Raw genomic sequence first — 57,671 nt, 5'->3', positions numbered from 1 at the left:
GTGGCTACTGCTTTATAACGCCTTTATATCTGCTTCGGCACAGCATGAAGTAAAGAGAATGAATACCACGCAGAATACTCAGATCGAAGGGATTTATGCAGATTACTATGTTAGTAGAATGTTGAACAAGATGGAGTAACAAGGAGCCATAACATGAAATTGATGAAACAGGGAGCATGGAATTGAAAGATCATCAGCATGATAGCGCAGTGGGCAGATATCTGGTAGGATAATCGGTATCAGATCGCTCGCTTTAGGATCGGATCTTGCTCCCGAGCCTTAGGCTGTAACGCCGGGATATGAGGTTCTGCTGCGCTGCAATTCATACTGAAGCCCTGCACCGTATTCCAGGCCAATTCCTGAATCAGATGAGCTGTAAGATGATCCAGCGCTTCAGGATGATATGGGTTACCAAGGGGATTGATATTCCAGATCTTGGCCAGCAATCCCAGGCACAGCACCAGTAACAAAAACAAGAGCACTTTCTTTATAAAGCCTCCCAAATACTGTTCAAAACTGCTATTCATCTCATTACATTCCATACTTCTTTATTGTGAAGATGTCATTGATTCCAATAGCCAGATCGCTTTAGATTATTCAACCACTAAAATGTATGGCATTCCCTGTTTTGGATTCATTCTGATTCACGTCTGCCAGCGATCCCTTCGTAATCGATGATTAGTCTAAACCAATGCCATCTAAGGATTTATCAAAGCATACTGGGGACTAGTAATGCCCTGGAGTTCAAGCCATCTATGCTATCTGTCTCTGTTAAAATAAGTTATGGGGTGGCTCGGACTTCAGGCAATACATAGTTCCATTCCTGCCATTGAAGTCCATTTGACCATATAACATATAGGTATACAATATACATAAGGTCAAATGAACTCCATTCGCATGACTCGAGCAGGTCAAGCAAACTGGGGAATGCGGGAAATAACTTGACAGAAATGCTGAGATGTTAAGAACATACAATTAACGAATAATTTCCATAACCCAAAGGGGGAAGGATGACGAATAAGGACAATTGTGATAAAGTGGGAATCTTCAGAGGGTTGACCGAAGCCCAGATCAGCGAGTTTTCTTCGGAATTGGAGCGGGTGAAGTATGCCAAGGGCGCTCAGATAATCACAGAGAACGATTCTGCGGACACTTTATTTTTTATCTGCAAGGGGAAAGTGAAGATCAGCAAGGGTTTGAAAAATATCGAAACTCCTTCTGCTGATCTTACCACTTTGGAGTCGGGCGAATTTTTCGGGGAGATGGGCATCATCAACGATGAGACTCGCAGTGCCACAGTGGTTGCTATGGAGGATGTGGAACTGCTTGTAATCCCCAGAGACCTTTTCCTGCGTATCTCTTTTAAATATCCAGAGATAATGTTTAATCTGATGCAGACTCTTTCGGGACGTTTGAGGGATACAAACGAGCGTTTTGCCAGCCTGATGGATGAAATGATCAGTAAAAACAGGCTGATGGCCATAGGCATGGCTGCCAGCAAGATCATACACGATCTGAAAACGCCGCTCACGGTGATTGTGCTTACCGCACAACTGATCGAGAATCTCTTTCCCGGCAGCAATGAATTTACCCAAAGCATTGTAAAGCAGACCCGCCTGATAGATCAATTGGTTCGCGAGATCCTGGATTTTGCCCGGGGAGTGGAAAGCAGCCCTCTGATCCAAAAGGTGAATCTCAGCGATTTCTTCGACGACTTGAAAGAGATCAACGACACCACTTTGAAGGGACGCAATATCAGCTTTGTTACCGAAAACAAAGTGAAGGATTATGTTCATTTTGACGAGAACAAGATCCGCCGCGTATTGATGAATCTGATCAAGAATTCCAGTGAAGCGATGACCACCGATGGCGAGATAAAGCTAACTGCCTCTTTGGCTTCGGGTTGGCTGCAGATCAGTGTGATGGACAATGGTCCCGGAGTGCCACCAGCGATACGGGACAAGATATTTGAGCCTTTTGTATCCGAAGGAAAGCAGTATGGAACCGGATTGGGTTTGCCCATCTGTCGCAAGCTGGTTCAGGAACACCGCGGCCGCTTGGAATACATCCCCCTGGAGCAAGGGGGTAGCCGCTTTGATATCAGGATTCCACAGAGCATCAAATAAAAAGGCTTGTCAAAAATAGGGGCTGAAATATTTTGGTGCTCTAAACGAAAATTTAAGGGACGGTTTATCATGTCAAAGATATGCGATGTCTGCGGAAAGACAGCTCAGGTTGGTAATCATCGCTCACACGCGGTGAACGCTACTAAGCGTCGTTTCTTTCCGAACTTGCACGAAGTCCGCGCCACTATCGATGGCGGTACCAAGCGTGTAAAAGTCTGTAGCTCTTGCCTTAAAGCAAATAAAGTCCGTAAAGCCGTATCCAGATAAGATACTTCTTAACGCGCATAAGAGCTTTTTATAATCGGGAATTGCGGTGAATCCGGATTCCCTTTTTTGATATTCACCTTTTTAACCTATATGGGGGTTATGTGTTGATCGAAGAGATTCGCGAGAAAGTGGAAGAGAGTTCTTTGGCTCTGAGAGACGTACGGCAGGAGATCGCGAAAGCGGTGATTGGCCAGGATGCCATCATCAGTCGCTTGTTGATTGCGATACTGGCGGATGGGCATGTATTGATCGAAGGAGTTCCGGGATTGGCTAAAACCCTGATCGTGAGCAGTTTGGCCAGCAGCCTGGACGCCAGCTTTGCCCGGATTCAGTTCACTCCAGATTTATTGCCGGCAGACATCACCGGCACCTTGATCTTCAATCAGAAAACTGCAGAGTTCAGTCCCAAAAAGGGGCCGATCTTTGCCAATTTTATCCTAGCAGACGAGATCAACCGCGCACCGTCGAAAGTGCAATCCGCCTTACTGGAAGCCATGCAGGAGCGGCAAGTGACCTTGGGCGACCACAGTGAATGTCTACCTACGCCATTCTTTGTGATGGCAACCCAGAATCCCATAGAACAGGAAGGCACTTATCCTTTGCCGGAAGCTCAGGTGGATCGCTTTATGATGAAGCTGATCATCCGCTATCCCTCCATGGAAGAAGAGCGTAGGATAATGCAACTGATGGTGGATCCGAAGCCGGTGGATATTCGCCCCGTTCTGAATCCCGCTCAAATATTGAAGATGCGGGAAGTGATGCACATGGTGTTTATGGAGGATAAGCTGAACGACTATATCCTGCATTTGGTGATGGCTACCCGGCATCCGGAGCGTTATCCGCGCTTGAGCAATCTTGGCCCCCTGATCAGCTACGGCGTAAGTCCCAGAGCCAGCATCAATCTGGCGCGGGCAGCAAAGGCTCATGCCTATATGGAAGGACGCGCCTACGTGATCCCGGACGACATCAAAACCATCGGCAAGGACGTGTTGCGCCATAGAATAGTGCTTTCTTATGAGGCTGAGGCCGAAGAAATCAAAAGTGAGGAGATCATCAGCCGCATTCTGGATGAAATCGAAGTACCATAAAGATAGCATTTGGAGATAGATGTGCATCTGGTAAGCACTGCCGATCTGATCAAGAAAATACGCCGCCTGGAGATCCAAACCAAAAACATGGTAAACGAAATCTTCAGCGGTGAGTATCATTCCAGTTTTCGGGGACAAGGGCTGGAATTCAGTGAAGTACGCGAATATCAGCCCGGAGACAATTACCGGGATATAGACTGGAACGTATCGGCCCGGCTGGGATTGCCATATATAAAGAAATACCGGGAAACCCGCGAACTGAATGTAGTGTTTTTGGTGGATATCTCGGCTTCGCAGTTTCTGGGTACATCCTACGCGCTGAAAAAGGAGCGTATCGCGGAGATCGTGGCCACATTAGCGTTTTCTGCAGTGGCGAATGGCGACCGCTGTTCACTAATCCTGTATTCCGATGTGCTGGAACGGTATCTGCCACCGCGAAAAGGGCGCAACAGAGCCCTGGAGATTATCAGGGAGATTCTGTATTATGAGCCTTCAGGTAAGGGTACGTCCCTGGAGGGAGCGTGCCGCTATGCCGCCAAGATACTGAATAAACGCGCGATAGTATTTCTGCTCTCGGACTTTTTGGATGGCGGTTACGAGAAAGCGATGGGCATCCTGGCCAAAAAGCATGACTTGGTGGCGATGCAGATCCTGGACAATAGCGAATTGGAACTCCCGAATGCGGGCATTCTGCGGTTACAAGACCCTGAAAGCGGGAGAGTGGCATACATCAATAGCTCGGATCGCAAACTGCGGGAAGCATACAAAGCGCGAGTGAATCTGGAGCAGGAGAAACTGGCGGCGAGCCTGAAGAAGATGGGCTGTGATCATCTGCTGTTCAAAAACGGCGATTCCTATGTGAAAGTGCTAAGGCAGTTCTTTGCTCTAAGGAACAAACGGAGGATGAAGTGAGAAGATATGGACTATCTCTTTTGTTGATCCTGGCGGTATGTTCGCTGAATGCACAGTTGAAGCAGATGCTTTCGGGAGTGGACAGTCTGAAAGTGGGCACGCCGTTTGAGTTGAGGATTGAAACCGATTTTCCCCTAGAAGCCATAGAAATACCGGATACTCTCACGGAATTCAGAGTATTGGAACAAAAGATTGAGCGATTGGGCACAGGCAGCGTTGCCCGTTTGAACATTGTACCTTTGAGGACCGGAACCCTTAGCTTTCCCAAACTGAAGCTGAAACGGGCAGGACTCCTGGGGCCGAAGGCAGAAACCGATGCGTTCAGAGTGTTTGTGCTACGCAGCCGGGCAGAAGCGGATACTTTGTTGCGGGATCTGAAGCCATTGCGGCGATATCCCCTGCAGTTCCCCTTTTACTTGTATCTCGTGTTTCTGTTTGCCGCTGTGGTTTTGGCTGTATGGTTGCTGCTGATTGCGTTCAAGAAAGAAAAGAAGAAAGCTCCCTCTCCGGTGCAGAAACCCATTCCCATCGAGCCTGTACCACCGCATCTGAAAGCATTGAATGCCCTGGAAGAATTGGAGCAAAGCGGCTTGATGTATCGGGATTCTCTTGGCTATCACTTTCGATTGTCCATGATAGTGCGGGAGTATCTGGAGGAAAAGCTGGGGTTTGGGGCTACTCAGATGACCAACTCGGAGATTGCTGAGAGCCTGAGTGCAATAAGCTTTGCACCAAAACGGCAGTATCTGAATATCTTGCATTATTGCGATATGGTGAAGTTTGCCAAAGCGCAGGTGGAGATCGAAGAGGTCATCAGCCAGACTGCTGCTTTGCGCAGCCTGCTAATGGCCGGAGAGACAAAAGCGGATGTTTAGATTTGCTCAGCCCCTGTATCTTCTTTTCCTGATAATGATTCCAGCATATCTGTATCTGGAATTGGTCTTGCGTAAGCCATCCAAGCTGTCCTTACCCGCCAGTAGGTTGAATATTCTTCTGCAGATCAAGGGTAATAGGGGGATGGGAGCCCTGCTGTATCCGGTGCTGCGTTCTCTTATCCTGCTCTTTTTGATCCTTGCTCTGGCCCGACCGCAGTGGGGGAGTAATTCACGCTTGTTTCAGAAGCAGGGCGTGGACATCGTGATAGCCCTGGACGTGAGCGGTTCGATGCTGGCATTGGACTTTTTGCCGCAAAACAGGTTGGGAGCAGCGGTAAAGGTAGCCAAAGACTTTGTGTCCGGACGGCCTAATGACCGTTTTTCACTGGTCGCTTTTTCCGAATATGCCATCACTGCCAGTCCATTAACCTATGACCACGCTGCCGTGATGAGTGCTTTGGATCATTTGCAGGTAAATATGGAGGCTTCCGGAACAGCAGTGGGAATGGGGCTTGCTAAGGCTGTGGCGCGATTGAAAGACAGCCAGGCAAAATCACGCATAGTGATCCTGATCACGGACGGAGTGAGCAATACCGGAGAGATAGACCCCATCTCAGCTGCGAAGATGGCGGCTGCATTGGGCATCAAAGTGTATCCCATCGGAGTGGGCAGTGGTGGAATGGTGCCATTTCCGTATGCCGATCCCTTCTTTGGAAATCGCAATATTCCCACATTGATCGAGCTCGATATGGAGAGCTTGGACAGGATAGCCACGATCACCGGGACCAAGCAGGCTTCAAAGGCCACTGATGCCGGTGAACTGCGCAAGATCATGCAGGAACTGGACACTTTGGAAAAGAGCGATTTGAGCAGCAAACTAAACTATAGGTGGGACGATAGATTCGGCATTATGTTGTGGATTGCCCTGTTGCTGCTGGGTCTTGAGATAGTCTTGAAAAGCTGGATAATCCCGGTTCTGCCGGAGTAGTGCGATGAATATCCACAATGTGCACATCCTTTATCTGCTGTTGCTCGTTCCGCTGTTCATATGGCTGATTCTGCGGATGAAGAAAGCCTATGAGAGTAAGTTCCGGCATTATGCCCATCAGGACTTTCTGGACGTATATCTGGCAAAACGCTCTCCGTTCTACAATGGGTTGAAGCTGTTTCTTCTGCTAGCGGCTTTCAGCCTGATAATCGTGGCGCTGGCGCGTCCGCAATGGGACTTTTCCGAGCAGGAAATGAGTAATATGGGCATGGACATCATCTTTGCCATTGATATATCGCGCAGCATGGAAGCTACAGACATCAGCCCCGACAGGCTCACCCGCTCCATACTGCAGGTATCAGCTTTTTGTGATCAATTGGATTCAGATCGCTTGGGCATTATCTCCTTTGCGGGGTCAGCTACTGTGGAATGCCCGCTCACGGATGACCACGAGGCAGTAAAAATGGTATTAAGCAGCCTCAGCACGGATTCTGCAGCACGACCGGGAACGGATATCGGCAGAGCGCTGGATCTAGCCAGATCAGCTTTCAATGCAGGTGCCGGAGGCGGAGTATTGATCTTGATCTCAGACGGGGAGGATATCACTGGCAATACTATCTCCAAAGCTCGTGACCTTGCCAGCGACGGAGTGCGGATCTACAGCATGGGAGTAGGCTCTGAAGCGGGAGCGGTGATCATCAATCCCTACACCGGAGCAGAACACGTCAGCAAGCTGGATACCGAGACTTTGCAACGTATTGCCCGAGTGAGCGGGGGAGAGTTTTACCACATCACGCCATCCGCATCCGAAATCCAACTGCTGCTGTCTCGCATATACCAAAGCGAGAAAGAGCATATCAGCAGTCACCGGGTATCTATGTATAAAGAGCAGTATCACATATTTGTGATTGCCGCGCTGTTGATAATCGCTTTGGAAAGCATGATACTGCCGTATAGAAAACAGATAAGGGATCTAAAGCTATGAAGCGCAAGCGCGGGGTTCTATTGCTGTTACTGGCTCTCGCCCTGTTGATTCCGGGTTTGGATTTGCTCCTGCGCAAGCACTCTGTGTACAACAGCCTGGGAGAATGGCTGTATCGGCAAGAGCGTTTTGACAAGGCGGCAAAAGTCTTCGACGGGCTGGCCGAAGAGGAAGAAGGAGCCGCCAATCTGGCCAAATCGCTTTATAAGCAAGGTGAATATGACGGCGCTTCCGAGGCTGCTGAGCAAGCCTTGCAAAAATCGGAGGATAAAGCTGACTTGCATTACGACAGAGGCAATATCGCATATATGAAAGAGGACTACAAAACTGCCGTGGAAGAATATGAGAAGGCTCTGCTAATGAATCCCGAGGATGATGATGCCCGGGAAAACCTGGAACTCGCCTTGACCAAGCTGGATGAAAACCAAGCTTCCCCTCCGCCAGAACCCAAAGAGGATGAAGACCAAAGAAATGAAGAAGAAGTACGCAATATTCTGGATGCTTTGGATTTTCTGGAAGCCCGGGAACGAAAACAACAGAGTAAACAGGGAGCACCCCAAACCGATTATTGGTGGTAAAGATGAAACCTACGATCGTGCTACTACTTCTTATGATGCCTTTGCTGCTTTCTGCTCTTAGCGTTACGGCATCGGTAAATAAGACTACTATCGAGAGCTCAGACCGCTTGGAGTATACTATTCGCATCAAGAGTGACAAGGCATTCAATGCATCTGAACCGCAAGCGCCAAAGATCGATAACTTCAGCTTTGTGAATATGACCAGCTCCACCCGTGCCAGCAGCAGCGTTATAAACTTCAAGGTTGAGCGCGTTCATGAGCGCTTATATACATATATATATGTCCCATTAGGAGTAGGCAGCAGCACAATCCCCGCACAAAGTGTAAGGGTGGACAACAAAGTTTACACCACCAAAGCCATCAACGTTACGGTAGTCAAATCCACCACTTCCAGATCCCAGAGCAATCCTGCTTCTCCTGGCGCTTCGGGAATCATTGATCCGGATTTTCCATGGTCTGCAAGCAGGATGACTGGCACAACCACTCTACTGGCACTACCTCGTCACCAAAAGGTTTATAAAGGCGAGCCTACCGTAATATCCTACTATCTTTATACCGATCAGATGGTGCGCTCTTTCAATCTCGATGATGAGCAGGATTTCCCAGGCTATGGCAAAAGCGTGTATGAACAACCAAACATGCTGGATTATGAAGTGGTTACTCATGAAGGGAAGCGCTTTCAAAGGGCCTTGATCAAGCGACTAGTACTCTCTCCCAATCAAACCGGGGAGTTGAGAGCTCCAGAGCTGGCGGGAAGCGCCAGAATCTATGAATTCGGCTATATGAATCAACCTCTGCGCTCTCAGGATGCCTGGCTGGAAGTATTACCTCTGCCCAAAGATGGTGTACCCCAAAGCTTTAGCGGAGCAGTAGGGACATTTGAACTAAGCGATACCATCAGTGATAAGGAAATCAGCTTGGGCGAAGCTATTACCTTCAGTTTACGCATCGCTGGGAAAGGGAACTACAATCAATTTGGCAATCCTGCTTTTCCAAAGAGTGAGGCTCAGGTGTCCAGTCCGATGGCTGTGGATAAACTAAATGCTGGTATTGAAGGAAGCAGAGTGCTGTATTATACCATTATACCAGCCGAAAAAGGCATATACACCATGCCTTCGCTCACTTTCTCCTGGTTCGATCCGGATGCGGGAGTATATCGCAGCTACAGCAGCAAAAGTCACGAGATAAAAGTGAAAAGCGCCAATGTGATCAGCTATTTCTCCGGATTGCTGGATAATAGTAAACAGATGACTCTGCGTCCCATGCTTTCACGCTCGGAATATCCCGATTATCCGAATATACTGCAAAAGAGCTGGTATTGGCTGATAGTAGCGGCGATCCTTTTGGGCTTTGGTGCGGTTCTGTATTTCAGCTTTCATCGCATCAAACGGCAACGTGATCCACAGAGTTATGCCCGGATGATGGCAGATAAAGCATTAAAGAAATATCTACAAACCGCTCAAGCTGCAGCAGCAAAGGGCAGCAAGGAATTCTACATCCTGGCGGAAAACGGTTTTATGCGTTATCTCAGCGATAAACTCGGCATAGGGATGGGCTTGTCCACAGCGGAGAAGCTTGTTTACCTGGAAAAGATGAATGTTTCCGAAGAGCTCTTGGATAGTACCCGGCGCTTCATTGAGAGTTGCCAGTGGCACCGTTTTTCGCCCCAGGAAGCAGATCCTGCGGAGATAATGCAGGATCTGGAGCTCTTGAAGCATATTGTTGCCGGATTTTGCCGCAACGGAGGCAGAGGATGAAAAGACTATGCATAGCGCTGATACTGGTCGGCTTGGTCAGCCTGTCGGCAGCCAATGAATTCGATAGAATGAAAGAGCTGGAGAGTAAAGGTATTCAAAACCCTGATCTATACTACAATCTTGGCGTAAGCTATTGGCAAACCGGTCAAAGTGGTATGGCTACGCTGTATTTCTTGAAAGCTCTACACCTGAATTCTGCACATAAAGCAGCCCAAGAAAATTTGAACTATACCATCAATCTCTCTCAGGATCACGAGCTGTACCCTCAAAGACCCTTTCTGCTAAGAGTGGCATTGCAAACTTATGACTTTATGAATCTGAACCGAATGGCGATACTGTGTCTGGTACTACTGATTTTGTGCGCTCTTGGCTTTGTTTGGTATGTGAATTATGACCCTGAACGGGAAAAGGGATTGCCAAGCCTGGTATTGGGAATTCTGCTGGTATTGATGCTCCTCTCAGTGGGATTCACGGGTTTCAAAGCTTATCGCCGAGCGCACAATGTACAGGCGGTTCTTATCGAGAGTAGAGCAGACCTTAGGACTGAAGCGCGGTCAGATTCCCCCCGTGTGGCGCAAATCCATGAAGGGATCATTCTAAAGCTTAAACAAAGTGAAGGGGAATGGACTTTTGTGATCCTGCCCAATGGTCAAACAGGCTGGATTGAAGAAAAGGCTATCGCACGAGTAAAATAAGTCCTGATGGTAGTTTGGAGCTCAAGTCGGCAATATTCACGAACAGTTGTAACCAGTTATACAGCCGACTAGGATTACAACGACAGGATTGCTGCGATGGATAACATGTAGGTCAAAGAGCTCGTAGAAAGAGGTCAGTTCGACAATGGGCAAGGCACTTTATCCTCCAGGCATTGCCGGTAGCTCCGCTTAGCTTCGCACCAAGAAAAAAGCGTAGCATCGGAATGCTACGATACGCCTCCATGCGCTGCGGGTAGCTCGGCTTCGCTCCGTACCCTCGCTGATATCTGTTTCGCACTCCGGGCTTCTTAGGCAATCCAACATGGATTCCTGCAATCCACTCAAGCGAGGATTCAACGTATCATAATGTGATAATCAGCGTATATCTGTTCGATCTGTATAAGCTGCGTTCAACTAATCTTCCCTGGTATCAGGCAATACATAGCAGAACAAAAAAAAGTGGAATCCGGAGACTCCACCTTTATTTAGTTGGTGATTACTTATTCATCTTCAAGGTTTTCGAAATCTTCAAAGCCATCCAGATTTCCTTCCAGACTGTCGATCATAAAGCGGGCAGATTCATGTAACTCCCCTTCCGGATAGCGAGTGAGGAACTCACGGAAAAGCTTCAGGGCTTCATCCGTATCCTTGATCTCTTCGGAAGTGAGGAAAGCTTTCATAAAGAAGGCTTTATAATCATCTACACCGTTGTTGTAAGTCTTGATGATCTGATCAAAGAACACTGTGGCATCCTTGAAGTTGCGGTTTCTGGCGGCATTATCGGCATATTCGAAAAGCTCATCCGCAGTAAGTGTCAGTTTCACTCTCTCTGGGTATTTCCTCATGTTGTACTGCACAAAGAGTTCTTCTTTTACACGTTCCTGTGTCTCTCTTTCCTTTTCCTGCTTGATGGCCTTCAAGATGCGGGGCTCCACTTCTACTGCGGGGCGATAGCTCTTTGGCGTCTCGGACAAAGTGCGGAAGAACACGATGTCGCCATTGGCGGTGGTGAATACGGGTGACAGGTAGCCTACGGGATTGTCCCAAATGCGTTTCGAGAAATCCGCATCCTGCACCAATCCTGTTACGATACCGTTGTCATATTGGTTTTCGTAGATGGATTTCTGGGGTTTTGTAGAGTATTTGCTGATGATCTTTTCGATGTCTTTTTCATTATTTTTCTTGAGCGCTTTATTGAACTTGCTCCAGGCTTTCTTTGCAGTTTTATTATCTTCAAAGAAGAGCACTTGGATAGAGCGATGAGCAGGCATGGAGTATTCTTCTTTGTCCAGTTCGTAGCGTTCGGCTATTTCTTCATTGCTAACCTCTATGGTTTCCAATACCAGGATTTCAAAAGCTCGGCGCAAGATAGTGTTGCGACGCAGCATCAGGTAATTTTCGTTATTTTCGAAATAGCGTTCGTAACCGAGGGCTTTTCCATCTATTACAAATAGTTCCTGGATCAGGTTTTGTTCCATCAAGGCCATGGGACCGCCACCGCGGGCGTAATAAAGCTGTTCTTGAGGACTGCGCTTGGAATAATCCGCCAAGAATTCTTTTACTCTGATATCTCTGATGTCGTTGTGGGGTGAACTCACTGCTATCAGGTCTTTAATCTCGTCGTTTTTGGCCAATTCAGTCAGGTCGATGCGATTCACCAAGGTGGTATCGATGGAGACATGGTATTTTTCCTTCAATTGGGCGCGCAGGCTTTCCAGGACTTCTCTTTCTTTTTTAGGACGTAGGCGCTGTTCCACTTCGGTTCTTACTTCGCTGAGTTCTCTTTGACGACCGGGAATGCGGTTCACTGTGCGAAACAGATGCCAACCCATATCGGTTTGGATGGGGCCGTTGATCTTCAGGGAATCTACGGTGCTTTCGGCAATAGCATCTTCCAGGGCCTGATCGTTCCCCACGCCAGGGATGTTGCCATTGAGGGTGATGTGTTTTATCACGCCTTTCAGTCCCTTGGCGTAAGTGTTTTGATTGTATTTATCCGATACTTGGGCAAAAGATGCGCCGGCATTCAGCTCGGCGATAGCGGCGATTGCATCTTCTTCTGTAGCAGTTTGAATGTAGTGGATGGTGATATTGGGGCTTTGATAGAAGAGCTGGAGATTGTCGTTGTAGAACTCTTGATAATCTTCTTCATCGAGTACTACCAGATCGGTAACGTGGCGTTTGTAATACTCCTGCAAGTAAAAATTGCGCTGGAGTTCAGCTAACTTTTCGGTCACTTCCGGACTCTTATCGATGCCCATTTCCAGAGCTTTCCTGTAGAAAACATCTTCGGTACTGATGATGTCCAAGATTTGAAGCTGGCCATCCGTTGTGAGAAAACGACCACGGTGTACAGCAGGGATTTTTTCTATCCTAGCCATGATATCTGCGCGTAGTATTTGGCCACCGTCATATTCAGCAAGGATATCGCGGTCGTCCAACAAATTGGAATTGGTAACTGCTGTGGGACTGATCTCAACCGCGCCTAGCATTGCGGATAGTAGTAATGTCAGGCTGCATAATAGTAGTTTCTGTAAGGATGATGACATTCTGGCTCCTTCATTTTTATCAGTAATTATGTTTGAATAATGACACAAACTCAAAGTCACAAAATGCGTCAAGCCTTTTGTTTATAGTTTTATCGGTACAAAAATGCAGAGCATTTGATTCTTATTACCTGCATGCATGGGTTTTCACTGCACAATAAATTCTGTTGCGGCTATGTCTTTGTCGGTTGAATGCTCGCTTGCCATTCATTCTCATTATTTCAAGCAGTGCTGAAACAGATATCAAGCCGTTATCAAGCAGTGACCACTCGATGATCACCCGATGATATCTGCTTCATATCAAGACGAAGCACTGACCATTTATCTTGGATAATGCGATTGGGGTTCATTTGGTCTTATGTATCTTATTGTATACCTAAATGTTATATATTAAATAGAGTTCAATATCGGGGGTGGATTCTATGTATTGCCCGAAGTCCAGGTCACCCCATTTCTTATATTAACAGAGACAGAAAGCATAGGTATTTTGAACTTAGGGCATTATTTGGGTTAATGTGGATAGTCCCCTAGACCCTGAAGAATTTGTTCACGAATTGCTACAGATCACCACCAAATCAATGGAAGGGAAACGATACGGATAAATAGAGATTGACAAATATAATGAATTGGGAAAAAGTGAATTTACGCCTTGTTCTGATGCACTGATGAGTTTCTTTTCACTGATTTTTGGCACGCATCGTGCATATATAGATTGGCAAGAAATAAAACGATCCCCTAGGAGGATACAAAAATGCTCAGAAACCTGAAAAACCAAAAGGGTTTTACCCTTATCGAAGTGTTGGTGGTGGTTATCATAGTTGCCATCTTGGCTGCTATCGCCGTTCCGCGTTACTTGCGTTATGTTGAAAAATCCCGCAGCACAGAAGCACAGACTGCAATATCAACACTCCGCAAGGCCTTCGATATTCATCTGCAAACCACTGGTTCCACCGATGGCTACTCCATTGATGAAGCTCTCAAAGATGCCAACATTGGTGTATCCACTCTGAAGAACTGGAAGTTTGAAGTAACTGGTAATCCGCCCCGTCAGTATGTCGCAACATCCTTACAGGACTTCGCTGGTGGTGAAGGCAAACAAGTGATTTACGACGTAGTGGAAGCTCAATTCCACGGCTATGGAATCGATACCTGGACAAACCCTGAGTCCGGAGGAATGGAAGCCGACTAATCAAGGGAGGACGGTACTTTGACAATTCATGAACTATTACGCTTCACCGCCGAGGCGGGAGCGTCTGACCTTCATGTTGCCGTAGGCTCGCACCCCATGGTGCGAGTCAACGGTAGAATGAAAAAACTCAACCTTCCGGTCCTAAATTTGGAAGATGTTGAGAATCTCGTAGATGGAGTGATGAACGAAGTGCAACAGGAGATGTTTAGAAAGAATCTGGAAATCGACTTTTCCACAAAGCTTTCAAACGATGTTCGCTTCCGTGTAAATGCATTCCATCAGATAAACGGTATTTCTGCTGCTTTCCGCGTGATTCCAAACGAAATCAAGAGTTACGATGAGCTACGCCTACCCGAGATTCTCAAACGCCTTACAAAAAAGGAAAAGGGACTTATACTGGTTACTGGGCCCACCGGAAGCGGCAAATCTACCACTTTAGCTACAATGATCGACAGTATCAACGACAGTAGATACTGCCATATTATTACAGTGGAAGACCCCATCGAATTCGTACATCGCAGCAAAAACAGCCTGATCAACCAACGTGAGTTGGGCCACGATACTTGGAGCTTCACCGCGGCGCTTCGCAGTGCCTTACGTGAAGACCCGGACGTAATCCTGGTAGGTGAAATGCGCGATCTGGAGACTGTGTCACTTGCGTTGACAGCTGCAGAAACCGGTCACTTGGTTTTTGCCACGCTGCATACCGGAAGCTGCACCAAATCCATAGACCGTATCATCGATATGTTCCCCAAGGAGCAACAGCAACAAGTGCGCTCCATGCTTTCGGAATCTCTGGAAGCAGTGATCTCACAAACCCTGTTACCCACAAAAGACGGCAAAGGCCGCGTGCCCGCAGTGGAAATTATGCTGGCTAACGCCGCCGTGAGAAACCTGATTCGCGAAGAAAAGACCTACCAGATACCCTCCATCATTCAAGCCTCTACCAAGGAAGGTATGCAAACCAGAGATCAATCTCTTTACAATCTGGTAATGAACAACTACGTGGAACGTACAGTGGCCGAAGAAGTGGCGGAAAATCCCAAACTCTTTGCCACGGGTGCCGGTTTCTAAAGGGATGGCTTAGGATGACACCCCGCTGTTTAAAAGACAAAACCTGCCTGCTCATGAATGAGCGGGGGGTCACTCTGCTTGAAGTATTGGTAAGCGCTGCTGTACTGGCGGTTCTGATACTCACTGCCTATATTGGCATCATGTATGCTGAACGGCAGGCCGAACGGAATCATCAGTACCGCGCCGCTACCAACATTGTATCTGGAGAATTGGATCGCCAATACGTCTACAACCGCTACAACCTGAATCAAACCCAAATGCGTATTCTTGAAGTTGTAAGAAGAGAAGTTGAGATATGTACTTTGGATAATGATGAGAAGCTGATGGGATTGCTTAGTGTGAAAGCAAGAGAGATGAGTGAACATTATGGCAACGATCTCTTCCCATTTGTCAGAGTAACTGCGACTCTGGAATGGACTTTTCCCACAAAGAAAGACAAGCATAAGGTAGAATTGCAGGAAGACCATTACCCACGGTAACCGAAAATGATGAAAATGATAAAAAATGAAAAGGGAAGCACTCTGATTGAGCTGATCGTAGTAATAATTATCTCAACGGTGCTGATTATGGTTTCTGCAATTGGAATCGTAACGTTTTTCAGGTCTTATAGCCGTATCAAAAAGAACATTGATTTGCAGCAAGGTGTAATGGAATGTATGCACTTGTTGCGGCACGGGCTCTTGATGCCGGCAAAGAATGAAAACCTGATAACCTTGTTGGAATATAATCCTACTTCCACTGAATACTGGGGCATATCTACCGCTAGAAAGATTCAGATATCGAACGTGAACACTACCTACGGATATGGTACCACGTTAAGGATTACTCCCCCAATAAGCACGGCACAGCAAAGAAATGATTACTTGGAGTATTATCTGCGCGAAGGTGCTATACGAGCCCAGTATTCTTATAATGGAACACAAGTCTCCGTTCCCCTGTATATCTTTCCCAAAGAAGCCGATGTCGATAATATCGAAGTTACTCGTTTTGAAATATATGACGCCAACAAGCCCAATCTCGCCGGCGCTTATTACACTCCTACCAGCGATAAACGTGAAGTCCCCATTGTGAGGGTCGTAATTGAAGCACGCATGCTGCTTCGCGATGCTCCCTTACCTCGCGACCGTGAGTATGAGACGGTTGTTTACGAAACTTACATTGCCAAGAAGTATGTAACAGATTGATTATGAATAAACTGATAACTAAGCCTGAGGTAACATAATATGCTAAGCATACTAAGAAAAGAGAATGGAAATCTTTCCATTGTAATGCTCATGGCTGTGATCGGAATGGTCTCCGGGCTTTCAATGTCCAGCTTGGTTTTGCGCGATTTTCGGAACTATACCTATGAGTTCGAAAATGTGCAGGCAAAACATCTGCTGCGCAGCGACGCGTATCGGGGACAGAACTTTCTGGTAAGCAATCCGCTTACTCTGAACGAAGTTTTTGTTCTCCCGGAACGCAGAATCAGTGTCTCTTCCGGAAGGCTCGTACGCTCTTTCAAGCTGCGTAGCTTTGTGGAAAAGACCAGAGAAAACACTCTCATCGGCTCCAGTACCGGAACGGTGGGCACGGATGACATGGATGTGTTCAGATTGAATACTATGGTAAGCACAGCCGTAGGCAGTTCATTCAACAATTTTGACACCAACAGCACCAGAGTAGTGCTGGGATCGTCCCTTACATTGAATCAATCTTCGTTTGCAGAATTCATGTATTTTACCGATCAAGACACTTCCCCCGCAGGCAAGAATGTTTATTTCTGGGGACCGGACGTTATTGAAGGTAAAGTGCATAGTAATTCCGATATCCAGATCAAAAATGGTGGTGGCGGAAACAATGGCGGTTGGCCAACGTTCTTGAACCTGGTAACTACCACAGGGCATATAGTGAGTTTTAGCGGAGATTATCCCGAGGAAGATGTATTCCAAGGCGGATTGATCGAGGAGTATGATAGCTACGTATTCCCCACAGAAGCTACTACTCTCAAGACGAATGCTCGAATCAGATTTGACGGTGGTGACCCCCAAAAAAGAATATATATGCTAAGAGTAGATCAGGAATCTGCGAATGGTATGAAGGGGACCGTGTTAGAAGCCTACCCGGAAAGTGCCATTGTGTGGGAGTCTTATCCTCCAGCTAGTGGTGACTCATTATTTATGAACCGTTATGCTGTATCTGATACACTTTGGATGCCAATCTCAAGAAGCGGTTTGTCAAACAAAGGCATCTGGGTGGACGGTATTCTCTGGATAGAGGGAACATTTTCTGGCAACCAGACCTGGGGTGCATCGCAGAATATCTATCTTATCGGAGATATCTTACTGAAAGCCACTTCTCCGGGTCAATCTCCTCTTTCAAATCCCAGGGATTTTGTTGGCTTGGTTTCCGAGAAATCGATCCTGATAAAATACGGTTATAAAGATCCAACTGATATGGTACGGCATCATCCCAATATGGGAGCGGACGGTAGCGGGGGTCCCGGTGAAGGGATTTATATCTATGCGGCTTTGTGCGCATTGGGAGACGGAGGGGCCACTGATGCAGCTGAACCCAATTTCAACCATGGGGTGTTTACTTTTGAGTATCAGCATCCCCATGGGTCAACACCAGCAGTAAAACTACAAGTTGGCGAAGAATTGGTATTGTTCGAAAATATAGATTTGCATCGTTATCGTTTTCCGCCCACATCATCTGATCCCTGGCCTATAGGCCCTCCTTTCAATGCTAATGAACCACGTCTGGATTATCCTTGGTACAATCCGCTGTGGCCGGAAGCGCAACCGTATCTGGAAAGAGGTACTATCAATCTATTTGGCGCAATAGCTCAACGCAGACGCGGTTTTGTGCACCGCAGCGGAAATGATACTGAGTATCCTTCAAATGATGGCATCTGGGATATTCCGATGGATAAGTGCGGTGGGCCTGCTACACCTCCCGTTCCTTATGTGGATCCTGTGATATCTGGATTGGTTTTGCTACCCCGTAACTATCCTGGTGCTGCGGGAAGCGGAGTAGGTTACAAGTATAAGAATTATCACTTCGATTACCGCTTTCTGAACACTCAACCAATTTACTATCCGGAAGCTCAACTGACCGGTGGAAAGAAACCCGTGGAACACGGATCATGGCGTGTGATAATTCCCGATAAGCAAAGATTCGACCGTTACTTTTAACTGATAGATATATAATGTATGTGGTATAAAGAGGAAATATGAAGAAGAACAAAGCAGTTCGATTCAAAGAGTCTGTGGGGATCGATATCGGTACCCACAGCGTGAAAATCGTACACCTCAAGAAGCTTCATGATGGCTTCAAACTCTTGAACTATGAGGTGCGCCCAACCGTACCTCAGGGAGTAGAGTACACATTGAGCGATCTTCGGCCGGAGCGTTTTGCCCCCGTGATCGTGGAAATGATGAAGACTCTGAAGATATCTCCAAAGTCCATTAAGCACCTGGTTTCATCGATAGGTGGCGATAATACCAGTATCAAGCAGATTAAGACCATCTTCTTACCGGATGAAGAATTGGAATCCGCCCTGTTCTTCGAAGCAAAAAAGCATATTCCAATCAGCGGATCCGACATGGTTCTAGATTATCAGGTGCTCTCTGTGGAAGAAAAGACAAACAACATGAATATCTTGCTGTCTGCTACTTCCAAAGAAGTTCTGAATGAGCATACCGGGATATTGTCCACTGCCGGCTTGAATCCGCATATTGTGGATATTGATTCCCTGGCGGTAGCAAACAGCTTCATTATGAATGCCTTTGTAGAAGAAGGCGTGTATGTGTTGCTGAATGTAGGAGCTCACAGAACAAACATGGTCATTTGGGGCCCTGAAGCCAAACTCTTTGCCCGCGATATTCCTTATGGTGGTTTCAACTTCACACAGGATATCATGCGCAAGCGTCAGATGGAATGGGCTGAAGCCGAGGAATACAAATTTGCTCACGGCCTGCTGGATGATCCGAATAATCCTGCTGTACAGACCATCAGCATGCTGGATATTTCGGAAAAACCCACTGAAGAAGCCATTGCCGAAGAACTACGCCGTTCCTTGCGCTTCTATGTAAAGGAAGCAGGGAACAGCGATTTTCGCAAGATCCTGATTACCGGTGGAAGCGCCAAATTGAAAGGTTTACCGGAATATCTGCAGGATAAAGTGAACGTTCCTACAGAAGTGTTTATACCCTTCACAAACGTGGAAATGCCGGAAAAATTCCAAGATAAAAAGGATCCGCAACTTGCCCTTGCCATCGGCTTGGCAATGAGGATGGAGTAAGGGGAGAGCGATGACATACGATTTCTACTTCAAAATAAACCTGAATAAATATGGCGAACAGCGCTTGGAGCAAGAACGCGAAACCAGAACTTTCCGCAATGCTTGCATAGTGTTTGCCATTGGATTCATTTTGACACTGGTTGCTTGGTTCTATATTATCGGTAATGTGAAGACCAAGGTGGAAGCCCGCCGTGCTTACCTTGCTGAGATTCAAGCCGAACTGAAAAGCTACCAGACCAGCAGCGATTACCTGTCTTCAAACGATGTTGATCGCTTGGCACAGACCTTCAACAACCGTATCTTCTGGGCCAAAAAAATGGTGGCTCTGGGTCAGGAAGTGGATGAGAAACTGGCAATTCGAAGATTCAGCTATGCCAATGGTATCCTTACCATTAATGGCATTACTGAGGTCGATTCCAAAGTAAAAGAGTTCGACTTGATCAATGAGTTTATCCAACGCTTAAAAGCCAATCCCGAGATTTCCAACGATTTTCCGGAAATCAAGAGCGGACAGGTGTTGAAACAAATAGTGCGTGATACCACAATCTTCGAGTTTGTGATTGAATGCTACACAGCAAGCGCCGCAGGAGGTTTGAAATGAGAGAACATTATTTGATCCTCATAGTGATAATACTCGGCCTTACGGTAGCTTTTGTGATGCTCAGTTCTGAAACCCTGAACAAAAACATCGCCCAAGTCCAGAATCTGGACAGCCAGATCAAGTCTTCTCAGGAAAAACTGAACAGTGCACGCATCATGGACCAGGAGCTTAGTCAGTTTGCCATGATTATCGACAACAGTCTCAGTAAAGAAAATAAGTTTAGTTTCGACGAAATCAACGCCTTTAAAACCGGTATTGGTCAGATGGCTCACGAACGTCAGATCTCCATCACAAAGCTTTCCGATACCAGTAAATGGTCTTTACCAAACCTCATCGAGATTACTTTCAATATGGAATTGGAAGCCACATACCGCCAGATCGGCCAGTTTATCTCCGATTTGGAATCTCAAGATTTCATCATCAAGATCCAGAATCTGGATATCAGCCCCATTCAAAGCAGCGATGAAGAAATCATGGCTAATGCGGAATCTCGCTATCGGGTATTGCTTGAGATCTCGGTATTTAAAGTGAAGAAGGAGGTATAAGATGCAGACAAGATTTGTAAAAGACTTTGCCATCGCGCTTATCGTGATCCTTCTAGGCTTCCTGATAATCAGATTGGTAATCATCGATAATAAGGTTTCAGATATTCCGGATACTTCGGTGTATAGCCGTGAATCCGTGTCAGATACTCTGATGGCCAGAATCCGCTCGATTGAAAACTCCATTCAGGACCGTAAGAACTTCGTCTTCAAATCCGGTACCGATCCCCTGCGTCAAGGCAACATCATTAAGGATAAAGCCGATCGCGCCAGAGAAATGCAAGAGATGATCCGAAACACCTTCCGTCTGGCAACAACCGCACTGGATGAATTGGGGAACAAGATTGCCTACATCGAGTACCAGGACGCCCTGCATGAAGCCCGCATTGGAGAGATCGTGGCTGGCCGTAAGATTATCGAGATAAATGAAAAGAGCATCCGCTACACTATGGGCGGAAATACCTATACAGCAAATCTAATGCCTCGTCCAGTTATTGATCTGGATAACCCTGCTACATCCGGGGTCCAGTACAACGGTAATTGGTAAAAAAATATTATAATAGTGGGAGTAAATATGAAACACATGCTTGCAACTAAGCAATATCTGTGCCTGATCCTGGTGCTACTCTTCGCATTTTCAGCGCTTGTTGCTCAGGAGAATCCATTGACCAGAAAAGTTACATTCAATGCCGATGACGCTACTCTGTCATCCGTTTTGAATGCCCTGTCTCGTCTTTCCGGAACAAACATCGTTCTTGCCGAAGAGCAGACTGGTGGTACCGACAAAGAAAACGAGAAACGCGTTACTATAAATATCAAAGAGGTTCCCATTGAGACTGCGGTTTCTTTAGTAGCCAGAACCACCGGCCTTTCCTATCGGATCATAGCCGGAAACACTTTTGTGGTAGGTCCCAAACAAAATATCATGGAAGAAGTCGGTGAACGTAGCAATGTTCTGTATCTGAACAATCTGGATGCCAACAAAGTGGCAGCTTCTCTGCAAGAAGCCGGTGGCAAGATCGTTCCAGTAGAAGGTCAGAACGCTATAATGGTATATGCCAACCAAGAGACTTTTGAGCAGATTCGCACTCTCGTAGAAGGGATGGATATAGCTCAAGACCAGATTGAGATTCGGGTACGCCTCATTGAGATCAACCTCAGCAATGCAAAGCAAGTGGGTATAGACTGGAGCCGCTTGAATCACCTTACCACCATCATTGCTGAAGATCCTATCGGTGCAGACGGACAAGGCCTTCCTTTCAACTACACAGATGATACTGGTTATCTACCTCATGGCGATCTGCTGGAATTTGAAATGTTACCGGAAACCCAGTATTTCCAGAAGATCAATGGTTTTGATGACATCGGTCACTTCAGCCGTCAACTTACAGCCTTCGATATCACCATCGATTGGTTGTTGGAAAACAACGCCGCAAAGCTTCTTACCGACACTCGTGTGACAGCTCTTAACGGTGAAGAAGCCGTACTGCACATTGGCGAAGTGATTCCTTTCGTAGTCATGGACAATGAAAAACAAGTACAAGTAGAACGCGAAGAAGTGGGCATTATGCTGGCCGTTACTCCCACAGTGAATAAAGACGGCAATATCACTGCCAAGATTGCTCCCGAAGTATCTTCCATTACCGAGCTCGTAGGCGGATACGTTCCCCGTACCAAAGTACGTCGCGTAGCTTCTACTGTTACCGTTCCCAACGAGCATAAAATCATCGTTGGCGGTCTGTTGAACTCCACAATTACACAAAAAACAAATAAAGTTCCTTTATTGGGTGACATTCCATTTATTGGCCGTTTGTTCCAGCACCGCTATGAGCTGGTGGAGAACACCGATTTGATCATGGAAATTACTCCCAGATTAGTCTCTATGAGTGAGGAAAGCCCTGAACCCATAGTTGATGAAAGACTCACTCGTACTCTAATCGAATATGAGAGTGAGGAGGAATAATGAAGAGGCTTCATTCCTTAATACCTATTTTAACACTGATTGCCATTATCCTGGTAAGCTTTTCAGCTTCTTGCGATAAGCGCAACCCACCTCCTATCTTACCCGCACCTCCTATACCCCCAGATACGTCAGATTTGCGCATCATTACCAACATTACAGCCAGTCCGAATATCATCTATGCAGATAACGGAGTTACCTTCTCCACCATAGCTGTTACGGTAAAGGATGGTGAAGGCTTTGGTGTACGCAATCAAGTAGTGAACTTTAAGTGTGATATTGGCAGCATCATCACTGATCCGCATACCGATAGTACCGGTGTAGCCAAAACCAGTTTCTGGGATACCGGCACAACAGGTTTGGCTACCATCACAGCCATCGTACGCAATTACCACGATTCTATTGAAGACTCCATAGTCTCTGCCGATACTACTTCCATCAAGGTTCTTATTGATGAGGCACCTGTAATTGATATCATCAAACTTGAAGCCAACAATACACCTGTCGTTACTGGTGTTCCGTTGGATATGAAAGTAATGCAAGAGATTCCTTTGACTGCCAAACCCCTGTACGCAGACGGATCATCCCTACCGGACAATTCGCTGGTAACCTTTAGCTGTACCCAAGGCTACTTTGCAGCATCGGATGGAACTGATCTGGGCATGGATACTGTGGTAAAGACAGTGAACGGCAGATCGACCGTGAAATACAACGCTGGCACAAAATCGAACATTGGCCCCAACGGTGAATTGGGTCAAGTAAAAGCACAGATCAGCGGAGTTGAATCTGTGGCTCTTGTTTCCATTCGGCCGGATACCCCCAGTGCGATCGAACTGAAGAGCTATGTAGATGGATTGCCCGCTCAGACCAGTGAAGTGGGAAGCTCCAGCGAAATAATGATTAAGGCCACTCTGAAAGATGTGCACACCAATGAATGCCCTGAACAGATTGTACGGTTTACTACAGATTTGGGCACTTTCGCCAATACTGCGCAAAACGCCTCAAGCACTACCGACGCTTCCGGAGTAGCCTCTGTGCGCTTCACTCCCGGTTTACTCGCCGGCGCTGCTACTATCAAAGCTTTTGCAAACAACGATACCCTGAATACACAGATCATCTTTACCATCTCCTCAGATGATGTTCAATCCATGGACTTTACTCAGGAAGATGCCATTGAGTTGAATGTGGCTGAAACTGGTGGTGTGTCTTCTGCCATTCTTAGAGTTAAACTGAGAGACATCAACTATAACTTGGTTGACAGACCCTTCGACGTACGCTTCAGAATCATGAACCAAAGCATCCCTACCGGAGCAAACCTGAATGGTCATCTCCCGGCTAACGATTGGGTAACAGTAACCTCCAATGGCGGTGAAGCTCAGATCTCGGTGAATGCCGGTACTGGTTCTGGTGTATTGAGAATTCAGGCAGAATGCACAAATGATGCCGGACAAACGATTACCGCAAACAAACCCAATGTGATCATCCATGCCGGTGCACCAGAAACAATTTCCACGCTCATGGCCGGTTACAACAGACCCGTATCCATGGATGCAGGTATGTGGAGAGTGGTTGCCGGAGCTAATGTGAGAGATAAACACAACAATCCTGTAGCATTGAATACAGCTGTTTGGTTTAGCATTATCAGTTGTGACGAATACGGCAACCCTGCAGACAGTGTGCATGCTCAGATTGAAGCCCTTGGCACGGTTGGCAACCTTAGTATTGAAGGAGACTCCTTACAGGGAATGGCTTACACCACGGTTACATATCACGGATCTCAAACCAACAAGTATGTCAGAATTGTGGCATCCAGCGGAGACGCGATGTCTTCCGTTATCGGAGATTCTGGCGTGTTCCAACTGCCTCTCAAAGATCCTGAGCTGTTCGTATATACCGATCCCCAGGTCTTGAACTTTGGTAATGCTGGTACTTCTACCACTCCTGCATTCAAAACCGCCAATGTTATGATATGGCTGTTGGATGGTCAAGGAATACCGATTTCAGATAGTCATCTTTTGGTAACATCAGATAAAGGACAGGTAAACATCACGAATCCGTCTCCCGGACCAAATGATCCCAATTTTATAGATTGGTGTCTCAATCCGGCTACTCCACAATACTTGTTTACTACTAGTGGATACTCTGTTACCAGAATAAAAACATTTGAGGCGGAACATCCGGATCCTGCGGATCCAACCATGAGCCCCGAACAGAGTTTGTTAACAGTTTACGTGCGTTTGCTGGAAACAACTCTGGAGCCTCAATCAGCTGAGGTTGTAGTCTGGACATTCTGGAATGCACCTCCCTTCTAAACAATTAAGCTAAGTATAGCGTCTGGGGGAGCTTGTCTCCCCCGGGCGAATTTAAACAAGACAGGAGATACTATAGAGAAGAAGTTCGGCCGAGGCCACCAGTATTTTTTGAGAAATAAAACGATATAAGGATAAAAAAAATGAGTTTCAACCCCCAATTTGCCAGGCTGGGTGAAGTACTGCTTCACGAAGGTTATGTAAGCGAAGAAAAGCTCAAAGAGGCTTTAATAAAGCAAACCAATTTTGGCCTCAAGCTTGGAGATACGCTCATCAAGCTCGGCTATATTTCAGAAAAACAGCTGCTTAACGCACTGCACATGCAGCTGGGTTACAACATTGTAAAAGAAAGTGAACTGATGGATCTGGATCTGAAAGTAGTATCCCTGATACCGGAACCTTATTCTCTGGAAAACAGAGTAATTGCCCTGCGCGAAGAAGGTGATGGCGTTGTGGTAGCTTTGGCCGATCCTGAAAACCTTACTGTACTGGACAGCTTGAAAAAGCTCATCGGCAAGAACATAAAGCCAGAACTCATCGGCGACACCATGTTGCACGACACCATAGAGAAGTATTACAAGAGCATCCGCACCACCAGCCAAGTGGAAGATGCAGTAGGCGATTTTGACTTCGTAGCAGTGGACGAAGAAGAAAATGAGATTTCTATCGCCTCCGCATCCAGCAATGCCGATGCCCCGGTCGTAAAGCTTTTGAACCTGATTATAAACGAAGGTATCAAAGCAAATACCACCGATATTCACATCGAACCATTGATCAAGCATACCCGCGTACGCTATCGTATCGACGGCGCTCTACGTGAAGTGATGACTCCACCTATTGGCATGCACCCAGGTTTGATTTCTTTGGTGAAAGTAATGAGTAAACTTAATATAGCCGAACGGCGCTTGCCGCAAGATGGCCATATCTCCCTAAAAACATCCCTGAAGAGCGTGGACGTCCGCGTATCCATCACTCCCACAGTCTTGGGTGAGAAAGTGGTGATGCGTCTATTGGATAAGGGTGACTTTGGTTTCAAGCTCAGTACTTTGGGCTTTGAACCAGAAGACATGGTGATCTTTGACAGGATTATCCGTCGTCCTTATGGTATCATCATCGTTTCAGGCCCCACCGGAAGCGGTAAATCCACCTCATTGCACGCTGCCTTGAAGGAGATTCAAGATCCCGAAACCAATATTATTACCGTGGAAGACCCAGTAGAATACCGCTTGGAAGGTATTACTCAGATCGAAACCAAAGAACAGATCGGACTTACCTTCGGTTCCGCACTGCGCTCCGTTCTGCGTCAGGACCCCGACATCGTTCTGATCGGTGAAATCCGTGACGAAGAAACAGCGGACATCGCTATCAAGTTCTCACTTACCGGTCACCTTGTGTTCTCAACTTTGCACGCTAACGACGCTCCCTCCACAGTTACCCGTCTCATCGACATCGGCATTAAACCATATTTGGTGGGTTCCTCTTTATCCTTGGTGATGGCTCAACGTTTGGTACGTAAGATCTGCCCGTATTGCATAACAGATTATAAACCCACAGAGCAGGAAATCATCGACGCTGGTCTTACCGAACAAGACGTAAAAGAAGCTCATTTCAAGCTGGGTGAAGGCTGCGTTCACTGCGATAACACCGGTTTTTCCGGACGTACCGGTATCTTTGAATTGCTCACTGTGGACAAAGAAATCCGCAGGCTCATTTATGAAGGTGGCAATCAGGATCTCATCCGGGCATCCGCTCTCAATTCAGGAATGCGCACCTTGCACGATGCAGCTGTATCCAAAATGAAACGTGGTATCACTACCATCCGCGAAGTCATCAAGATGACAATAGTAGAATAAGATAAATAGAAGGTAAACTCATATGCCAAATTTTGCCTACATAGTAAAGGACGCCAAAGGTGCCCGAGTAGAAGGCATGATAAAAGCTGATACTCTGGATATGGCGGTGGATAAACTAGCCAAAGAAGGCTCCACCATCATCTCCGTGAAAGCAGCAGCAGAAGGAGCGTTTAAAGGTAAGCTTTCGCTCTTTGACAAAGTCATGCTTGCTATCTACAAGATCCGCACGGGCGTTACTCTCAAAGTCCTCGTGTTCTTCACTCGTCAGCTTTCGACCATGTTCTCTGCTGGTCTCACCATCGAAAAGGCTATCACAGACTTGGAAAAAGAGGAAAAAAACAAAAAGTTCGCCAAAGTCTTGCGTAAGATCGGAGACGATATCCGCAAGGGATATTCGCTTTCTGAGGCTATGGAACAGCACCCCGGTGTGTTTAACCCGTTATATGTAGCTCTGGTTCAAGCCGGTGAAGCTTCGGGTACTTTGCACACTGTGTTGGATGAGCTCTCAGATTACCTGGAAAAGATTGAGGATACCAAACGCAAAGTTACCAGTGCCATGGCATATCCAGTATTCATTCTTATCTTCCTTATCGGTGTGATCTGGGGTATGTTCTACTTTATTATTCCTATGTTTGCTGAAGTTTACGCTGATTTCGGTGCCGGACTACCCACACCAACCGTTATTGCCATCAATATTAGTGACTTCATCGTGAGCCATTTATTCATGGCTATTCTGTTCTTCATCCTGGCTATTATAGCGCTATTCCTGGTCTATCTAACCGATCGCGGAAGATATGTCATGGATACTATTAAACTGCGTATTCCGGTAGTCGGAGGTGTGATCACAAACTCCATCATGAGTAAGTTTTCCCGCACATTCAGCATTCTGATGGCTGCCGGTGTTCCCATTATGGACACCATGGAGCTTACCGAAAACGTAGTTCAAAACGCAGTGGTAGAAGGAGCCGTACGTAGAGCCAGAGTGCTGATTAAAGAAGGCTATGGTGTAGCCAATGCATTCCGTAAAACCGGAGAATTCCCTCCCACGCTGCTACAAATGTTGTCCACCGGTGAAGAAACCGGGGATATGGATAAATTGCTCAGTAAAGCAGCCCAGTTCTACGAGAAGCTGGTTGATAGCGTTATTGATCGTCTAACCTCTCTGATCGAGCCGCTGTTGATTGTTATGATGGCTCTCGTGGTGGGAACCATCATTATCGTGATCTACCTGCCCATCTTCGATCTGGGTGAAGCAATATCTCAAGGCTACAATTAATACCAAAAATCCAATACATTAACCCCGGGTGATTCCGGGGTTTTTTAGTTTGAATGCTGCTAAATAGTATAACTCGGATAAAAAGATTGGAGAACATTTTACCTTATGTATATTATTGTCTGCCTGTATGTTATACGGTCGAATGGACTTCAATAGCAGGGGTGGTAATTATGAATTGTCTGAAGTAATAAACCACTCCTTAACTTATTTTAACAGTGATAGATAGCATAGGTGGTTTGTTACTCCAGCACATTGATACTTCTACCAAACGGTTCAACAGCTTCATTCCTCCTCTGGTTTATCGATACTTGAACCTGATATTATCGGGTGATCATCGAGTGAACACAGGATGATAACGGCTTGATATCAGCTTCAACACTGCATAGAACAAAGGGAAAGAGAAGAATGATTCAAAAGCTCTCTTCGGTCGCTGTGGTAATTCGGAGATTGCCACACCAAGCTTGGCAGGACACAAGAATGAACCTTCTCAATCGGCAAAAACAGGGTCAATGCTAAGCTGAAGAGTCAGACACCTGTCCTAAATCAGCATGTGCAGTATCAGTTTAAGGCCTTGATGATAGCCTCAGGAGTTGCGGGGAAGCATAGATCCGCCTTTGGTTTACAGGCTCTGATGGCGTTTTTCAAGGCGAAGAACACGGCCATGCCATAGATTAAGGGAGGTTCGCCCACAGCCTTAGATCCGAACACACTGGCTTCTTTGGATTGGCTGGGGATCAATTGCACGTCAATGGTTTCCGGTAGATCCCTGATCCCGGGTATCTTGTATGTACTGGGATTCCCGCTCAGATATTGCCCTTTGTCATCTACTACCAATTCCTCCATTGTACACCAGCCCATACCCTGGATAAATGCACCCATCACCTGCCCTTTGTCTATTTCAGGATGCAGGCTCTGTCCGCATTCGTGTATTATATGCGTACTCAATAGACGATGCTCGCCGGAAAGAGTATTTAGCTCCACTCTGGCGATTGCCGCACCATAAACATAATAATGAAAGGGCTGTCCCTTACCCATGTCGCGGTCAAAGTATAGATTCGGAGTAGCATAATACCCGTAGGAACCCAGCGATACCCTTTCCAGATGTGCTCGCTGTACCATTTCCTTGAATGTGATTGCCCACTCTTCGTTTTCCTGGGCATATATCATTCCATCTCTAAAGACAAGCTCCTGAGGCTCTATATTATATCGTTCTTTCAGGATTGCTATAGCGATGGGGTATAGATTACTTATTAGTCTTTCAGCGGCGATGCGAGCGGCATTCCCATTGATGTCGCTGCCGGTGGACGCTGCTGTGGGCGATGCATTTCCAGTTCTTTGACTGTGGGATGATTCTACCCGTATTTGCTCGAAAGGTAAGCCCAACACTCGTGCCACCACCATTGCTACTTTGGAATTCAGCTCTTGTCCCATCTCAACGCCGCCAGTGGAGACAGATACGCTACCATCGATATATATCCAGATCAATGCCGATCCTTGATTCAAGAAAGCCGTGGTGAAGGATATGCCAAATTTGACCGGCATTATGCCCAATCCCTGCTTCAACAAACGGTTCTCTGCATTGAAAAGTTCTATTTGCTGCCGTATTTCTCGATACATGGATCTGTCTGCAAGCATATCCAGGATGTTTCCTGCGCTTGCCTCGTTGATGGTTTGACCGTAGGCTGTCTTGTCGTTATTCCTATAGGCGTTCAATTTCCTGATTTCCAGAGGATCTTTGCCAAGCTTGGCAGCGATTTCTTCGATTACAGTTTCTATGACAAAGATGCCTTGCGGACCGCCAAAGCCACGAAAAGCAGTATTTGGTGGTAGATTGGTGCGGCAAGCCCTTCCCCGAATGCGGGTATTGGGTATATGATAGATGTTTTCAGCGTGAAACATGGCACGTTCCAGGATTGCTATGGACAGATCCGCATAGGCTCCTCCATTGCACATCAATTCCACATCCCAGGCCTGTATTCTACCGCTGGCGTCAAAGCCCACCTGCCAATTGCTTTTGAATGGATGCCGTTTGCCTGTGGCGTGCATATCTTCATCTCTGGTCAGTAGCACCTGCACCGGTTTTCCGGTAAGATATGCACCCAGAGCTGCCATGGTTGCCCAGATCGTGGCTCCACGCTCCTTCCCACCGAAAGCGCCTCCTAATCGCGGTACCTCTACAACTATGCGATGGGCGGGAATACCCAGGACTACCGAGACTACTTCCTGAACCTCCATTGTGCTTTGCGTGGCACAGAACAGGTGGATAAGCTCGTGATCGGTGGGAACAGCGCGCACACGCTGGCTCTCCATGTAAAAGTGTTCCTGACCGCCGCTGTAGCTGCAGCCTGAAAGGCAGTACTCACTCTGTGATAATGCCGTATGCACATCCCCGCTCTCGATTGTGCGTTCCGGTATATACCATTCCTTGCGGGCTTCCGCTGTCTCAATATCCAGGATGGGCTCCAACTCCTCATATCCTGCAATGATCAACGACGCGGCTGCTTCCGCAATGCTCTCATCCTCGGCCAAAACCATTGCCAGAGGTTGATATAGATACATGATCTCGTTATCGGGAAACAGTGGCTCATCTTTAATCACGTGGCCGATCATATTCGCCCCGGGGATATCTTTGGCACTTAGCACCGCATGAACTCCCGGAAATGCTTTGGCAGCAGATGTATCCAGCGATATAAGGCGCGCATGAGCAATAGGGGAAAAGAAGAATTTGGCGTGCAGCATGCCTTGTAAAGCGGCTTCATCACCTATGAAGCGAGAGCGTCCGCTCACGTGTAATTTGCCGTTTATGTGCCAGGGCAATCTAGTCATCATAAACCTCCCCATATTGCAGGATGTGGTTGCTAATCATCTGTTTACGATATTCTGCACTACCTCGCACATCGGAGATGGGAACAAACTCCTCTGCCGTCTTCTTAGCCAAAACTTGCCAATCTTTCTTGATCATTGTAGTCCATAGATCTGTAAAAGACCTGCTGATAACCGGTGTGGCAGCCACGCCTCCCAAAGCCAGTATTGCGCAAGCTTCAGGCTGCTTGTCGATGCGAATGGCGGAGGATACTGCAGCGATGTCCACGGATTTACGTTTTGTAGTCTTGAAACTCTTGATAAAAGAATCCCGAGGGGGTATCTTGATGATAATCTCTTTGATGAATTCCCCAGCTTGCAGAGCTGTTTTGCGATAAGAGATGAAGAAATCACGCAATGCTATCTCGCGTTCAGCTTCCAGAGAGGTTAGTTTCAGATGTGCATCACAAACCAGGAGAAGGGGCAAGCTATCTCCGATTGGTGATGCGTTTGCGATATTACCTGCTAAAGTACCGGAATTCCGGATTTGTTTGCCGGCTATCAAGCGGCAGATAATCACCAGTTCCGGCAGATTAGTCTTGATGATGCTGGAATCCATGATTTGGCTATAGCTTACTGTTGCTCCGATATGAATGCCATCATGCTTTAATTGGATGTTTTTCAGTTCGGAGATGTTGCCAAGATCGATCAGTGTTTTAAAGTGACGTCGTGCTATGTTTACCTGCACCATCAGATCGGTACCTCCGGCTATCAGTGCGGCTTCGGGACGATCGTGCAAGAGCTGGCACAGTTCCTGGCAAGTATTGGCAAAGATATACTCTTCGATTTTATACACTGAGCCGGATCTTTGTGGACACGTTGAAAGCTTTTCCTCGAAAGTAAAGAGCTTGGTTTCCAGCTCGCGGCACCAGGCAGGAACTATCGATGCAGGATCGAACTTCTTGCTTAGTTCCCTGGCTGCATCCAGGATGGATTGATAACCGGTACAACGGCATAGGTTCCCCTCCAGAGCGGCCATTATGTTCTCTTCGTTGGGGTGCGGGATCGATGCCAACAAGGCAAAAAGGCTCATTACAAAACCGGGTGTGCAATAACCGCATTGTGTGCCGTGATGCTCCAATAGGGCACTTTGAATGGGATGCAGATCTTCGGGGGATCCCAAGCCTTCTATAGTGATCAAATGTTTGCCGTGTAGTTTTGCCGCAGGATACAAGCATGAATTGATAGCCTCATACACGATTGACCCTTCTCCTTGGTAAGATATCACCACCGTGCAAGCTCCGCAATCGCCTTCATTGCAGCTGCACTTTGTTCCGTACATATGAAGGATTTTATGCAGCATTTCCAGGGTGCTAAGGCCAGGTGATAAAAGCGTGCTTTGCCTATTTCCGTTCAGGTAATATACGATTCTAGTGAATCGATAATTATCACCGCTATTTAGCATTTGATCCATAATTTTACCTCTCTGCGGAATAATGGTGTATCTGCTATTTTTGTAAAGCTTTTTCTGTGAGACTGTTGGTATAGGTAGCTTATCCTCGATTCCTATATAAAAGGCAGATAATGGGAAACCGGATACCGGATCTTGCTACATAAGGCTACGGATTGCGGCAAACAATTTCTCTTTGCTTACAGGCTTCGATAGCACTCTGTAAAATCCACCAGGGAGATTTATGGCTACATCCAAAGCTTCTCCTTACTGGGAGTCTTGGATACCTGTAAGTTTACATACGCAAAGGCAATTCAAAATAGAATGTACTGCCGGAGCCGGGGTTGGAATCCATGTACAACCTGCCTCCCAGGATTTCCGAAAGTCTATGGCTGATTGTCAAGCCGATGCCAATACCCTCGTATTTGCGTATGGAAGCGTCTTCCACTTGGTAGAATTGCCCATAAATATCGTTTGCGATGTCTTCAGGTATCCCCAGTCCGGTATCAGATACCCAGAGATCAGAGCGCCATTCTTCAGCCTTTGTACTCAAGTCATTGATCGAGATGGTGACATCCTTTTAGAAAGCTTCCATCACATTCTGGCAAAATGAACAGGGTATACCCTGAAGATCCTCTTTATGAGGAATGATGCCTTCCCGGCACCACTCATGTTCGTTGTTTAAAACCATGCTGTTCGAGCTTAGGAAGAAGATCACACACCGGTCTGTATCCAACAACTGCCCAAACTCCATGCATATCCGATCCATGATGTTGCTATAATCTGTTCTGCGTGCTATTCATCCCCTCTATATCAGCTTCAGCATTGGAGTACAGAGAGGGGGAGAGATAAGCAGCACACAGGATTCTGGCAGGCTTGCAGACGATTCTGCTTGACATATTCATTAGCGGGGCAATCTGGGATAAAAGGTGATACAGATGAGATGTTGCATAATAACAAACTCACATCCCAGCAATGATGTACGAATCTACTACAAACTGGGCCAGAGTCTCAGTAAAAGGGGAGAAGTGCATATAATCTCCACTAACGGGATGGTAAATAGCAGCATCAATCCTTATCAAGTGGTGGTGGATGCCAATTCTCCATACAAAGCCCTATCCCAGATTTATCGGGAAACAAAGCTATACAAACCTGATCTTGTGGTATGCGTGGAACCCCTTACCATATTGGTTGGGCTAGCGCTCAGGCGCAAATTCGGCAGCCGCGTTGTGTTCGATTGTCATGAATTCTTTGCGGATGCCCACGCCGAGCGATCCGCTTTGATCCTGCGCCCTTTGGTGAAAGCAATCTATCTGGCTGCTCTGCGTTTTCTGGCGCACAGGACTGATGCTGTGTGGGCGGTCAATCAAGAGATATTGACGCAGCTATTCCCTGCCAATCCCCGGGCGGATAATCTCCTGGTCTTGCCAAATTATCCGGTGGCAAATGTGTGGGATTATCAATGTGATGTCCCTGGTGCTTTGGCACAGCTGTGTGAGATGAAGTTCGATCTTATTTATGTAGGAGGACTCACCAAAGATAGGGGGATCTTCAAGATTTTGAAGTGCGCCACATTGCTAAAAGCAGATTTTCCGCGCATCAAGATCCTGATCTTGGGCAAGTTTCACGATTCTGCCATTGAAGCAGAGTTTCACGATTATATAAATAACTACAATCTGAATGCGATTATATACTATCAGGAATGGATTCCGGCAGAGAAGATCGGACTGCTGCTGAAGCGATCCCGTTTTGGCTTGTGGCTCTTCAATCCCAGGCTGAAGCGGATGAGTCTGGCCACTCCATTGAAGGTACTGGAATACTTTGCCGCAGGTTTACCTGTGATCAGCATCAAAACCCCGCTGATGAAGAGCTTGATCGACTACAATAAGTTGGGAATACTCTGCAGCTACCGTTCGCACGATATTACAACCGCCATCGCTAAAATGCTCAAGATGCCGGAGGAGGAGTATCAGGCGATGAGTAAGCGTTGCATAGAAATCTCGGAATCACGTTTCAATTGGGAGTCTTTGGAGCCTGCTCTCTACAATCTGTTGGACAAGTTAGGATGAAGATTCTCTATATCAGCTATTTTTATCCGCCCTTGGGGGGACCAGCAGCTTTGCGTAACCTCAAGACCGTCAAATACTTCAGCGAAGCCGGAGCAGAGATTACTGTACTTACGGTGGAAGACATCGAATACGCCTACAACGATCCGTCTCTGGTAACCGGTTGCGGAGAGCGTCATTTGGTACATGTACCTTCCTGGGATCCCATGGCACTGCTGCGCAAAGCTTTCGGAAAGAACAGAGCAGCCTCACAGATGGTCTATAAACGCAGTCCCGAACGGTTAAAACTGATGATCAGGCAAATGGCTCCCATCGACGACAAAATCGGCTGGTTGCCGCATCTACTGCGAACCGGACGCAAGCTATTGCAAAAGCAGGATTATGAACTCATCTATGTATCCTGCGGCCCTTTTTCATCGGCTATTGGAGCATATAAACTGGCAGAAGAATTTCATTTGCGCCTGGTGGTGGACTATCGGGATTACTGGACTCTGCTCTCGGATTATGATCTGATGGGCAATGCGTTCAAACGTAAGCTATCCCGGGCTTGGGAACAGCGCATCCTGAAACGGGCGGATTTTGTGGTCTGCGCCACATGCGGAATCAGAGACGATTTGGCGGCGGCATTTGATCCGGACCTGATTAAACGCAGCTTTGTATTGTATAACGGTCATGATGAAAGAGATTTTGATGGTTTGGCAGCAGGCCGGCCATCCAGTTCACATTATAGCCTCTGTTACTTCGGAAATATCTATGCCCGCCGTAGTCTGAAGCACTTGTATCAAGCAATTCTGGAGCTGGAACGGGAAGAACTGGTTCCGCAGAATCTCCGCATCCTGTTGTCTGGCAATTTCAACCGGGAAGTGTATGACGAAATAGAACATAGCGGGATCAGCGAAAGGATACAGGTGATGCCGCAGCTTAGTCACAAAGAGGCGTTGAGAACCATGCAGGAAGCGGATGCCCTGATCCTGGTGATCAACAGCAGCAGTCCCAAGGGCACCCTTACCTCAAAAGTTTTTGAATATCTGCGTTTGGCACGCCCTATCCTGGCAATGGTGCCTCAAAACGGCGAAGCGGCTCAGTTACTGCAGGAATGCGGCATTACTACGCTTTGCCCCATGGAATCGGTGTCGGGCATCAAGGAATGTCTCAATCGACTCTTTGACGCTCCAGTGGCAGAGCTTCAGCCGGCATCCGCATTGGCCAAATATGAGCGGGGAGCACAGTTGAGAGTTCTGTATCAGCACTTGCAGGACTTGGTCACAACTACACAAAAGGTATAGCTGAAGCTGCTAAGTCCCCAGTTCCAATATCTCCACAGCTCGTCCAAATTGCGCCAGATTATCCAATTCTTTATCGAGTTCTATGATGATCTTCAGACTGTGTGCCGCATCGAAGCGCAGCGGCTCGCTTATCCGGGAACTGAAGCGCAGAATCTCCGCTTTGGGGGGAGTGTTGGCAGAGTCATACTCAATCGTCATGATGCCGTGTCTCACCATGCAATTCTTCAGTTTCAACTGCTTTGCCAACAGATCTACTTTGAAATACAGCAAGAGCCAACGGGCGTTTTCGGGCAGCTCACCAAAGCGGTCTCTTAGCTCTTCGGCAAAGTCTTCGATGTCTGCCATGCTATTCAGTTGACTCAAGCGACGATAGGTTCTCAGTCGCTCCTGATCGTCGTCGATGTATGCGGGAGGGAAATAGAGGTCTACTTCGGTTTTGATGCTTTGTCTGGTGGAAGGATTGTCTTCGGCATACAGTGCCGATGTGTCACCATTTTCTACACATTCAATAGCGCGTCCCAAGAGGCGGTTGTAATAATTGAAACCGATGGCTTGGATGATGCCGCTCTGTTTGGTACCCAATATCGTTCCAGCTCCCCGCAGTTCCAGATCACGCAGTGCCACTTGAAATCCAGCACCAAGAAAGTCGTATTGGGTAAGGGCTTCCAGTCGTTGACGGGCGACCTCAGTGGTACCTTTGGGAATCAAAAGATAGGCATAAGCGCGACGATTGCTGCGTCCCACTCTGCCGCGCATTTGGTAGATCTGAGCCAATCCGAAAGTATCGGCACGGTCGATCAGAATGGTGTTTGCATTGGGGATATCGATGCCGTTTTCAATGATCGTAGTGGAGATCAGCACCTGGAATTCGCGATCCACAAAGGCTTTCATGACCTCTTCCAAGTGATGCTCAGACATCTGCGCATGACCTACCATGAAGCTGATATCTGGCATTTCCCGGCGCAGTTCTGTGGCTACCGTCTCAATGGTCTGCACGCGGTTGTGAACAAAGAAAACCTGGCCTCCGCGGTCTACTTCGCGGCGGATGGCATCTTTAATCACTTCCATATCCCGAGGCGTGATGATGGTACGGATGGGCAAGCGCTCTTTGGGAGAAGTCTGCATCAAAGAGATTTCCTTTAGCTTTGCCAGGGCCATATTCAGGGTTCGGGGGATGGGAGTGGCGCTCATATAAAGGGTGTCTACATTGCTCTGGATGCGGCGTAAGCGGTCTTTGTGACGCACTCCGAAGCGATGCTCTTCATCTATGATTAGCAGACCCAATTTTGGGAACTTGATGTCTTTGGAGAGTAAGCGGTGAGTGCCGATGGCGATGTCCACTCTACCGGATGCGATATCTTGTACGTCTCTAGTGATCATGGCCTTGCTGCGAAAGCGGGAAAGCATGGCGATGCGGACGGGATACTGGGCTAAGCGTTCTTTGAATACCCGGTAGTGCTGCTCGGTTAAAAGAGTTGTGGGGGCCAATACTGCAACCTGATATCCGCTGTTCACCGCCTTGAATGCTGCGCGAATAGCCACTTCAGTCTTGCCAAAACCAACGTCACCGCAGAGCAAGCGCTCCATGGGAGAGGGTAGTTCCATGTCGTCTTTGATCTCGCGGCCGGCTCTGGCTTGATCGGGAGTATCTTCGTAGATGAAGGATTCCTCCAGCTCTTTCTGCCATGCGGAATCTTGAGCGTGTGCCAATCCGGGACGGCTGCTGCGTTCGGCATAGAGGCGCACCAGATCGGCGGCGATCAGCTCTATTTGCTGTGTTGCTTTGTGCTTTGTGTGCTGCCATTTGGCACCGCCCAGTTTGTTCAAGGCGGGGGCAGAGCCTTCTTCGGCTACGTATTTGCTCACTAGAGATAGCTGGAAAGTGGGCACATATACCCTGTCGTCGTTCGCATATCGCAATACCAGGCACTCCACTTCCTGGCCGTCCAGTTTGATTATCTTCAGGCCTTCAAATATTCCGATTCCATGATCTACATGAACCACATAGTCGCCCGGTTTCAGGTTCTCATAATCAATGATGGTTTCGCCGGGAGCGAAGCGCGGAGCATAGCGTTTGCGTCTATACCGGTTGAATATCTCGTGATCGGTGAAGACTCCCAGTTTAGTATCTTCCAGTTCAAAGCCTTCATGTAGCACACCGATGTGGCTGTGGTAGTGCACATTCACGTCGAGCATCTGGCGCATGCGCTTTTCCTGAGAGGGGTTGTCGAAGAGCAGATAGTGCTGCCAGCCCTGTTGACTTTTTTTGATTAGAGATTCGGATAGCAAGCCCAGATCTCCTTCAAAAGCGGGTTGTCCACTGAAGGGAGCGCGGATGTTCTCCTTGATACCGGGCAGGATAAATTCGCTTTGAGACAGGTAGAGGCTTTCGCTTTGGCTTTTGCACTTGTAAAAGGCTTCTTCACTAAGGATAAGGTCTTTCACTTTAGGTATCTTTCCCTTGCTGCCTTGTTTCAGCTCCTTGCGGTATTGATTGTGGGTTTGCTCTGTCAAAGCTCCAATCTCTTCGGTTATATAACTGAAATTGCTGAAGAGGAAGATGCGCTGGTCGGCCTCGAAATAGTCTGCAAAGGGGCATAGATCCTTCGTGAGCAGGCTATAATAGTTTTCAATGCCCTCAAAGAAGCCCTTTTCCCGGATCTTGGCGATGATCACAGAACCGGAATCCACATCATCCAGAGATAGTTCGCGGGCGGGAATAACGGTGATCTCGGATAAGTCTTGGGAGATGGAGCGCTGTGTATTGGCGGAAAAGCTCCTGATAGACATGATCTCATCACCCCAGAACTCGATGCGGACGGGATGCAGTGCGGGCGGTGAGAAGAGATCCAGAATGCCGCCGCGCTTGGCGGCTGTATATACCGTGGACACCTGATACTCTATCTCATAACCCATGTTTTGTAAGCGCAATAGCAGTTCATCGGGATTTATGCTGTCACCTTTCTGGAGCTTGAAGATATGGCGGGATAGGCTTGTGCGGGAGGGGATCAGACGCAGGAAAGAACGGATCGAGAGGCTGTAGATAGCAGGGATGGAAGAACTAATGTTGTTCATAAGGGTGATCATGCGGGTAGCACGGATAGAGTAGTGAGGGGAACGCTCTTCGTAGGGCAGAATCTCATAATCCGGCAGATAGAAAGCGTTGTCCTTGCCCACCATACTCACCAAATCGTCCCACAGGTCTTCTGCTATGATGTCGTCCTGGGATACCAGTATGATGTTTTTCCCAGTTTTGGCCCAGATGTACGAGGCTACCAAGGTGCGGGCGCTTTGACTGAGATGATAGATCTGGCTGTCTGTTTTTAGAGGTAACAAGTTCTGAAAGAAGGGGGATTGTTCCAGATATGGTGCGATCTTGGTGTAGAGCATTTACGTAATCCTTAATATAATAACAGCGGGAGCTTCTGGTCCCTATAGCTTTTCTGTGAGAGCTGAATCTACAAGCTCAGTTTCCTCATCACTTCGGACAGGCTAAGGCTTTCCTGAGCGGAGTTTTTAAGGTTTTTCAGGATCAGCAATCCCTTTGTCAATTCATCTTCGCCCAAAATGATGGCGTATTCCGCGCTGGAATTGTCCGCGGCTTTCATTTGAGCCTTAAAAGAGCTTTTCTCTGGATTGTATTCTGCGTAAAATCCAGCTTGGCGCAGTTCTTGCAGTATTGGTAAAATTGCCTCCTGCGCAGCATTGCCGATTGCCACTGCATACACCTTGGGCTGTGGTATGCCCGGTAGGTCGATGCCTTCCTTTTCCAAAGCTAAAAGCAAGCGTTCAAATCCACCGGCAAAACCGATGGCAGGGGTGTCTTTACCGCCAATCTGTCCTATCAATGCGTTGTAGCGTCCCCCGCCAGCTATGGAGTTTTGCGCGCCAAGAGAATCCACAATCAGCTCAAAAGCCGTGTTTGTGTAATAATCCAGACCGCGCACAATAGCGGGATTCACTGTGTAAACAATGCCCATCTTATCTAGATAGTTGCGTACCTGATCAAAGTGCTGGCTGCAGTCTGGATCCAGATAGTCCAATTGCGATGGGGCGTCTTTACGAAAGACCTTGCAGGAAGGAACTTTGCAATCCAGCAAGCGGCGAGGTTTCTGTTCAAATCGCTTTTGACAATCCGGACACAGTTCAGCAAGATGTGGTCGATAATACTCCTGCAGGGCTTCATCATATACTTTTGCACAATTGGCACAGCCCACGCTGTTGATCTCCAGGCGGGGTTCTCTGAGCCCCAGTGCTTTCAGGAAGTTCATTTCGATGGCAATCACTTCAGCATCGAAATATGGATGATTGCTCCCGATCAGTTCGATGCCATATTGATAGAATTGACGGTAGCGTCCCGCTTGCGGGCGATCATAGCGAAACATGGGACCCATATAGAAAAGCTTGCTGTGCCCCCCGCTTTTATCCATGTGATTCTCCACAAAAGAGCGCACCACAGGAGCGGTTCCTTCCGGACGCAGTGCAAAGGTTCTGCCTTTTTGATCGCTGAAGCGATACATCTCTTTTTGCACTACATCGGAGCTTTCTCCGGAGCTACGCTCAAAGAGTTCCGCCATCTCAAAGATTGGGGTGCTGATCTCGTTGTAACCAAAGCTAGCGGCTACCTTACGAAACACATCCTTCACATATTGCCATTTAGCACTGTCAGAGGGCAGGATATCAAAGGTTCCTCGGGGGATTTTATACATCATCGTTTCCTCTTAATAAGGTCATCAAATTTACAGGTGCTTCTGCCGTCAAGCAGTTCTGAGGGATACTTCACTCCTACCAGATACAAGCCCTCTGCAGGAGCTGTGGTTACCAAGTTTTGGCGCGGACACTGCTCTGCCAATAGCCTGTCGATGGTATCCGGGCTGAGGCTGAAGTGAGAGATGTTCGCCAATGTTCCCACAATGCGGCGTACCATATTGTGCAGAAAGCGATCGGCGCGGATGAAGAAAGTGAAGTAATCGTTATCCTCGGTAATGTTGATCTCTTTAATCTCGCAGATGTGATTTGGCACTTCGGGATTCAAGCGGCCAAAGCTGCTGAAGTCGTGAGAACCCAGCATGCGTTGTGCAGCCTCCTGCATGGGTTCCAGCCTGATTCTCAGATGCGGGATAAAGCCGCTGTAAGTGCGATTGAAGGGATCCCGGTCTTTACTGAGCAAATACTTATACTGCCGTTCGCAGGCCTGATAACGGGCGGAGAAGTCCTCGCTTATCTGCCATATCTGTAATACCTTCACGTCATCAGGAAGCCAGCGGCGAAAGGCTTTCAGCATCTGTTCCATAGTCATTCTACCATCATAGTCGAAATGAGCATATTGCGCCAAAGCGTGCACTCCGGTGTCTGTACGCCCCGCTGCGATTAGTGCTACCGGCTTTCCGCTGAATTGCTCCAAAGCTCTTTCCATCACACTCTGAATGCTGCGTCCTTGTTTCTGCTTCTGCCAGCCGATAAAGCAGCTGCCGTCATAAGCCATTTTGATGAGATAACGCATCCTAGCCTCTACAGTCCATTTACCAAGACCAATATACAAAGGAAAAGCAAACCATAGAGATTGGCACTGTAGTTGAGCTGTGGGATGGAGCTTTCCATATGCATATACTGCTTCACCTTTGTTTCGATGTCCGCGCTTTGGTCATGCACCTGTTTACCCGCAGCCAGAGCTTTGTCCAATATCCCTGCGATGCTGTCCTGTTTGTCCATGGCTTTGTGGATTTCCAGATAGTGCTTCAGAAACAGCCATGTAGCCAGAGAGTAAGAGAGTAGAGCTTTACATATTTTACTTTTACACAATGGTTTCAGTTCCGCCCAAAGAACCGCCTTGTCCAAAGATGCCCACACTGCTACGGTGATCAGCGCCAGATACACTATTTTCAGCGTAAAGATACCTGCCAGGGGAAAATCCACTTTGAACAGCATGGCAAATACCCAATATGCGGCAAGAAATGTGAGCAACTTGCGCAGAGCAAAGATGAATTTGGCATACAGATAAGGTTCTGCCACAAAATATAGGAGAAAGAGCAAAGTCTGTACCGCCAATTGCCTGAGAGACACCTCGAAGACCATACTCAGGCTTAGCAAAAAGATCAGCAGTCTTATCAGAACATGCTGACGCCGGATGAGTCCCAATCTCATGGGCCAGAGCTATCCTCTTCCTCGGGAGGAAGGGGAACCGGGATATCCTCCGGGCTGGGGCTTTCTTCCTGCTCTGAGTCCGGATCGGCCTCGCTTTCAGGGCTTGGCAATTCTTCAGGGACTGTCTCAGGGATTTCTTGTGATAGACTATCCGGAGCAACCCCTGCATCGGTTTCAACGTCTGGAATATCCGGCACGGCAGGTGTATTATCTTCCAGGCTGAGGCTGTCGCTTTCACTTTCTACAGCATCTTCGATGATTTCCGGCACCTGCGAGAGAGTATCCGGTAATGACGTTTCGTTTTGTGTATCCGGGATATCGGCAGCATCTGTGCCCAGGCTATCCGCAATAACCGTTGCCAGGCTGTCTTCCGGCTCGTAATAACGGTAATCAAGCTCCCGCTTCAGGAAGTTTTGCCCATTGTAAAAACGCCGTGCAGCCTCCGCATACTCCGGGGGCACATTCTCTTCGAGCAATACGTTTAGATAAACTTTTGCCAGCGTAGTATCTGGCTCTTCAAAGCTGTAATACCAGCCCAAACGGTAGTTTGCCCTGCCGCGTATATCCCCAAAGTCACTCTCGGTGAAGCTCAACATCGCGGTCAGTAAAGAATCTGTATATTCGGGATAATAGTCCAATGCATGGTCAAAAGCGCTATCTGCCTCTTCCCAAACCGGATCCACCAGACTTGGGGTTCTCCCTTCTGCCAATGCGTTGATGGCGGCTGAATACATATTCCGGGGATAGCGTACATTCATCTCTTGCCGGATCACTTCGGCTTCTTCTTCACTCCCCTGAATGTCTCGCAAGATGCTGTATAACGAATAATTGCAGAAGGGAATGATCTCGCTGTCAAATCGCTGAAGCGCAATCTCCAGAGGTTCTATTCTATCTTGAATGCGCTGTATTTCAGACCTGAGAGATGTCAATCTCTGTAAGGCTACTTGCGATGGATCGACCGGTTCTTCCTTGCTGGATTCTTCTGCTGATGCTGCAAGGCTATCGGCCTCCGGAGCCCGATCCGTTACTTCCTCCGGCTGGAGCAGTAAAGAGTCGCTTGGTGCCGGCTCATTCTGGTCATAATCCTGCAGACTATCAGCTTCACCCACAGTGAATTCCGGTGTGTCGATCTCGGCAGCCAAAGAATCCGGGCTTTCCGCTTCTACTTCGCTGGTTACTAACGAGCTGTCCGCGGCAGGTAATGCTTCCAGGGATTCAAGGCTATCCGGTACTATGATACTCAGGCTATCGATCTCAACCTGCATTTCTGCCAGCATCAGGCGCAGAGAATCAGCTTCTGCAGCTATGCTATCACGTTCGGAGATCACTCTGCGATAGCTGGTGAGCGCAGAATCAGGCAATGCGATGGGTTTCAAAAAACTCTCTGCTCTCTGATAATGATAATCCAGAAAAGCCTGCAAGTTACTGTTGTCATCCACGAGGGTTCGTTTGGTCTGATTTATCGCTGCTGCCAGTTGGGATGCAACTTCGATGTATTCACCGGCGCTGTATTCGGTGCGCACCTTGTTCAGATGAGTTACGGATGTATCCCAATCCTGTCGGTTAAAATAAAGATATCGTCCCCAGAAATAGTAGGCAGCCGCGGAGTGCTCGGTGCGGGCATAGCTTTTGGTTACTTCTTCAAATTGCTCCAGACCTTCTTCGTCACCATTTGCCAAGAGGATTCTGCCATACAAGACTTTAGCCCGAGACAGCATATCAGGGCGGCTTTCGTTTCGCACGACATACTTCACTTCTTTGAGTGCCTCAGGATAGCGCTCCAATTCAAATAAGTTCAAGGCTATATAATATCCGGCTTCCAGCTTGCGCAGCTTGGGTATGCCGCGTGTTTGCGTGAAGGTGGTGAATTCTTCCAGAGATTTCTCGTAATCACCTTGCATATAATAGTTTTTGCCAAAGAGGAAAAAAGCATCCTTGAATTCTTCGGCTTTGCGATAATCCGTCAAAATGCGTTCCAGCCAGTACTGCGAGCGGATATAGTCCTCGTCGTCGATCTCAAAATCCGCAAGTAACAATAGGGCTCTGGCATGATGCTTCAGGTATTTGGGATTGCGGACAAACTGCTCCAACAAAGCTTCGGATTGTGATGCTTGATTCACTTCGCGCATTACTCTCGCCAGATACAAATGTGCGTCTGGAATGTGCTTGCTGTCAGGATATCCCTTGATCAGGTTCTCGAAGGCATCCTTGGCCTGAAAAGCAGAATTCTTTTTGTAATACAGTGCACGCGCCATCAGAAACAACGCATCATCAGCTTGCTTGCCCTTGCTGTTTCGGGACAGGATAATACCGCACTTCTGGATAGCTTTGGTATACTCGTCCACGGCCTGGGGTGTGGGGCGGCCGTTGGCGTTCAGTGCCCGATCCTGTGCGCTTTTAAAGTATTTATTGGCATTGTACATGGTGTTGTCTATCCCGCAGGCGACAAGCATGCCAAATAGTGCCAGAACAAATGTTATGCGCGTGTATCTCATAGTGCAATAAGCTCGGGCCTTAGCCATTTTGTCAATCGATTTCTATTCCGCTTTGCTCCACCGCTGTCAACACAGCGTTTGCTTTGATGGCTGCAACGCTTTTATGCAGCTCAGGATACATCACCCGGTCCTCCGCCAATTGCGGTGAAAACTCACGTAAGCGAGCTTTTACCATCTCCAGCGCAGAAGAACTTGGCTTTTGTCTTAGATCGATGGCTTGAGCGGCAATCATCCACTCAATCGCCAAAACAGTGCTCACGTTCTCGATTATCTGCATTAGCTTGATGGCCGATACCGAGCCCATGGATACGTGATCCTCTTGATTTGCCGAGGTAGGGATGCTGTCAACCGAGGCGGGGTGAGCCAATACTTTGTTTTCAGAGATCGCTGAGGCTGCGGTAAGTTGGATGATCATGTATCCGGAATCCAATCCAGGACGATGTGCCAAAAACGGCGGTAACCCACGTGATAAGGCGGGATTCAGCATTTGTTCCATGCGCCGTTCACTGATGTTTGCCAGTTCACTGATGGCGATGGCCATACTGTCCAGGGCGATTGCAAGCGGCTCTCCGTGGAAGTTCCCCCCGGAAATCACCTGCTTTTCTTCAGGGAAGATCAAAGGATTGTCTGTGGCAGAATTGATCTCGATCTCCAACACACCGCGCACATAAGTCAAAGCGTCCCGTACCGCACCATGCACTTGAGGTGTACATCTCAATGAATAGGCATCCTGAACATTGGGACAATTTCTGTGACTCTTGCGCAAGGGACTGTTTTCCAAAAGCTTGTGGATGTTCCGCGCTGAGGCCAACTGTCCCGGATGCGGACGCAGGGCGTGTACCAGAGGATTCATGGCATTGGGAGTTCCCAACAGTCCGTCGATACTCATTGCAGCCAGGATATCTGCCTGTTTGCAGAGGTTTTCGGCCTGGATCAAACTCAGCACACCGATAGCAGCCATCACCTGAGTGCCGTTGTTCAAGGCCAAACCTTCTTTAGCTTCCAGCTTCACCGTCTGGATTCCGGCTTTTTGCATTGCTTCCGCACCGCTCATCTTTTCACCCTTATATTTCGCTTCGCCTTCACCGATTAGCACCAAAGCGAGGTGGGACAGGGGTGACAGATCACCGCTTGCTCCTACCGATCCGCGCATTGGGATCACGGGGTGGATGCCGGAATTCAGCATCTGCACAAGTGTTTGTAAGGTTTCGATGCGAATGCCTGAATGACCTTTTGCCAATACTGCAATACGCAATAGCATGATGGCACGGGTAATGGGTTCATTATAAGGTTCGCCTACGCTTACGGCATGGCTTCGGATGAGGTTAACTTGCAGCTCTGCAATGTTTTCCTTCTCTATGCATACAGTGCTGAACTTGCCAAAACCGGTTGTAAGACCATATACTATATCGCCTTTGGCGATGATACTTTCCACATATTCACGGCAACGTTTTACCTTGGCAATGCTCTCTTCAGAAAGGCGGATCGGCGCATGCTCAAGCGCTACTTGCGCAACCGCTTCCAGGTTTAGACTATTGCCATCGATGATGATTTCTTGCATGATTCCTCTGATGTTTCTATATTGATAAAGATGATAAGTATATAAGATTCTATTAATTTGCTCAACTCAATGAAATGCCCTCTTTTTGTCAAGCAGGGATTGGAAATGGCAGCTCCTGACTCCGTATCGTAGCATTTCGATGCTACTGAGGGTTCGATACGTCTCGCACCGGAAACGGCCGGAGGTCGCTTCAGAAGGGTTTACAGTTGCTATAGTGCAGCGGTTTTGCAGTTGATGGTATTGCGATCGTAGCTCGTGCCTACGGCACGTTCCCGTTATTGCATATCTCCTGAGGTGTCAATGTGCAGATATCAAATGTCACCCCTCATGGGGTTTTAAGGGTGGATTTTGCGACCCTACCGGGACTGGATGTTGAAGGGTGCTGGTGCACCATTCAACAGGTGCGAAGCAACTCATCTGCGTGCTATTCAACCTCCATACATCAAGCCGTGATAAAGCAGATATCATCGGGTTATCATCTAGTGTTCATTAGATCATAACGGGTTTATATCTACTTCGGCAAAGCTTGAGCTACAGGGCAAGCGTAGCAGATAGTGGGATCGGTCAGTACAAGACCACTCTTTTGGTGGATGTATGCTCTTTTGTGTTAAAGCGCAGGAAATAGATTCCTGCAGGCAGCTTTTGCCCTCTGGATCCTTTACCATCCCAGCTCAGATCAAAGGAGCCGGAGCTAATACCTGCAGTGCGGTACACACATTGCCCTTTTAAATTGTACACCAGAAAAAGGTATTCTTGCGGGCTTTGCTTTGTAGTTACAGCAACATTTATAGACTGGGAAAATGGATTGGGGTACACTGTTTGGATGCCAGAAACCATCGGTTCTACCAGTTCTGGAGGATTTGCTGAGCTAATATAGTATGTCTCTTCCATGATGGAGCTGGGAAACCAATTCGGGTAGTATGCTCTGGCCTTCAAGATTGTATCCTGCGTAAGCTCGAAAGTAGAGTAGTACAATGTCGAAAGGGTATCCGGATCAGATCCGTCCAGAGTGTAATAGATCGATACCTCAGGTGTGATGCAAAACAAGCGTACCTGGACAACATCTTCATAATCGCCGCCGGTAGGATAGGCGTATGGAGTCTCCACAGTTTCCCTCACCGTATAAAGACCTTCAGATATCGCGCTATGAATCCATCCGGATTTGAAAGCGCGGGCCCGGAGGCTCAGGGTATCGGGTTGTGCTATGATGATCGGCTCATACTCGTCATAAACCGGAGAATCTTCAGCCGGTTCGCTGCCATCCATAGTGTAGCATACATATGAATCCACTATGGGGCAAGACAGGGATATCGACAGCATTGTGGGGTAATCCCCCGGCTCCGGGCTAAATACTGGACGCGGAACATAGTGCGTACCTCCCGGATTGATCAGGATCAGATCATCCGGATACAAGCCTGCCTGTCCGTTTACTACAGATCGAATCCGCACTTCGTCTTCATATATCATCTGAGCCCTGAAATCCCAGACCCGGAAGTATATGATTTCATCATCGCTTTCGCTATAAACCTGCACTGTGCAGATGGGACCTTCATCCGTCTCCACAATCGGCGCTTTTCCGCGTAATATCGGTTGTTCACCCACCGTCACAAACGCAGCCAGGATGTCGTTTGCACTGGTGGGTACATCGTTGATAAATACTTTCGTGGTAATCGTCATTGCAGAGTTCATTTCCACCGGTTGCGGCCAGGGATCTGCTGCTTGAGTGCCGGATTGAGCATAGAGAAGGTAAAAGTCGTCCGGGTATGATCCCACTGTTCCATTTACTACGGATGACAGCATTTGATCGCTATGGCATGTACTTTCGTCACTTTGATCCCAAATCATGAAACGGAGCTCTTCGCCATCCACAGCTGTGTAGATCTGGAGCAGACAACCGGATATACCGCCGATCTGTATGATCTCGCCCTTGCCGCGCAACTGAGGCATACCGTTCACCAGTACATACGCCGCCAAAAGGTCTCCTGAAGAAGCGGGACTGCCGTCGATATGAGGCTTGGTCAAAAGGCTCATGCTTTCGGGCAATACCACAGGTTGCGGCCAGGGATCTGTGGCGAACAGAATTGCGGTACAAACCGTGATGATCAGGCAAAACACATATCTCTTGAACATTTATCCTCCTACTTCAGCAGCATCAGCTTAATAAGCTGAGTACTATTACCATTACTTAAACGGCAGAGATAGATTCCGGATGATAGCCTTCTGCCGGCGTCATCCAATCCGTCCCAGGATATGTCCAGAGGCCCGGTATTGGCTTTTATGCTTCGGAGACTACGGACTTTTTGACCCTTTATGTTATAGATGTCCAATTGGGGATTTGCGTCGTCTTTGAGGATGTTCAGGTGGATTAAAGTACCGTTCTGGAACGGATTTGGGTAGCTGCTCACCAGGCAAATGTCGTAAGCAGGGCTGTCCGGCCGATCCGGGCTTTGGGTAAGGTCGTAAAACTCAGGGTACTTACCGAGTTCTGCGTTTACCGCACCAGTAATCCGGTTTTCGACGGGCAGCAATGCGCCGGTTTTGGATTCTATATACAGGTCTATCGCTTCATTATCCTGGCAAAAGACCTGAAGCAGAGCAGCGGGGAATCCTTCCGGATCGATCAAAGTCTGAGCGCCGCGAAGATCCTCTCCTACTTTTGCTATCAGGATGTCTCCGGCAGTTGCCCAATCGCAACGCGCCATGATGGTCATGCTGGATGGCAGCACTCGGATTTCAGGTATTACACTACAGTCATTCTTTGCTTGGGATTGTTCTGCATAGCCCTGATATATTAGGTTTTGCTGACTGTTCACCTCTATCCAATAACCTTTTCCGGGCTGCATTTGCGATAAAGTGGAATATGGATTTGCAGGGATGTAGATGCCGTCTTTGCCCTTAACCTGCTGCAAATGGGCGGCGATGCTTTGCATGGCGTCTGCTACCTCCAACTGCCCGGTGGGATAATATGCAGCAAGGTTCCAGCCTTCACTGAGAGGAATGGGGATGTTGGGGGCAATCTGCTCTCCGCCTACGATCCAGGTGTCATCTTCGGCCAGGAGGATATTGTAGGCTCTGCCGTCACTAAGGTTTGACAGGCTGGAGTAGGGATTACCGGATTGCCAAACACCTTCTGTACCTTTTATCTGTAAAACGTTGGAGGCCAGATTGCCCAAAATGCGGGGCAGTTCAGAATAGGTGGGGCTGATATTCAGCGAACACAGATTCCAACCGGCGTAAAGCTCCAGGTACATCAGAGTGGGAGCACCGGGATTGCAATACATCCGAAAGTCGTCCACCATGAATGTCAAGGCATCTTCAGATACGCAGCGGATGGCAATCCATGCTTGCTGATTATCATAAGCTGAAATATCGTAACAATACTCAGTCCATTGCGTGGAAGCTAGCACATAACCCGGTCCGCTGATGAAATCGAAAGATTCTTCCCCAAAAGCGGGATCGGTGCTAATACCCACCCGGAAACGTTCTGGGCGATATAGGGCGGAAGCGCTCCTGGCATAAAACTTGATGAGGCTGTTCGTACCCAGATTCAGCGCTGGGCTTATCAGCCAATCGTCGTTTGCGGTGTCCAGAGCAGCAAAAGCAGCGGCAAATTTGGAGCCTTGCTGAGCCGCCATGTTGGGAATGGGAGGAACCGCTGCATCTGGATTGAACACCATGTATGCTATCTCTGTGCCATAATTGGGATACTCGTGATCCAGTATGCCGTAAGTGGGCTGATGATCATTGTCTAGAAGAGTCCAGGGTGGAAACTGAGTGCAGAAATTGTCATAAGTCTCGAAGGAATCTTCAAAGACCAAAGGGGCTACAACCCAGTTCACAAGTAGCGCTACACTGGCGGGCGTAGATTCACCCGAGTCATACCTGGCGGTTACATCGTAGCTGTAAAAACCATCAGGGAGATTGGGATCTATGTATGAACAGGTGGTTGGATTGGGGATGGTGGCTATCAGGACACTGTTTCGGTATACTTTGTATCCCAGCAGATCACGAGTACTCTGCCCTTGGTCGGCGAGGGATGCCTGAGCCTGAGGTGAATCCCAGCTAAGATACACGTTATTGTCGATCAATTCTGCTTGCAGATTGTCAGGAGGTTCAAGGGTACTGATCTCCTCTAGTTCAAAATCCAGGCTAATATAGCTATTGCTCTGAAATACAACACTTTGGGTCTGTGTTACATATCCGTTTTTGGATACCCTTACCCGGTAGCTTCCATAAGGTATTCCTACGATGCGGTAGTAACCCAAACTGTTTGTGACGGCACTGAAGGTACTACCTTCCAGGTTTATTGATGCATCCTGTACAGGGGAGCCGGAAGATCTCACATAACCTGTAAGAGTCGCTGCGTTTGTGGGACGGATGTTCATCACAGCGGCATGCCATTGGTTGAATTCGTGGGTATCCGGATTCAGACCGTGAAGATAGTAATAACCGTCCCAAAAACCACCCCAGCCCCAATTAATATGAAAATGGTCTGTGTTTTGGTATCCGTCCAATACGAACGAATGGCCTCCTGAAGACCCGTAACCATAATATAGCACCGGACAGCCCTCATCTAAGTTCTGACGTAACATTATTGTCCATATAGATTGGGTATATGAGGATGCTGTGTGATAGGAGCAGGTGGGATGATAGCGGAAGTAATTCACCATAGCGGCGGGTATGTCCTCCACATAGGCTCCGCTGCCATCTGGTCCATATTGCGTATCCACCGCAACTCCGCAGCAATACATCAGAGTGCTTATGGCGGCATTGGGGGAGTCGATGGAATTTGGCATGCTGTCCCAGTCGAAAGTAGTATTGCTGAAGTTTACAAACTGATCTCCATAATTCGGGGAGTAATAGCTATGTGATCCCAATCCGGTTTCGGGATAAGACCATCGTTTCATTATCTGAGCCATGGAAGTGGCTACACATCCTGCTACAGCGTGACCTCCAGAACCGTAGGGCTCGGAAGGGCATAGGGTATTGTAAGGATAGTCCTGATTCCAGGTAGTCTGAAGGATTGGTGCTACTTCACGCTGGATGCTGTATCTGCTCGTGTCGCCCCTGCGTAGTTCGTCCCAGCCCGGATCGCTGGTCAATTGTACGTTTTTTCGAATCTCACGGATGGCTTCCGCATAATCTCGCAGCAACCAATCTATATGATCCGGGATCTCTGTTTCGGAGATGTTGTTACTGGTAGAATAAGCCAGGATAGGTGTTACTCTGTCATCAGCAGAGACCATGATGAAGCCTTGGGGTCTATAGCTTAGTATGTAGAAATCTGCTTGCTCCGCATCCCGCTCATTGGGATAAGAAAGACAGGTGGCAAAGCTGGGATGCTGAGCAGAGACATGAGTCCATACTGTATTTCCGATGGCTATTGCTTCTTTTTCAGAAACCCTGAGCGCATATGCAGCTGGAAACCAAACCAAAAGGCTTAGTATCAGTAAAAGCTGTTTCATAAGACCTCCAATATTCCAGAAAAGTCTATTTTCAAGTAATTCTCTTGCTATCCTTACATGAAGAAGGGCATCTGAACGGAGATGCAAGAAAATGAACTTACAAGCATTGCGAGAATAGAAACATACCATTATTATCCAAGTATTATTCTTCATCTGAGTTGTCAAGGTAAAATACCGCCTGGATTGCCCTAGATGGAAACAAGTATGCGTTCTCACTATAGAGTATCAAGTGAAATTGCAAATAGTATCACTTTCGTTGCAAATCGCTGTTTTCTGTGAGACTCCAGTTTCAACCTTTTTGCAAATCGATTTCAACCTTTTTACAAATCCAGTTTCAACCTTTTTACAAATGAGGGTCTGTAGATATGAGAATATGATATATCTGTCAATTGCGCATTGCCGGCAAAGATATACACATATCCATTATACCAAGGATTTGGTGAATCGGATTGTGGCGCGGATACCGCCAAATCACAGAATCCATCCCCGTTGAAATTGCCTGCTGCCAGTTGCCAGCCAAACTGATGAAAGGGTGAGGTAGAAGGGCTGGATATCCGCAGATCATACATCCCATTGGGAATCGCTTTTCCCAGCCAGATTCCCGCATGGCCGATCCAAGTGAATGCCAGCCAGTCACTACCCGCCAGATCGCTGTAACCATCTCCATTGAAATCACCATAAGCTACTTTCTGCCAAGAGCCAAGGTTAAGGAGGTTTGCAGCGGAAAAGCTTTCTACGGTAATCTCCTCCGTCATCATGATATTGTTGCCTCCCAGGCGAATCTTGTTATTATTATACCATGAATCACCATTACAGTAAACCATATCATCATAGCCATCCCCGTTGATATCGCCAATGCCATAGGCGCCAGCAAAGATTTGTCCTCCTGAATTACTATTTGGTACTTGATACATCAGAATTCGGTCATTGACGTTAAAGGTATCGCTACCCAGATAAAGATATCGATAATTATTGAATTCGCCGTTTATTGTAGCTCCAAAACCAGTGACAAAATCATCCAACCCATCGCCATTTACATCTCCGGCATTTAGAAAAAACCCATTAGCATTGACTTGACCAGGATATTGGCTTTGCAGGACGATATCTGGTATTGAATCCATTTGGGTACTCCCAGAATAGAATAGAATGGCATTAAGCTGATTGGTGCCATATTTGCGTGAATAGAGTATCAGATCATCATACCCGTCCGCGTTATAGTCCATGGCAGTAATTCTCTCTCCAAACCATGAATTCCCATAATGCCCTTTAAAGGTCTGCATAATTGGCATGCTGTTTTGGGCATAAATGCCGTTGATTGCTAGCAGAAGCATCATCAAGGACATCATCATCTTTGGCGTTTTCATTAGTTCATCCCTTTATTTGATAACGATTTTCCCGCTATTCGTTTTTGTGCCATTTAGCCATAAAGAAATGATGTACACCCCGGGATTCTATGCGAAGAATCAACAACTTATTCGTATCCTATGACTTTCCCATGATCGGCACTTACGCACATTGTTATGAACTCTCTCACATTGTCAAGAAAGTTTTCATTATTTCTATCATACCTGTATCCTGTTAAGCTTTTGAGGCGACAACTGCGGGGAATGAAGTACAGGGCATTTACAGGTACACATAGACAGTAAAATGGTTGACACTTTGTGCGTAGCGGAATATGTGTCACCGCATATTGAATAGTGTATAATAGGAGAGATTATGGCACAAATGATATCCGCAGCTGATGCTGCAGCGATGATCAAGCCCGGCACACGCTTGGCTATTGGTGGCTTTTTGGCCGTGGGCGCCCCTGAAGGCATTATTGATGCCATCGTAGAGCGCAAGATTGCAGATTTGCACATGATAGTGATTGCCTCCGACTGGGAGAATCGCGGTGTGGGCAAACTGGTCGTGGCGAACCTCATCAAGAGTGCGCAGGTATCGCATCTAGGTACAAACAAAGAGATTCAGGCGCAGATGAACGCTGGAAAGATCGACATCGAGCTGGTTCCTCAGGGTACTCTGATGGAACGTGTAAGAGCTGCTGGAGCAGGTTTGGGCGGCATCCTCACTCCTACCGGAGTCGGAACCGTGGTGGAAGAAGGCAAACAGATTATCAATCTGAATGGTAAGGACTACATTTTAGAGCACGCTATCGAAGTCGATGTTGCCATCGTAAAAGCTTGGAAAGCAGATAAGATGGGCAACCTAATCTTCCGGAAAACTGCCCGCAATAGCAATCCCATCATGGCGATGGCGGGAAAGATCACCATCGCTGAAGTGGATGAGATTGTGGAAGTAGGTGAACTGGATCCGGAAATGATAGCTTGCCCCGGTGTGTTTGTGAACTATCTGGTAAAGAGCACGGAGGTCGCTAATGGATAAGAGACAGATGATCGGTTGCAGGATTGCACGTGAATTTAAAGACGGTGACTATGTGAATCTTGGTATTGGCCTGCCCACCATGGCAGTGGATTATATTCCGGAAGGGATTCATGTCGTATTCCAGAGTGAAAACGGGATGCTGGGCGTTGGTCCAAGCCCGGCAGAAGGCACTGAGGATCCGGATATGATCAATGCCGGAGGCGGCTTCATTACTGCTTTGAAAGGCGCTTCATTCTTTGACAGTGCACTCAGCTTTGCTATCATTCGCGGTGGACACATCGATGCTACAGTACTGGGTGCGTTGCAGGTGGATCAACAGGGAAACCTGGCAAACTGGATGATCCCAGGCAAGATGGTTCCTGGTATGGGTGGTGCGATGGATTTGGTTACCGGTGCCCGCAAAGTTATCGTTGCCATGGAGCATTGCGACAAACACGGCAACCCCAAGATCCTTAAAGAATGCAATCTGCCCCTTACTGCTAAAGGCAAGGTGAGTCTCATCATCACCGATATGGCGGTGATTGAAGTGACAGTCAGTGGTTTGGTATTGTGCGAAGTGGCGGCAGGAACCAGCGTCGAAGAAGTCTTGAAAGCCACGGAAGCCGAACTGATAGTACCCGAACAGGTCGGCACTTTCGGCATGTAAGACACAATAGTAATACATATATATAACCCGGGCATCATACCCGGGTATCTTTTTGCTTCGAATTAGATACAAATCAATAGCGGGGGATCACATGCATATGGAAATGGAACACGGTTTGTCCCGCTTTTCGGCCGCAATTCATCATCAGATTGTAGGCTGAGGGCGAGTATCTTTTTTCCAGCAGTTCCTTCAGCTCTTTTACTGTTTCCAGCAGTGCAAGAGATTCTGCTTCATTCAGATCAAAGTATTGCGATACATGGCGTTTGGAGATCACCAGGCTGTGTCCCCGGGCAACCGGATGTTTATCTTGGATAACGTAGAAGTACTCATTGGATAGCAGGTGTTTGGAGACCGGGATCTCGCAGAATACGCAGGGAGCATCGTTATTCATTCTATACTCCTACTCTTTTGCAATACTTGTAAATAGGACATATGTCACAAGCTGGTTTGCGGGGTTTGCAGAGGTTTTGGCCAAAGGCAACTACATAGGAATTGATCTTTAGCCAATGCTTTTCCGGTAGCTTTGCCCTTAGCGCTATCTCGGATTCCAGGGGCGTTTTGGTTTGAATATACCCCCAACGGTTGCAGATGCGATGCACGTGGACGTCCACACAGATCGCCGGTAGGGAAAACGCCAGTGCCCGAACCAGATTGGCAGTCTTGCGTCCCACTCCGGGAAGCCGCAAGAGATTGTCGATCTCGCTGGGTACTTTGCCGCCGAACTCATCTCGCAGTACTTTGGGCAATTCTTTCAGGTGCTTTGTTTTGGCATTGTGAAATCCGGTTTGATAGATGATCTTGTCCAGCTCTTCAGCGCTCAATGTATCGAAGTCATCTGCCGTTGTCACTCTTTTGAAGAGCTCATCTACCACTTTAGCAGTGGTTTCATCCTTGGTTCGTGCACTCAAGATCGTAGCTACCAGTACTCTAAACGGATCTTTGGTCTTGGCTTGGATCAAATCCACGATAGGTGTCTTCACGCTGTTGAAATGCTCTTCCAAGCGCTTCATAACCGCATCTATGTCCTTTTTGTGCATGGTGTCTCCCTAAAGCAGTGATTCTTTGATGAATGTGGATCTTACGAGAAATTTCTTCTTGCCAATTATTCGAATCCTCATAATGTTGTCAACAATTAGGAGTATCCCAATGTGCGGTAGATTTGCGCAGGTGTTTAAACATGATCAATTGCAGAAGATACAAAAGGAACTGAAAGCGACCATCAGCTCTGAACAGCTGGAGATATCTTACAATGTAGCTCCTACACAGCAGGTGATGGCGATTGTCAGCAAGGGAGAGTTCCGTTACAACGGATTCTTCCGCTGGGGTCTGATACCATCCTGGATGAAGAGCCTGCCCAAGACCCCGCTGATCAATATCCGTAGCGAGAGTATCCATGAAAAACCATCGTTCAAAGCGTCTTTCATCCGGCGCCGGGCCATAGTTCCCGCCAATGGTTTCTACGAATGGCAAGCGCCCGGGAAAATCCCGCATTATATCTATCCGGCCGATGGAGGTTTGCTATATATGGCCGCCATCTACGACCTTTGGGAAGGGGACGACGGTAGTTATGTGCCTTCTCTGGGAATCATCACTACCGCCGCAAATAACTTTATGCGTCACTTGCATCAACGCATGCCGCTCATTCTGTCGCCAGACACCTTTGATCCCTGGCTGGATCCCTCTCTTCAGGATATAATTGCACTGAGTGGGCTGCTGGCGGAGATTAAGGATCCCAAGTTGCAGTGTCACCGTGTGAGTCCGGCGGTAAACAAAGCTGCAAACAATTCTGAAGATCTCATCAAAGAATACTCTTTTCAAAAAGATATCATTATTTAGAGGAAAACATGCTTGAAGAAAAAGCCCGGGTTTTGATCATCGACGATGATCTGCCCATTCTGGATAGTATCCGCATGGGTTTGAAGAACTGTCACAATTTGTTGGTTGACGTATGCGAGGATCCTTCTGAAGCCTTGAGTTTGCTGAAGAACAACGAGTATCAGACGGTTATCAGCGATGTGGCCATGCCTGTCATAAGCGGCTTGGACATCTTGAAGGCAGTATCGCAAGGAAATCCAGAGCTTCCGGTGATCCTGATCACAGGATATGCGGACACCGATATGATGAGGGAAGCCATCCATTATGGGGTATATGAATTTCTGAAAAAACCCTTTGAAATGGATGAACTGCTGATGACCCTGAACAAGGCATTGGAGACATACCGTCTGAGAATCCAGAATAAAGCATATAAAGACCACCTGGAGTCCTTGGTTACTCAGCGCACGATCGAGCTCTTTGATGCCAATAACAAGCTGCAAAAAAGCTACCTGAATACGATCCATGCCATGATTAACGCCATGGAGGTGAACGACATCTATACCAGAGGCCATTCCGAGCGCGTGACTGCCATGTCCATGAGAATGGGCAAGTTACTGGGTTTGGAAACCAAAGAATTGATCCTGTTGCGCATCGGTGCCTTGTTGCACGACTTGGGTAAAATCGGGATCGTTAGCAATGTGCTGAGCAAAGAGCACCGTCTTACCGAAAACGAATACAATGCAATAAAGCAGCATCCGCTTATTGGGGCCCGCATCATAGACCCCATAGGTTTTCCGGAGACTGTCGGTAAAATCATCCTGCAGCATCACGAATGGGCAAATGGCGAGGGCTATCCTTATGGCATCAAGCTCAATGATATCCATCCCTTGGCGCGAATTGTGAGTGTTGCGGATAGTGTTGATGCCATGACCAGCCGACGACCCTACAGCAGAAATCTGGATTTTCAGGGAGCCACTGAGGAAGTTCTAAACAACATCAATCGGCAATTTGATCCCATCGTGGGGCGTATCTTCTTTGCCAACAACCAGCAAATACACAACTTTACAAAAGACACTAATGCAATCAAGGAGATGTTGCAGGAAGCCTTTTGATGCGCTGCTCCCTCCGGTAACTATCGCAATGTAATGTCCCGCTCCATCCCGGAACTGCTCGATATTGATGAATCTGCAGCCTCTTATTTTCGCACAGAGTACTATCGGCGCTACAGCAAACACCGGTACAGTTCCACACCTATGTATTATTCTTCTTTCCTCTTATGGATTATCTATACATGAACCTGATATCATCGGGTTATCATCGGGTGACGACTGCATTATAACACCTTGATATCTGCTTCGGCACTATGTGATGTATGAAGGAGGAATAGCCGCCGATCACGCAGATTTAACTAGGATAATAAAGTTCATTTGACCTTATGTATCTTATTACCTATATGTTATATGGTCAAATGGACTTCAATATCTGGAGTGGTAACTATGCATTACCTGAAGTCTATGCCATCCCCTAACTTACTAATCTTTCCTACACCTAAGTGCTTGGAAAATGGAGTGTCGCTAGCGAGAAATAGTTCGTATGTCATTATCCAGCTTTGCGATACCCTTTTAGAGCAGATATGGATTTATCCATCTCTTCGAT

General features: G+C 47.4%; 46 protein-coding genes (1 of these 46 running past the window's edge). 30 read left to right on the top strand and 16 right to left on the bottom strand.

All coding sequences use genetic code 11. The annotated features are described in order from the left end of the window. Positions 1 to 139, top strand: partial view of a hypothetical protein gene (locus PHF32_02915; GenBank protein ID MDD4559683.1) — the 3' portion only. Its footprint begins 11 nt before the window's first position; only the last 139 of its 150 coding nucleotides appear in the window; its start codon lies off the left edge, out of view; it ends in the stop codon at positions 137 to 139. Between the two features lie 100 nt (positions 140 to 239). Here PHF32_02915 and PHF32_02910 read toward each other — a convergent pair whose 3' ends face one another. Then, positions 240 to 527: a hypothetical protein gene (locus PHF32_02910; protein ID MDD4559682.1), complete on the bottom strand. Its 288-nt coding sequence runs from the start codon at positions 525 to 527 to the stop codon at positions 240 to 242. Positions 528 to 1,010: 483 nt separating this feature from the next. Between PHF32_02910 and PHF32_02905 the strand changes: the two genes are divergently transcribed. The 10 genes from PHF32_02905 (at position 1,011) to PHF32_02860 (ending at position 10,268) form a co-directional block, all read left to right on the top strand. After that, the gene (locus tag PHF32_02905) at positions 1,011 to 2,126 is read left to right on the top strand and encodes an ATP-binding protein (GenBank protein MDD4559681.1); all 1,116 of its coding nucleotides are present in this window, start codon (positions 1,011 to 1,013) and stop codon (positions 2,124 to 2,126) included. A 69-nt stretch (positions 2,127 to 2,195) separates the two neighbouring features. Continuing rightward, positions 2,196 to 2,393, top strand: a complete 198-nt coding sequence (gene rpmB / locus PHF32_02900) for a 50S ribosomal protein L28 (GenBank protein ID MDD4559680.1) — start codon at positions 2,196 to 2,198, stop codon at positions 2,391 to 2,393. Between the two features lie 101 nt (positions 2,394 to 2,494). After that, the gene (locus PHF32_02895; protein MDD4559679.1) at positions 2,495 to 3,481 is read left to right on the top strand and encodes a MoxR family ATPase; all 987 of its coding nucleotides are present in this window, start codon (positions 2,495 to 2,497) and stop codon (positions 3,479 to 3,481) included. 21 nt (positions 3,482 to 3,502) lie between these two features. Then, a complete protein-coding gene (locus tag PHF32_02890) occupies positions 3,503 to 4,393 on the top strand; it encodes a DUF58 domain-containing protein (protein MDD4559678.1) in 891 nt (296 codons plus the stop codon). After that, positions 4,390 to 5,268: a hypothetical protein gene (locus PHF32_02885; GenBank protein ID MDD4559677.1), complete on the top strand. Its 879-nt coding sequence runs from the start codon at positions 4,390 to 4,392 to the stop codon at positions 5,266 to 5,268. The genes PHF32_02890 and PHF32_02885 overlap by 4 nt, the downstream gene beginning before the upstream one ends. Then, positions 5,261 to 6,256, top strand: coding sequence for a VWA domain-containing protein (locus tag PHF32_02880; protein ID MDD4559676.1), 996 nt, complete (start codon positions 5,261 to 5,263; stop codon positions 6,254 to 6,256). The genes PHF32_02885 and PHF32_02880 overlap by 8 nt, the downstream gene beginning before the upstream one ends. A 4-nt stretch (positions 6,257 to 6,260) precedes the next feature. Then, positions 6,261 to 7,241 (top strand): VWA domain-containing protein, encoded by a 981-nt coding sequence (locus tag PHF32_02875; protein MDD4559675.1) that lies wholly within the window; start codon positions 6,261 to 6,263, stop codon positions 7,239 to 7,241. Further along, positions 7,238 to 7,816 carry a tetratricopeptide repeat protein gene (locus PHF32_02870; GenBank protein MDD4559674.1) on the top strand — a complete coding sequence of 193 codons (579 nt, stop codon included), beginning with the start codon at positions 7,238 to 7,240 and terminating at the stop codon, positions 7,814 to 7,816. Before PHF32_02875 ends, PHF32_02870 begins: the two co-directional genes overlap by 4 nt. 2 nt (positions 7,817 to 7,818) lie before the next feature. After that, positions 7,819 to 9,573 carry a BatD family protein gene (locus tag PHF32_02865; GenBank protein ID MDD4559673.1) on the top strand — a complete coding sequence of 585 codons (1,755 nt, stop codon included), beginning with the start codon at positions 7,819 to 7,821 and terminating at the stop codon, positions 9,571 to 9,573. Continuing rightward, entirely contained in the window at positions 9,570 to 10,268 is a 699-nt protein-coding gene (locus tag PHF32_02860) for an SH3 domain-containing protein (protein MDD4559672.1), read from the top strand. Before PHF32_02865 ends, PHF32_02860 begins: the two co-directional genes overlap by 4 nt. 500 nt (positions 10,269 to 10,768) lie before the next feature. On the opposite strand, the gene PHF32_02855 is transcribed toward PHF32_02860, so the two are convergent. Then, positions 10,769 to 12,817 carry a peptidyl-prolyl cis-trans isomerase gene (locus PHF32_02855; protein MDD4559671.1) on the bottom strand — a complete coding sequence of 683 codons (2,049 nt, stop codon included), beginning with the start codon at positions 12,815 to 12,817 and terminating at the stop codon, positions 10,769 to 10,771. A 748-nt stretch (positions 12,818 to 13,565) separates the two neighbouring features. Between PHF32_02855 and PHF32_02850 the strand changes: the two genes are divergently transcribed. The 13 genes from PHF32_02850 (at position 13,566) to PHF32_02790 (ending at position 27,903) form a co-directional block, all read left to right on the top strand. Further along, on the top strand, positions 13,566 to 14,003 hold the full coding sequence (locus PHF32_02850) for a prepilin-type N-terminal cleavage/methylation domain-containing protein (protein MDD4559670.1): 438 nt from the start codon (positions 13,566 to 13,568) through the stop codon (positions 14,001 to 14,003). Positions 14,004 to 14,021: 18 nt separating this feature from the next. Then, complete coding sequence (locus PHF32_02845) at positions 14,022 to 15,077, top strand: type IV pilus twitching motility protein PilT (GenBank protein ID MDD4559669.1); 1,056 nt, start codon at positions 14,022 to 14,024, stop codon at positions 15,075 to 15,077. Between the two features lie 14 nt (positions 15,078 to 15,091). Beyond that, a complete protein-coding gene (locus PHF32_02840; protein ID MDD4559668.1) occupies positions 15,092 to 15,556 on the top strand; it encodes a prepilin-type N-terminal cleavage/methylation domain-containing protein in 465 nt (154 codons plus the stop codon). Positions 15,557 to 15,562: 6 nt separating this feature from the next. Next, entirely contained in the window at positions 15,563 to 16,261 is a 699-nt protein-coding gene (locus PHF32_02835; protein MDD4559667.1) for a prepilin-type N-terminal cleavage/methylation domain-containing protein, read from the top strand. Positions 16,262 to 16,300: 39 nt separating this feature from the next. Continuing rightward, the gene (locus PHF32_02830) at positions 16,301 to 18,253 is read left to right on the top strand and encodes a hypothetical protein (protein ID MDD4559666.1); all 1,953 of its coding nucleotides are present in this window, start codon (positions 16,301 to 16,303) and stop codon (positions 18,251 to 18,253) included. Positions 18,254 to 18,291: 38 nt separating this feature from the next. Further along, complete coding sequence (pilM, locus tag PHF32_02825; protein ID MDD4559665.1) at positions 18,292 to 19,362, top strand: type IV pilus assembly protein PilM; 1,071 nt, start codon at positions 18,292 to 18,294, stop codon at positions 19,360 to 19,362. Positions 19,363 to 19,372: 10 nt separating this feature from the next. Further along, positions 19,373 to 19,963 carry a PilN domain-containing protein gene (locus PHF32_02820; GenBank protein MDD4559664.1) on the top strand — a complete coding sequence of 197 codons (591 nt, stop codon included), beginning with the start codon at positions 19,373 to 19,375 and terminating at the stop codon, positions 19,961 to 19,963. Continuing rightward, the gene (gene pilO, locus PHF32_02815) at positions 19,960 to 20,508 is read left to right on the top strand and encodes a type 4a pilus biogenesis protein PilO (GenBank protein ID MDD4559663.1); all 549 of its coding nucleotides are present in this window, start codon (positions 19,960 to 19,962) and stop codon (positions 20,506 to 20,508) included. The genes PHF32_02820 and pilO overlap by 4 nt, the downstream gene beginning before the upstream one ends. A 1-nt stretch (position 20,509) precedes the next feature. Next, the gene (locus tag PHF32_02810) at positions 20,510 to 21,052 is read left to right on the top strand and encodes a hypothetical protein (GenBank protein ID MDD4559662.1); all 543 of its coding nucleotides are present in this window, start codon (positions 20,510 to 20,512) and stop codon (positions 21,050 to 21,052) included. Positions 21,053 to 21,079: 27 nt separating this feature from the next. Beyond that, entirely contained in the window at positions 21,080 to 22,468 is a 1,389-nt protein-coding gene (locus PHF32_02805; protein MDD4559661.1) for a secretin and TonB N-terminal domain-containing protein, read from the top strand. Further along, positions 22,468 to 24,777, top strand: a complete 2,310-nt coding sequence (locus PHF32_02800; protein MDD4559660.1) for a hypothetical protein — start codon at positions 22,468 to 22,470, stop codon at positions 24,775 to 24,777. Before PHF32_02805 ends, PHF32_02800 begins: the two co-directional genes overlap by 1 nt. A gap of 140 nt (positions 24,778 to 24,917) precedes the next feature. Next, the gene (locus PHF32_02795) at positions 24,918 to 26,627 is read left to right on the top strand and encodes an ATPase, T2SS/T4P/T4SS family (protein MDD4559659.1); all 1,710 of its coding nucleotides are present in this window, start codon (positions 24,918 to 24,920) and stop codon (positions 26,625 to 26,627) included. Between the two features lie 22 nt (positions 26,628 to 26,649). Next, positions 26,650 to 27,903 (top strand): type II secretion system F family protein, encoded by a 1,254-nt coding sequence (locus tag PHF32_02790; protein ID MDD4559658.1) that lies wholly within the window; start codon positions 26,650 to 26,652, stop codon positions 27,901 to 27,903. Positions 27,904 to 28,461: 558 nt separating this feature from the next. Here PHF32_02790 and PHF32_02785 read toward each other — a convergent pair. The 3 genes from PHF32_02785 to PHF32_02775 form a co-directional block, all read right to left on the bottom strand. Next, complete coding sequence (locus PHF32_02785; GenBank protein ID MDD4559657.1) at positions 28,462 to 30,729, bottom strand: molybdopterin-dependent oxidoreductase; 2,268 nt, start codon at positions 30,727 to 30,729, stop codon at positions 28,462 to 28,464. After that, complete coding sequence (locus PHF32_02780) at positions 30,722 to 32,179, bottom strand: FAD binding domain-containing protein (GenBank protein MDD4559656.1); 1,458 nt, start codon at positions 32,177 to 32,179, stop codon at positions 30,722 to 30,724. The genes PHF32_02785 and PHF32_02780 overlap by 8 nt, the downstream gene beginning before the upstream one ends. 271 nt (positions 32,180 to 32,450) lie before the next feature. After that, positions 32,451 to 32,708: an ATP-binding protein gene (locus PHF32_02775; protein ID MDD4559655.1), complete on the bottom strand. Its 258-nt coding sequence runs from the start codon at positions 32,706 to 32,708 to the stop codon at positions 32,451 to 32,453. Positions 32,709 to 33,093: 385 nt separating this feature from the next. Here PHF32_02775 and PHF32_02770 point away from each other — a divergent pair, with 385 nt between their 5' ends. Both PHF32_02770 and PHF32_02765 read left to right on the top strand, forming a co-directional pair. Next, positions 33,094 to 34,224 carry a glycosyltransferase gene (locus PHF32_02770; protein MDD4559654.1) on the top strand — a complete coding sequence of 377 codons (1,131 nt, stop codon included), beginning with the start codon at positions 33,094 to 33,096 and terminating at the stop codon, positions 34,222 to 34,224. Then, entirely contained in the window at positions 34,221 to 35,507 is a 1,287-nt protein-coding gene (locus PHF32_02765; protein MDD4559653.1) for a glycosyltransferase, read from the top strand. The genes PHF32_02770 and PHF32_02765 overlap by 4 nt, the downstream gene beginning before the upstream one ends. A 9-nt stretch (positions 35,508 to 35,516) precedes the next feature. Here the strand turns inward: PHF32_02765 and mfd are convergent, their stop codons facing one another. The 9 genes from mfd to PHF32_02720 all read right to left on the bottom strand — a co-directional run bounded on the left by mfd (position 35,517) and on the right by PHF32_02720 (position 52,536). After that, entirely contained in the window at positions 35,517 to 38,897 is a 3,381-nt protein-coding gene (gene mfd / locus PHF32_02760; protein ID MDD4559652.1) for a transcription-repair coupling factor, read from the bottom strand. A gap of 68 nt (positions 38,898 to 38,965) precedes the next feature. Continuing rightward, positions 38,966 to 40,219, bottom strand: a complete 1,254-nt coding sequence (gene hisS / locus PHF32_02755; GenBank protein ID MDD4559651.1) for a histidine--tRNA ligase — start codon at positions 40,217 to 40,219, stop codon at positions 38,966 to 38,968. Continuing rightward, positions 40,216 to 41,010: a tRNA pseudouridine(38-40) synthase TruA gene (gene truA / locus PHF32_02750; protein ID MDD4559650.1), complete on the bottom strand. Its 795-nt coding sequence runs from the start codon at positions 41,008 to 41,010 to the stop codon at positions 40,216 to 40,218. Before truA ends, hisS begins: the two co-directional genes overlap by 4 nt. 8 nt (positions 41,011 to 41,018) lie before the next feature. Then, positions 41,019 to 41,651, bottom strand: coding sequence for a hypothetical protein (locus tag PHF32_02745; protein MDD4559649.1), 633 nt, complete (start codon positions 41,649 to 41,651; stop codon positions 41,019 to 41,021). Then, positions 41,648 to 44,146, bottom strand: coding sequence for a tetratricopeptide repeat protein (locus tag PHF32_02740; GenBank protein ID MDD4559648.1), 2,499 nt, complete (start codon positions 44,144 to 44,146; stop codon positions 41,648 to 41,650). The genes PHF32_02745 and PHF32_02740 overlap by 4 nt, the downstream gene beginning before the upstream one ends. Before the next feature lie 31 nt (positions 44,147 to 44,177). Then, positions 44,178 to 45,707 carry a histidine ammonia-lyase gene (gene hutH, locus PHF32_02735; GenBank protein MDD4559647.1) on the bottom strand — a complete coding sequence of 510 codons (1,530 nt, stop codon included), beginning with the start codon at positions 45,705 to 45,707 and terminating at the stop codon, positions 44,178 to 44,180. A gap of 564 nt (positions 45,708 to 46,271) precedes the next feature. Beyond that, positions 46,272 to 47,837, bottom strand: a complete 1,566-nt coding sequence (locus PHF32_02730) for a chitobiase/beta-hexosaminidase C-terminal domain-containing protein (protein MDD4559646.1) — start codon at positions 47,835 to 47,837, stop codon at positions 46,272 to 46,274. An 8-nt stretch (positions 47,838 to 47,845) separates the two neighbouring features. Then, positions 47,846 to 51,172 carry a C10 family peptidase gene (locus PHF32_02725; GenBank protein ID MDD4559645.1) on the bottom strand — a complete coding sequence of 1,109 codons (3,327 nt, stop codon included), beginning with the start codon at positions 51,170 to 51,172 and terminating at the stop codon, positions 47,846 to 47,848. Between the two features lie 320 nt (positions 51,173 to 51,492). Continuing rightward, a complete protein-coding gene (locus PHF32_02720; protein ID MDD4559644.1) occupies positions 51,493 to 52,536 on the bottom strand; it encodes an FG-GAP and VCBS repeat-containing protein in 1,044 nt (347 codons plus the stop codon). A gap of 352 nt (positions 52,537 to 52,888) precedes the next feature. Between PHF32_02720 and PHF32_02715 the strand changes: the two genes are divergently transcribed. Next, a complete protein-coding gene (locus PHF32_02715) occupies positions 52,889 to 53,554 on the top strand; it encodes a CoA transferase subunit A (GenBank protein ID MDD4559643.1) in 666 nt (221 codons plus the stop codon). After that, positions 53,547 to 54,200, top strand: a complete 654-nt coding sequence (locus tag PHF32_02710) for a 3-oxoacid CoA-transferase subunit B (GenBank protein MDD4559642.1) — start codon at positions 53,547 to 53,549, stop codon at positions 54,198 to 54,200. Before PHF32_02715 ends, PHF32_02710 begins: the two co-directional genes overlap by 8 nt. Before the next feature lie 73 nt (positions 54,201 to 54,273). Here the strand turns inward: PHF32_02710 and PHF32_02705 are convergent, their stop codons facing one another. Together PHF32_02705 and PHF32_02700 are read right to left on the bottom strand one after the other, a co-directional pair. After that, entirely contained in the window at positions 54,274 to 54,591 is a 318-nt protein-coding gene (locus PHF32_02705) for an HIT family protein (protein ID MDD4559641.1), read from the bottom strand. A 1-nt stretch (position 54,592) separates the two neighbouring features. Beyond that, positions 54,593 to 55,237, bottom strand: a complete 645-nt coding sequence (locus PHF32_02700) for an endonuclease III (GenBank protein ID MDD4559640.1) — start codon at positions 55,235 to 55,237, stop codon at positions 54,593 to 54,595. 109 nt (positions 55,238 to 55,346) lie between these two features. On the opposite strand from PHF32_02700, the gene PHF32_02695 reads away from it, so the two are divergent. Next, positions 55,347 to 56,036, top strand: coding sequence for an SOS response-associated peptidase (locus PHF32_02695; protein MDD4559639.1), 690 nt, complete (start codon positions 55,347 to 55,349; stop codon positions 56,034 to 56,036). An 8-nt stretch (positions 56,037 to 56,044) separates the two neighbouring features. Then, entirely contained in the window at positions 56,045 to 57,127 is a 1,083-nt protein-coding gene (locus tag PHF32_02690; protein MDD4559638.1) for a response regulator, read from the top strand. The last annotated feature ends 544 nt before the right edge of the window (positions 57,128 to 57,671 follow it).

The sequence above is a fragment of the Candidatus Cloacimonadota bacterium genome, assembly GCA_028706475.1.
Lineage (GTDB): Bacteria > Cloacimonadota > Cloacimonadia > Cloacimonadales > Cloacimonadaceae > UBA5456.
The sequence above is the reverse complement of the archived record's forward strand: the minus strand, read 5'-3'. Positions and strand labels throughout refer to the sequence as shown.

What these genes read in the sequence shown, in the direction of transcription:
- PHF32_02820 (MDD4559664.1), top strand. Translation starts at nt 19,373, where the DNA reads ATGACATACGATTTCTACTTCAAAATAAACCTGAATAAATATGGCGAA.
- PHF32_02860 (MDD4559672.1), top strand. Translation starts at nt 9,570, where the DNA reads ATGAAAAGACTATGCATAGCGCTGATACTGGTCGGCTTGGTCAGCCTG.
- PHF32_02765 (MDD4559653.1), top strand. Translation starts at nt 34,221, where the DNA reads ATGAAGATTCTCTATATCAGCTATTTTTATCCGCCCTTGGGGGGACCA.
- PHF32_02910 (MDD4559682.1), bottom strand. Translation starts at nt 527, where the DNA reads ATGAATAGCAGTTTTGAACAGTATTTGGGAGGCTTTATAAAGAAAGTG.
- rpmB (MDD4559680.1), top strand. Translation starts at nt 2,196, where the DNA reads ATGTCAAAGATATGCGATGTCTGCGGAAAGACAGCTCAGGTTGGTAAT.
- PHF32_02730 (MDD4559646.1), bottom strand. Translation starts at nt 47,837, where the DNA reads ATGTTCAAGAGATATGTGTTTTGCCTGATCATCACGGTTTGTACCGCA.
- PHF32_02715 (MDD4559643.1), top strand. Translation starts at nt 52,889, where the DNA reads ATGGCACAAATGATATCCGCAGCTGATGCTGCAGCGATGATCAAGCCC.
- PHF32_02870 (MDD4559674.1), top strand. Translation starts at nt 7,238, where the DNA reads ATGAAGCGCAAGCGCGGGGTTCTATTGCTGTTACTGGCTCTCGCCCTG.
- PHF32_02875 (MDD4559675.1), top strand. Translation starts at nt 6,261, where the DNA reads ATGAATATCCACAATGTGCACATCCTTTATCTGCTGTTGCTCGTTCCG.
- PHF32_02850 (MDD4559670.1), top strand. Translation starts at nt 13,566, where the DNA reads ATGCTCAGAAACCTGAAAAACCAAAAGGGTTTTACCCTTATCGAAGTG.
- mfd (MDD4559652.1), bottom strand. Translation starts at nt 38,897, where the DNA reads ATGCTCTACACCAAGATCGCACCATATCTGGAACAATCCCCCTTCTTT.
- PHF32_02800 (MDD4559660.1), top strand. Translation starts at nt 22,468, where the DNA reads ATGAAGAGGCTTCATTCCTTAATACCTATTTTAACACTGATTGCCATT.
- PHF32_02835 (MDD4559667.1), top strand. Translation starts at nt 15,563, where the DNA reads ATGATGAAAATGATAAAAAATGAAAAGGGAAGCACTCTGATTGAGCTG.
- PHF32_02805 (MDD4559661.1), top strand. Translation starts at nt 21,080, where the DNA reads ATGAAACACATGCTTGCAACTAAGCAATATCTGTGCCTGATCCTGGTG.
- PHF32_02690 (MDD4559638.1), top strand. Translation starts at nt 56,045, where the DNA reads ATGCTTGAAGAAAAAGCCCGGGTTTTGATCATCGACGATGATCTGCCC.
- PHF32_02710 (MDD4559642.1), top strand. Translation starts at nt 53,547, where the DNA reads ATGGATAAGAGACAGATGATCGGTTGCAGGATTGCACGTGAATTTAAA.
- PHF32_02725 (MDD4559645.1), bottom strand. Translation starts at nt 51,172, where the DNA reads ATGAAACAGCTTTTACTGATACTAAGCCTTTTGGTTTGGTTTCCAGCT.
- PHF32_02745 (MDD4559649.1), bottom strand. Translation starts at nt 41,651, where the DNA reads ATGAGATTGGGACTCATCCGGCGTCAGCATGTTCTGATAAGACTGCTG.
- PHF32_02780 (MDD4559656.1), bottom strand. Translation starts at nt 32,179, where the DNA reads ATGGATCAAATGCTAAATAGCGGTGATAATTATCGATTCACTAGAATC.
- PHF32_02830 (MDD4559666.1), top strand. Translation starts at nt 16,301, where the DNA reads ATGCTAAGCATACTAAGAAAAGAGAATGGAAATCTTTCCATTGTAATG.
- PHF32_02720 (MDD4559644.1), bottom strand. Translation starts at nt 52,536, where the DNA reads ATGAAAACGCCAAAGATGATGATGTCCTTGATGATGCTTCTGCTAGCA.
- PHF32_02740 (MDD4559648.1), bottom strand. Translation starts at nt 44,146, where the DNA reads ATGAGATACACGCGCATAACATTTGTTCTGGCACTATTTGGCATGCTT.
- PHF32_02770 (MDD4559654.1), top strand. Translation starts at nt 33,094, where the DNA reads ATGAGATGTTGCATAATAACAAACTCACATCCCAGCAATGATGTACGA.
- PHF32_02810 (MDD4559662.1), top strand. Translation starts at nt 20,510, where the DNA reads ATGCAGACAAGATTTGTAAAAGACTTTGCCATCGCGCTTATCGTGATC.
- PHF32_02705 (MDD4559641.1), bottom strand. Translation starts at nt 54,591, where the DNA reads ATGAATAACGATGCTCCCTGCGTATTCTGCGAGATCCCGGTCTCCAAA.
- PHF32_02865 (MDD4559673.1), top strand. Translation starts at nt 7,819, where the DNA reads ATGAAACCTACGATCGTGCTACTACTTCTTATGATGCCTTTGCTGCTT.
- PHF32_02905 (MDD4559681.1), top strand. Translation starts at nt 1,011, where the DNA reads ATGACGAATAAGGACAATTGTGATAAAGTGGGAATCTTCAGAGGGTTG.
- hisS (MDD4559651.1), bottom strand. Translation starts at nt 40,219, where the DNA reads ATGATGTATAAAATCCCCCGAGGAACCTTTGATATCCTGCCCTCTGAC.
- pilO (MDD4559663.1), top strand. Translation starts at nt 19,960, where the DNA reads ATGAGAGAACATTATTTGATCCTCATAGTGATAATACTCGGCCTTACG.
- PHF32_02700 (MDD4559640.1), bottom strand. Translation starts at nt 55,237, where the DNA reads ATGCACAAAAAGGACATAGATGCGGTTATGAAGCGCTTGGAAGAGCAT.
- hutH (MDD4559647.1), bottom strand. Translation starts at nt 45,707, where the DNA reads ATGCAAGAAATCATCATCGATGGCAATAGTCTAAACCTGGAAGCGGTT.
- PHF32_02880 (MDD4559676.1), top strand. Translation starts at nt 5,261, where the DNA reads ATGTTTAGATTTGCTCAGCCCCTGTATCTTCTTTTCCTGATAATGATT.
- PHF32_02855 (MDD4559671.1), bottom strand. Translation starts at nt 12,817, where the DNA reads ATGTCATCATCCTTACAGAAACTACTATTATGCAGCCTGACATTACTA.
- PHF32_02795 (MDD4559659.1), top strand. Translation starts at nt 24,918, where the DNA reads ATGAGTTTCAACCCCCAATTTGCCAGGCTGGGTGAAGTACTGCTTCAC.
- PHF32_02790 (MDD4559658.1), top strand. Translation starts at nt 26,650, where the DNA reads ATGCCAAATTTTGCCTACATAGTAAAGGACGCCAAAGGTGCCCGAGTA.
- truA (MDD4559650.1), bottom strand. Translation starts at nt 41,010, where the DNA reads ATGCGTTATCTCATCAAAATGGCTTATGACGGCAGCTGCTTTATCGGC.
- PHF32_02840 (MDD4559668.1), top strand. Translation starts at nt 15,092, where the DNA reads ATGACACCCCGCTGTTTAAAAGACAAAACCTGCCTGCTCATGAATGAG.
- PHF32_02695 (MDD4559639.1), top strand. Translation starts at nt 55,347, where the DNA reads ATGTGCGGTAGATTTGCGCAGGTGTTTAAACATGATCAATTGCAGAAG.
- PHF32_02785 (MDD4559657.1), bottom strand. Translation starts at nt 30,729, where the DNA reads ATGACTAGATTGCCCTGGCACATAAACGGCAAATTACACGTGAGCGGA.
- pilM (MDD4559665.1), top strand. Translation starts at nt 18,292, where the DNA reads ATGAAGAAGAACAAAGCAGTTCGATTCAAAGAGTCTGTGGGGATCGAT.